The following is a 52,129-nucleotide window of genomic DNA, read 5'->3' on the forward strand; positions in this document are numbered from 1 at the left end:
ATTCAGACCGACAATGGATTTGAATTTACTAACCGCTTTTCGCCAAGCAAAAGGGACAAGAAAACGCTGTTTGAGAATACGCTCTCACAACTTGGCATTGAACACAAACTCATTCGTCCATATACGCCTAGGCACAATGGCAAAGTAGAGCGCAGTCACCGAGAAGATCACAACAAATTCTATTCGTGCCATAGGTTTTATTCCTGCGACGACTTAAACGTGCAGCTAGCTGCACGTTTAAGTCGAACAAACAACCGTCCTATGCGTCCCCTCAAATGGTTTTCGCCTATCGAATTTCTTAATAATAGTGTCCAATATGATTGACAAACCTACAGAGGGGACTTGTGAGATGCTAGGAAAATTATTGACATGAAAGAGAGTTTGTGATACAATAAAGGCATATAACAAAAGGGGGAGAGCATATGGCTGTAGATAAGGCGGACTGGCACTGGGACGATACTGAAAAGCTGTATAGGAAAACAAATAATGTGAAGGGTGAGCTTACCGAAGAACAGCAGGAAGAAATATGGCTGTTGGCGTCAAATCATATAGGATTATTTTTAAGGTGGCTTATTGACAGGGGTTTTAACGAGCTTATTGATGAAAGTGACGAGGAATCCTGTGCGCAGGTCCGTGAGGGCAAAATGAGCGGTGCGGAATATCTTATGTACATATTGGACGGTGCATTTTGTGAGAATGATATAAAACCCAATGTCCGTGACTTTGCGGTAAATTATTACGATAAGCAGTATTTTAATGATTATGGTAAGACTTGTCCTGCTAAAGATCTGTGTGTGCCGTGCTATAGCTTTATATCAGGTGACGATGACTACAACGCCCTGAGACCTCTTATAGACGAAGCATACGAAGAATATTGTCGTGAGAAATAACCAAAACCAGTGTAAGCCTACAGCAGGCTTTCACTGGTTTTGTTTATCATTTATGAAAAGTTTAACAATATTTTATCCGCTGTTTTTATGTGCGGATTTTTTCTGCAATGAGCTGAAAAGCGTCAAAAATCTCTTCTCCCGAACGCCCCAAGGCTCTTATGGCTATGCCACGTTCCGTGTGAGTGGCGCAAAGCTGTGCACTGTCATGGTCGCCTGTGTAGTCGGCTTGGTAAATGCTTTCCAGCATTGTCTTGTCAGGGGTGTAGATATACATAAATCCCGTGTGGGTGAAGCCCTCGAAAAAGCCTTTTTGCCGTATGGGCAGTGCGGCGGGGTCGATAAGAGTGTTGTCGATAAAATCCGCCCTGCCGTCAATTGCTATCTCGGTGCGTGAGCGAAAGCGCTTCAAGCCGAACTCCTCTCCCATTGCAGTTCTGCCACAGCAGTATATCTCAGAAAAAATAAGCTCAGAGCTTTCTGTGATGTTCACCTTGCCCATAGAGATATGCTCACAGCCTGTGAAAGTCATTATAGGGTGGGGCATATAGCAAAGCCTTGCGTTTTTGCGCACAACAAGCTTTATGCTCTGTTTTGATACGCCGCCGTTTGTGTTGAAAAGCTTTTGATAGCCCTGATCTGTGAAAATGACCTTGCAGTTTTCCCCCACAAAAAGCTTTATCTCGTTTTCGTCACCTGCCAATACTCCTGCTGAGCCGCACATTGAGATATATTTCGCCCAGCCTTTATGGTCATAAAATGGTGAATACACCTTGAAAGGGGGAGCGAAATATAAGTCCTCAGTAACGGTTTTTTGTCCGTAAAAGGCTGTTGACAGGCTTAGTCTGCCGTTCATTTCAGATCCTCAAACAGCACTGATTTTTTTATCCAGTCTATGACCTGAGAAACGCCCTCACGGCTCATGAGATTTGTGAAAAGAAACGGTCTGTCGCCCCTCATGCGCTTTGAGTCGGAAGCCATTACTTCGAGGGAAGCTCCAACAAGTGGCGCAAGGTCTGTCTTGTTGATAACCAGCAGGTCGGAACGTGTCACGCCGGGGCCGCCTTTTCTTGGTATCTTTTCACCCTGTGCAACGTCGATAACATAGATAGAAGCGTCTGCAAGGTCAGGGGAGAATGTGGCGGAAAGATTGTCGCCGCCGCTTTCAATGAAAACGATCTGCGTGTCAGGGTGCTTTTTCACCATTTCGTCAACGGCTTCCAAGTTCATTGAGCAGTCCTCTCTTATGGCGGTGTGAGGACAGCCGCCTGTTTCAACGCCAACTATCCTGTCAGCAGGCAGGCATGAGTTTTTTGTAAGAAATTCTGCGTCCTCTTTGGTGTAGATATCGTTTGTTACAACGCATATGGAATATTCTTTTGACATTTCTCTTGTAAGGCGTTCGATAAGTGCGGTTTTTCCCGATCCCACAGGTCCGCCTACGCCTATTTTTACATAGCTCATTTTTGGTACTCCTTATTATATTATATAAATCATAGCTTATGACATATACTGTCTTGAATACAGCCGTTCGTGCTGCATTGCACGCAGGTCAAAGCCTGCGCCGCTTATGCCGATATCGTTTATATCAGTGAAAAGGGCTTTTTCTGCGGCGGAGGATATAAGCTCAAAACTCTCTCCGAGAATTTTCTGCCCTGCAAGCTGGCTCAGCGGTACAAGCTTCACGCAGTTTGTGACTATGGCGGAGCATATGGAATAGCCGTATACCGCAAGCCCCTCTGAAAGCTCGATGCCATTGTCACGCATATAAAGCCCATAGGCGATGCACTGATGACCCTTGCATTTGCCCTGCTCCGTCAGGCTTTTATAAAGCCCCGTAAAGCTATCCCGACCATTGTTGCATATTTTGAAAAAACGCCTTGTGACCTTTTCTGAGCCGCTTCGTATCTCAAATGGTGTTTTCACCGCAGAGTATATCTCATCAAGACGGCAAAGCTCCTTTTCGTCTGCATTGTATGCCGCTGCCGCCGCACCAAGCTCATTGTAGGGCAGCGCTGAGATGTAAGAATGGAGATATTCTTCAAGCCCTTTTGGCGAAGTGATGATATCATGCTGAACGTAGGTTTCAAGCCCGTTTGAAAGCGTGAACGCACCCACTGGGAAAAGGCTGTCGCATATTTGCAGAATGTGCATAAGTCCTGCGGTATCGGTCATTTTTTTATCAGCTCCGTTTAGTGTGAATGTTCGTGGTGATGATGTTCCCCATGCTCGTGGGAGTGGCTGTGTGAGTGTCCGTGAGCTTTGCAGACGATAAAATCGTCAAATCTGCCTATGATGTTCTCGCACTCAAAGCCGAGGTTTTTCAGGTGCTTTTCTGTAGGCTCGTCATGTGGGATAAGCACGTTGTCGTCAGATATTTTAAGTGACAAATGCCTGTTGCCTATCTCAAAGCAAAGCCTGCCCATTTCCTGCATAGTGTGAACGTTTATCTTGATAAGGGGACAGCTTGTGAGCTTCACTGCTACGCAAAGCTTATCGTCAAGATAGATGATATCCCCGTCCTTTAGGTTTTCGTCAATGGCAATGCCTATGTCACGTCCTCCTGCGGTGGTTTTTCTTATGCGCTTTTTCTCGGCTTCAAACCAATCAAGCTCAACTGTGTCTACTTCTACAGAGGGGGTGCTTTCAGAGAGATTGCCTAATATTTTTTCTGCTATCATTTTTGTTTCCTCGCTTTAGAACATAAAGTAACGCTGTGCCAATGCAAGCTCGTCAAAAGGCTCGCAGGTAATAACTTCGCCGTCAACTGTGACAGTGTAGGTCTCAGGGTCTACTCTTATATCACCGCAGACGTTGTTGTATACCATATCAGCCTTTGAGATGTTTCGGCAGTTCTTCACAGGAAGCACCTGCCTTTTAAGACCAAGCTTCTCTTTTATGCCGTCCTCGTAGGCGTATTTTGATACGAACGTGATACAGGTGCTTGAAAGGGCAAGCCCGTGACCACCGAACATTTCTGTGTAACACACAGGCTGAGGGGTAGGGATAGAAGCGTTTGCGTCGCCCATTTTTGATGCGAAAATAAATCCGCCCTTTATTATCATATCAGGCTTTGCACCGAAAAATGCAGGATTCCAAAGAACAAGGTCTGCCACCTTGCCAACTTCCACTGAGCCTACATATTCTGATACGCCGTGGGTTATAGCAGGGTTGATAGTGTATTTTGAAATGTAGCGTTTTATTCTGAAATTGTCGTTTCGCTGGCTGTCCTCAGGGAGTGCGCCACGCTGTTTCTTCATTTTGTCAGCGGTCTGCCATGTTCGTGTGATAACTTCGCCTACACGTCCCATTGCCTGAGAGTCGGAACTCATCATTGAGAATATTCCCATATCGTGCAAAACGTCCTCTGCGGCGATAGTTTCAGGACGTATCCTTGAATCCGCAAAAGCAATGTCCTCCGGTACGTTCTTGTCAAGGTGATGACACACCATGAGCATATCCAGATGTTCGTCAAGAGTGTTTGCGGTGTAAGGCATTGTAGGGTTCGTTGAGGAAGGGAGAACATTCGGGAACGCTGCTGCTCTGATAATGTCAGGAGCGTGTCCGCCGCCTGCACCCTCTGTGTGATAAGTGTGGATAGTCCTGCCCTTGAAAGCATTGACGGTATCTTCAACAAATCCACCCTCGTTAAGAGTATCGGTGTGGATAGCAGCCTGAACGTCATACATATCCGCAACAGTAAGTGCGTGGTCGATAACGTCAGGGGTAGAGCCCCAGTCCTCGTGTATCTTCAAGCCTATACAGCCTGCCTTTATCTGCTCCTCAAGAGTTGTGATGTCGCTTGAATTTCCCTTGCAGAGATAGCCGAAATTCATTGGCAGGTCTTCGGAGGCTTCCAACATTCTGTGGATATTGAACTCGCCAGGTGTACAGGTGGTGGCATTGGTGCCGTCAGCAGGACCTGTACCACCGCCTATCATGGTGGTGATTCCGCTGTAAAGGGCTGTTCTCACCTGAGTAGGGGAAATAAAATGAATGTGCGTGTCAAGTCCGCCGGCGGTGAGGATAAGTCCCTCGCCTGCGATAGCTTCCGTGGAAGCGCCTATTATCATGTTTTTGTCAACGCCATTCATGATGTCGGGGTTGCCTGCTTTGCCTATTCCTGCTATCCTGCCGTCCTTTATGCCAACATCAGCCTTTATGATTCCTGTGCTGTCGATGATAAGAGCGTTTGTGATAACAGTGTCAAGGCACTCCTTGTCTGTGGCTTTGCAGGATTGCCCCATGCCGTCACGAAGAGATTTTCCTCCACCGAACTTTGCTTCATCACCATGAACTGTCAAATCTTTTTCCACTTCTGCAATAAGAGAAGTGTCGCCCAAGCGCACTCTGTCGCCAACTGTCGGACCATACATATCGCAGTAAGCTTTTCTCGATATCTCGATCATTTCCTACACCCCCTTGAAGCCAAGCTTTTTAGCCTTTTCAAAGGCTGCCTGCTTGATGTTTTCATCGTCCATTTTTCCGTTTACAAGACCATTCAGACCATAGCCTATGCGGTCACCGCCGATAGGTATAAGACGGACGGTCTTTTTCTCTCCCGGCTCAAATCTTACCGCTGTGCCTGCGGGGATATCAAGCCGCATACCATAAGCCACCTTGCGGTCAAACTCCAAAGCCTTGTTTACCTCAAAAAAGTGGAAGTGAGAGCCTGTCTGGATAGGTCTGTCCCCTGTGTTTGAAACTGTAAGCTCAATGCTTTCTGTTCCCTCATTGAGCTTGACAGTGCCTTCCTCAACGATAAATTCCCCTGGGTGAAGCTTGCTTGCACCCTTGATAGGGTCATGTACTGTCACAAGCTTTGTGCCGTCGGGCATTGTGGATTCTATTTGTATTTCGTGTATCATTTCAGGAACGCCGTCCATGACGTCATCAGCGGTAAGAAGCTTTGTGCCGTATTGCATAAGCTCAGCGGCTGACGCTCCTGCTCTTGCTTTTTCCATTACTTCCATGCTTATGTATGCCACAGCTTCAGGGTAGTTGAGCTTTAATCCCTGTGCCTTTCGGTCACGGGCAAGCATGCCCGCATAATGGAGCATAAGCTTATCCTGCTCTCTTGGAACAAGTCGCATTATTATTCCTCCTATTTATATAGTATAGTGTATCTACTGCTTTTTCTCTGTAAGGGCTTTTCTTACTACTCCCTCAGGGTCGCTTATGAGCATAGTGCCGAGCCATACGACGGTGCCGAGTGCAACAACGCAGATCCCTAAAAAGCTGTCATTTATCATGTCTGCGGCGGCAGGGGTGAAATATCCTGAGCCCTGCTCTTTGTATTCAAAAAGTGCGTCGACCAGCCACATTATAGATGCGCCCCAGTACATATAGCACATCAGTCCCACTTTAAGCTTTCTGGCTTTTGGTGATGTATACCATACTATAGTAACGATAACGGCTGCTATGAGAGTGATAAGAAGTGTCATACGGCGTCACCGCCCAGCTTTGCAGTCTCTTTTGGCTTACGTTTCAGTATCTTGTCAGACACCACAGTCAGCACAGCCCATACCGCTGTCACAAGAACAGCCATTGATGTTCCGACAGTCGCCATTTCGTGGAATGCTACTGCCATTTCCGAAGGGTCGTTAGCCGCTGTCAGGAATGGGAAGAACGGAGATATCTCGCCATGCCACAGATGCTCAAATGCCAAAAGTCCTGAGCCGCCCCACAGAAAGCCTGAGAGCCTTGTTATCTTTTTAGAAAGAGGAAGCTTGTCCTCCGAAAGAGCTTTGACCTTTGTCTGCTCCTCTGCCTTTGCCTCGTGAGACTTTACTGCCTTTGCCACAATAGTTGTAACGATCGCTTCTGTTGCTGGTACTAAAAAACAAGCCATAATAAAACTTCCTTTCAAAATTGTTTTCTGAGTTTAACATAGTGATAATAAAAAAACAACGCCCTTATAAACCGACAGGCATTGCCGTATCGGTTATAAGAGCGTCATTGCTTTGATTATCAGTATAGCACAGAGCTTTTTATTTGGCAATAGTGTTAATGAAAAATTCTTATTTTATTCAGCTTTGAATAAAAAATAGATGTGAACAAAATGAAAGTCTAGTATCTGAATATTGCATTATTGCCCTTTGTAGATTTGCACAAAGAAACTATTCAAAAATGAATAGTTTCGACTTTGATATGGGTGAAACGGCGTAAATACGCTGTACAAGTGATAACAAAGCTTATTCCAAAGTGAATAATTTTCAGGAAAATTGAAAATTAGCTCTTGACAACTTGCAGGAATGGTGATATAATTCTGCACATAGAGCAATTCAGAAATGACTTGAACGGTCATGCGGATATGTTCCTCAGTGATTTTGAAAGGAAAGTGACCTCAAATGATCAACAACAATTGTCAGCCACCGAGCGCCTCAGGCTCTCCTCGTTTTTGTAATATGGGTAATTTCATGAGGCTTCCTCACGCGACCTCAGCAGAGGGATTGGATTTCGCTATCGTTGGTATACCGTTCGATACCGCAGCTTCTTTCAGAGCAGGCGCAAGATTTGGTCCTAACGGTGTAAGAAACATCTCGGCAATGATAAAGCCTAACAATGTTGCAATGGGCGTCAACATTATGGATTCACTCAAGGGCGCAGACCTTGGCGACGTTCCTGTGATCCCTGATTATATCCACGAAACATATGCAGCTATCGAGCAGACCTTGGACGGTGTTCTTGAATGCGGTGCAGTTCCGATAAGCATTGGCGGCGACCACGCTATCACCCTTGGCGAACTTAGAGCTATCGCAAAGAAGCATGGAAAGGTAAGTCTTGTGCATTTCGATTCACACCTTGACCTGTGCGATACGGTTTTCGGTCAGAAATACAATCACGGCACACCATTCAGAAGAGCAATGGAGGAGGGTCTTATTGATCCTGAGAAGTCGGTTCAGATAGGCATGAGAGGTTCTCTTTACGATCCTGACGATTTCAAGATCGCCGCAGACCTTGGCTTCACGGTTATCCCAGGGGACAAGCTCCACACATATTCTCCTGAAGATCTTCTTAAGGTCATAAAGGAAAAGGTGGGCGACAATAAGGTGTTTCTTACGTTCGATATCGACTTTGTTGACCCGGCTTATGCACCAGGTACAGGTACTCCTGAGGTGGGCGGATTTACTTCCTTTGAAACACTTCAATATATAAGAGCGCTGAAAGATCTGAACTTCACAGGCTTTGATGTAGTAGAAGTTGCTCCTCCATATGACCACTCAGAGATAACAGCTTATATGGGCGCAAATATCATTTTTGAGTTCATGTCTATCCTTGCTTATCAGAAGAAGATCGGCAAGAGAAAATAAAGATAGAAAAATAATTCACTCTCCAATAAATATAATATCAAACGCAACGGAGCGTTGACAGCGGCACTAGGGTGTCCGGCTTGTCAGCGCTCCGAATTATTTAGAAAAGTAAGTGAAAGGTTGGAATCAGTTATGAAAAGCGGAAGAAGATTTGGAATGTTAAGAAAAGTTTGTGCAGTGGCAGTGGCTTCGGCACTTGTGGCAGGATGTCTTACAGCCTGCGGAAGCAGCAAGAACACAGGTCCGCTCACACTGGATCAGATCAAGGAAAACGGTAAGCTCACAGTTGCGGCGGAAGCCGCTTATGAGCCTTTTGAATACATGGACGGCGATAAGATCATAGGCTACAACGCAGACCTGTTCGCTAAGATTTGCGACGATCTGGGGGTAGAGCTTGATTATATCGACCTGCCGTTCCAAGGGATACTTGCAGGACTTGAAGCAAAGAAATACGACGTTGTTGGAGCAACACTTGGCGTAACCGCTGAACGTGCAGGCAAGTACACGATGACTTATCCTATCCAGAACGGAACTACAGTTTTCGTAAAGAGAAAGGGCGATGACAGCATCAAGTCTATCGAAGATATGTCGGGCAAAAAGGTCGGCACACAGACTTCTTGCTACAATGAGGACGATACAAAGAAATTCAACGAGAAGCTAAAGTCAGAGGGCAAGGACGGCTATGCTGAACTGCTCAAATACGACTCATTCCCTGAGGCTTTTGCAGAGCTTAAGAACGGCAAGATAGACCTTGTTGCTCAGAACTATGCAAGCTGCGCCGCAGTTGTAATGAAGAATCCTGACGATTATGAGATAGTGGCTGACGATTCAGGCAAGGCTGAAATGGTCGGCACAGACACTTGGGTATCATGGGCTGTTCGTAAGGAAGACACAGAGCTTTCTGACTATATCAACTCTGAGATACACAAGTTCAAAGAGGACGGAACTCTTGCAGAGCTTCAGAAGAAATGGTTTGGTGAAGCCGTTGACCTGCCTGAGAGCGATTATATCCCTGCCGAGTAAAAAGCACTTTTGAAAGGAGGAAATGCTCCGTCACAAACGGCGGAGCATTATATATCAATGGAGAATTTCAACATAGTATGGCATTATAAAGACCTGCTGCTGAAAGGTCTTGGCTATACAGTATTCGTATCCGTTGCAGCGATACTTATAGCGCTTTGCGTTGGTATGCTGCTTTCGGTGATGAGAATGGGCGGCGACTCGCTTCCTTCAAGAATACTGAAAAAGATAGTCGCAGTTTATATAAGCTTTGTCCGTGGCACGCCTGTGCTGGTGCAGATATACATTATATATCAGGCGCTTGCAGTAATGGGTCTAAACCTTTCAAACCTGGCGTCAGGCATAATCGCTCTTAGCCTTAACAGCGGCGGATTTATCGCAGAGATAATCCGTGGCGGACTTACGGCTATACCAAAGGGTCAGACGGAGGCGGCGAGGGCCTTGGGCATGAGCGAGCCAAAGATACTGATGAGGATAGTTTTCCCGCAGGTATTCAAGGTAGCTTTGCCACAGCTAACAAGCGAGTTCATAAACGTTATAAAGGTGTCGCCGATGCTTTCTGTATTGGCTATCGTAGAGCTTACAAGAACGGCTCAGCGTCTTGTAACGCAGACATACATAAACCTGCCTTTCTATATTGCTATCGCAGTTATGTATTTTGTTATCTGCGCAGGACTTGAAGAGCTTGTAAAGCTTCAGAAGAAAAGACTTGAAAGAAGATAAGGAGGCGCAGATATATGAACGAATTTATGCACGTTGCGGAAATAGCGCTTCCGCTGCTTTTGCAGGGTCTTGGAACAACGGCGGCGATATCGGTGCTTTCTATCCTCATTGCAATAATGTTAGGCTCGGCGGCAGGCTATATGTGCCTTTCAAAAAACAAGGCTGTTGAGCTTATCGCAAGGGCGTTTATAAAGATATTCAGATGCACCCCTTTTATGGTGCAGGTATATCTTGCATATTACGGACTCCCTGCTCTTGGTCTGAACGTTTCGGCGTTCTCAACAGGCGTTATAATTCTTGGAATGTACACAGCGGCTTATACCGCAGTTATCCTTGAAAGCGGTGTCAGCGCTATCCCAAAGGGACAGTTTGAAGCTTCATATGCAATGGGAATGTCAAGATTTAAAACAATGGTGAGAATAATTTTCCCTCAGACTTTGAAAATAATCGTTCCGTCACTGACAGGACAGTTTGTTCAGACTGTTAAGGACTCATCTATCCTTTCTATCATCACAGTTGCAGAAATGACAATGATGACAAAAGAGGCTATCGGTATAACTTTCAGCCCTCTGATAGTTTATATCTGTGCAGGCGTTCTTTACTGGGCGCTGAACCTTGTTATTGAGTTTGCATCAAGATGTATAGAAAAGCACAACAACCGTGTTGCTATCTGACGAAAAAGGAGTGTAAAATACAATGGCTGAAAGCAGAAAGCCTGTTATATCGGTTCACGATCTGGCAAAGAATTATGGGGAGCTTAAGGTCCTCAGAAAAATAGATATGGATATTTACAAGGGCGAGGTGGTAAGCGTTATTGGCCCTAGCGGCTCGGGAAAAAGCACTTTTCTCAGATGCCTGAACTATCTCGAGGAGCTGACATCAGGCGAGATAGATATAGGCGGAGTTTCCCTAAAGGGCATCGACGAGGACAAGCACAACAAAAAGCTTAACGAAAAGGCTGCAAAGGTCATAAGAAAGAACGTTGGAATGGTGTTCCAGCAGTTCAACCTTTGGCCGCACAAAACGGTGCTTGAAAACGTCATGGAGTGTCCTGTTCAGGTTAAAAAGGCTAACAAGGAAGAAACGAAGAAGAAAGCCATGGAGCTTCTTGCGAGAGTTGGAATGGACGGCAAGGCAGACGCTTATCCTACTCAGCTTTCAGGCGGTCAGCAGCAGCGTGTGGCTATTGCGAGGACTCTTGCAATGGAGCCTGAGGTCATACTCTTTGACGAGCCGACTTCCGCCCTTGACCCTGAGTTCGTTGGCGAAGTTCTGAACGTTATGAAAGACCTAGCTCAGGCAGGAATGACAATGATAGTTGTCACACACGAAATGGGCTTTGCGGCAGAGGTAGCAAACAGGGTCTGCTTTATGGACGGCGGCTATGTTATCGAGGACGGCACCCCTGAGGAAGTGTTCAAGCACCCTAAGAGCGACCGTGCAAAGCAGTTCTTCTCAAAGATACTTAATGTGTAAACTATAAAGCCGCAGAAAGGAGTGCAGACAAATGGATTATGAGCAGCTAGGGCACATTCTCGAAAGTATCCACCCAGGAGTGACTATTGCCGACAGCAGCGGAGTGTTCAGATTTGTTTCAGACTCCTATCTTAGCGGCAGAAGCGTAAAAGGCTCTGACATAATAGGTAAATTCGCAGGCTCAGAGGAAATGATGAAGATGTTTTCTCCTTGCGTGACGCAAATGGTCTTTGAAAGCCACAAGCGTGTCACAACAGTGCAAAAGGGCATTGACAATGACGAAACTTTTGTCACCGGTATACCGGTATTCAAGGACGGAGAGCTTGAGATGATAATAAGCTATTCCTCTTGGGAGATAACAGGCTTTGACGACCTGCGGGAGCGTTACAATGTTTTACAGTATCAGAACAAGAAGCTTCTTGATGAAATAGAGCTTATGACAGGACGTGACGGCGGACAGCGTTATATCGCCCAAAGCAGCCGTTCAAGAGACGCAAGGCGGCTTGCAGGAGTTTTCTGCGACGCAGGCTGTCCGTGTTACATCTATGGTCCCACAGGAAGCGGCAAAAGCTATCTTGCTTCCACTATATACGGCAAAAAAGGAACGCTTTACACCTATGACTGCGCACCTGTCGGGGAAGAAGTCATAGAAAAGGAGCTTCTTGGAGAGGGGTCGATGATATCGCCGCTTTCGGGCATTTACGCTGTGATAATAAAGCATATAGACAGGCTGTCGCCTAGGCTTCAAAGGGCAGTCCTTGAAAAATGCGCAAAAGCAGGCATTGTGCCTGTGGGGCTTTCTGAACATTCAGTGGAGGAGCTTAAAGGTGCTGACAAGCTGTCGGAGGAGTTTATAAGCGAGTTCGAGCCTTATCAGGTACAGATGTATTCTCTTGGCGAGCGTGCGGAGGATCTTAAAAGCTTTATCGACTATTATCTCGGCTCGGCAAACAAGAAATACTCACGGAGCGTTGAGTTCACGCCTCGTGCCATGGGCTGTTTGTTGGGATATGATTGGAAAGAAAATATCGACGAGGTGCATAGGACTATCGAGCGTATCGTTCTTACTACTGAGAAGAAAAAGGTGGACGTTTTCGACTTGCCTGACAGGATAACAGGCGGTTCGTCTGAGGTATTTGCACAGAATGCTTCCCTAAAGGATATGCTTGAATTTTACGAAAGCGGACTTGTGATGAGAGCCTATGAAAAATACAGAACATCTGTGGCTGTGGCACAGAAGCTTGGCATAAGTCAGGCGACGGCGGTGCGGAAGATACACAAATATGCAGGCAGGGACGTTGAATGAATGAGCGTTTTGATGTTATCGTTACGATACTTGAACTTATCGGCACTGCAGCGTTTGCGGCAAGCGGTGCGCTGACAGCGATAAAAAGGCGTTTTGACCTTTTTGGCGTTATAATAATAGGAGTGACAACGGCTGTAGGCGGTGGGATAATGCGTGATATCGTCATTGGAAGCCACCCTGTGGCAGCGTTTCGTGACCCCCTTGCAATGAGTGCGGCGGCTTTGATATCGGTGCTTGTGTTTGCTGCCTTGGCTGTAAAAGGCGACCTGGGGGGCAAGGCGTTGAAGCTTTATGATTCTGCAATGCTCATGCTCGATACTATAGGTCTTGGCATTTTCACTGTTACAGGTATAACAGCGGCAATGAGGAGCGGCGTGTCAGACAACACTTTTTTGCTTGTGTTTTCGGGAGTTATAACAGGCGTTGGGGGCGGAGTTCTCAGGGATATTTTCGTGAACAAGAAGCCTGAGATATTTGTGGGCAACATTTATGCCTGCGCTTCTGCTACAGGTGCAGTGGCTTTTCTGCTTTGCTATGGCATGATGTCGTTCATGCCTGCCTGCATGGTGAGCCTTGTGGTGACGTTTTCCCTAAGGCTCATGTCGGTGAAATTCGGTTGGAATTTGCCGAAGATCCAGATAAAAGCCAGACAGGAGCGGAGGATAGCCGCCACGAAAGAAAATCTCATAAATAAAAAAAGGAGCATAGACTATGAAAAAGTTTATTATTACCATAAGCCGTGAGTTCGGCTGCAACGCAAGAGAGGTCGCAAGAAAGGCGGCGGCTGAGCTTGGGGTGGAGTTTTATGACAAGGACCTTGTAGATATGGCGGCAGAGCGTGCAGGCATAAGCCGTGACTCGTTTCTTGACAGTGAGGAAATGCTTGACAAGAACGCTGACCGTCTGCTGAAGTCATTCGGCTACGGCTCATCAACGCAGTTTTATTCCGACAAGGCTGTAAAAGCGCAGGTGGATATCATCAGAGATCTTGCAAACAAGCGTGTATCCGCCATATTCTTCGGCAGATGTGCAGACTATGTTCTCAGAGAATATCCAAACCACATGAACGTTTTTCTCTATGCACCGCTGGAGGCAAGGATAAAGCATATGTGTGAAACTTATGACCTTTCATGGCCGGAGGCTGACAAGCTTATAAAGCGTGTTGACCGCCAGCGCCACAACTATTATAAATACGTCACAGGCAAAAATCGTGGTGACCGTGACAACAAACATCTTATGATCGACGTAAGCGAATACGGCACTGATCTCACTGCCGAAATGATATGCTTCGCTGCAAGAAAGATGTTCGAGGACTAAGCTTTCTACTGATTACCAAATCTTCATTTGTGGGGTGCTTCTGCTTTGGAGCACCCCGCTTTTCTCATATTTGTGAATATGAACAAAATGCAGGATATAAAATTCCTTTATTCATACAACATTTTCTGTAAGTTTAAAAGACAGCTTGCGTTAATAAAAAGTTTATATATAAAATATAAAATGACTGATTTTTAGTATTGCAGTTGTAGTTGCTACAGGATATATCATAGGTACATCGAAAGAAAATTTTCGTGGAGTAAATTATTTTTGAAAAGCAAAATGAAAGTTCAAAAAGAAAATCCTGCAAAGTGCAGCTGTAAATATAGGAGGAATGTAAAGTGAAAAGGTTCAGATTTATAATCAAACGGCTGCTTTCAATGATAGTCATAATGTTTTTGGTATCCTTTCTGGTGTTCGTTGTTCTGAGAATGTCAGACGCAGATCCTCTTACAGTAATGATAGGAAACAATCAATCCACTCCTGAGCTTAGGCAGGCTCTTACAGAAAAATATCACCTTGACGACCCTGTGCATATACAGTATCTCAGGTGGATAAAGGGAGTTCTTTCAGGCGACTTCGGCACAGACTATGTTGACGGTCAGGACGTAAAAGGTCTTATAATGTCAAGGCTTCCAATAACATTCGGACTTGTGATAATGAGCTCCGTCATAGGCTCAGTGATAGCTGTTATAATGGGAGTTGCAGCGGCGCTGAGAAAAGGCAGACCCTCAGACGCAGCAATTTCAGGACTTATGCTTGTGCTTTCAGGTGCGCCGTCATTTTTGATAAGCATACTGATACTTATTTTCATGACAAAGTACGTTCCCGGATATTCGTTTATCGGAACATATACAAATTTCGGAGAGTTCTTACAACGTATAATGATACCGAGCCTGATAATGGCGCTGACGTTCGTTGCGATGCTTGGACGTATCACACGAAGCAACATGATAAATCAGCTTCAATCCCCTTATATCGCAACAGCGGCTGCAAAGGGATTAAAGCAAAGCAACATAACCTACAAGCACGCTTTTCACAACGCCGTTATTCCTGTTATAACAGTTGCAGGATATATGATAGCAGGCTCTATAGGCTCGACAGTAATAGTTGAGCAGGTCTTTTCTCTTCCCGGTATAGGCGGTCTGCTCATATCGGCGATAGAGGAAAACAATTTTCCAATAGTTCAGATACTTGTGCTTTTCATGCTTGGAGCTTATCTTGTAATGAGTTTTGTTATCGACATACTTTATACCGTTCTTGATCCGAGAGTTGATCTTAAATAAGGTGGGATTTTTAATGAAGAAGAAAAATAAAGCAGGAACGTTTTTCACACCTGTTGTGGCGGTGACGGGAATATTCCTTGCGGTCATAGTTTTCGTATCGCTCTTTGCAAGTGTTATCGCACCGTATGACCCTCTTGCCACAGACGTGAATGCCATATATGCTCCAGCCTTTTCTGAGGGACACATTTTCGGAACTGACGGACTTGGCAGAGATCTTTTTTCAAGGCTCATATGCAGTGCAAGAACTTCCATTCTGAATGCCTTTCTTATAGTTGCCATAGAGGTAGTAATAGGTGTTCCTCTTGGACTTATCTGCGGATACTACAGAGGTCCTCTTGACAGTATCGTAATGAGGGTGTGGGACGTTATAAGCGCAATACCGCCACTTCTTCTTTCCTTTATCCTTATTGCGGTAATGGGAAAGGGCATGATGACAGGTATCATCGCCATTGGCATTTCTTATATCCCTCTTACAACAAAGACCGCAAGATCAATGATAATGACAGAGAAAAAGGCGGTGTATGTTGAAGCCTGCAAATCAATGGGCTTTTCAGACGCAAGGATAATTTTCGTGCATATCCTGCCGAACATCATCACACCTATGATATCGCAGTTCACACTTGATATCGGTACGGCTATCACATCAATGGCGACTCTGAGCTTTCTGGGACTTGGCGTTCAGGCTCCGAATGCCGACTGGGGAACGCTTCTCCGTGACGGCATGGGCAACCTTTATAATAGCTCTGCACTGCTTTTTATACCTGCAATATGCGTAATACTTGTAACAGTATCCATAAACCTTTTCAGCGACGGTGTTCAGAACTATCTCGACCCGTCATCAAGAAAGCTTCCGTCATTCAAGAAATACGAAAAGAAACACGGCATAAAGAAGCTTTCAGCAGTTAAGGCAAACGGGGAGGCGTAAAAGATGAAAAAAGGAAACGTTCTTGAAATAAAAGACCTTTCTGTAGACTTTATGACAGTTAGAGGTATCGTATACGCCGTTCAGGGCGTTGACCTTGAAGTGAAGCAAGGGGAGATACACGGTATCGTTGGCGAGAGCGGCTGCGGAAAAAGCGTAACATCAAAGTCGGTCATAAGGCTCCATAACGAGGAGACCACCAGATATGCAGGGGATATCTACATAAGAGATGACAGCGGCGAGAAAGACGTTCTTGCAATGAACAACAGACAGCTCCGTGATTTCAGGGGCAGCACAGCCGCAATGATATTCCAAGACCCTATGACTTCCCTTGACCCTATCATGAAAGCAGGCGAGCAGATAGCGGAAATGCTAAGGTCGAAGAAAAACTTAAATCGCCGTGAAGCAAGAGAAAAGGTCATCGAGATGTTTGAAAAGATAGGCATAACACCTGCTGAGAAAAGATACGAGCAGTATCCGTTTGAAATGAGCGGAGGAATGTTACAGAGAATAATGATAGCAATGGCGCTTATATGCGAGCCGAAGCTTCTTATTGCAGACGAACCTACCACGGCGCTTGATGTTACTATCCAGGCGCAGATACTAAAGCTTATAAAAAAGCTCCAGCAGGAGAGCGGAACGTCGGTAATATTCATCACTCACAACCTTGGTGTTGTGGCTGAGATTTGCGACAGCGTAACTGTAATGTATGCAGGAAAGGCTGTTGAGACCGCAAGCGTTGTGGATATTTTCGACCACCCTGCTCACCCATACACAAAGGCGCTCCTTGAAAGCAATCCAAGAGAGAGCGACACAGAAAAAAGAATGAAAAGCATACCTGGCAGTCCTCCGCTTCTGTATGAAAAGTTCAAGGGCTGTGCCTTTGCACCAAGATGTAAGTATGCTGACGATAAATGCAGAAGCTGCGTGCCTGTTACAGAAAATGTGTCTGAGGGACACAGCACAGCTTGCTTCAAGTGGCGGGAGGTGACATCACAATGAGCAAAGAAAAAGACAGACAGCCTTTTATAAGCGTCAGAGATCTGAAAAAGTATTTCTGCCTTGACAATTACAAGCTTGCAAAGGCAAAGGCGAGATATATCCACGCTGTTGATGATGTTAGCTTTGATATCTATAAAGGCGAGATATTCGGCATAATAGGCGAGAGCGGCTCGGGCAAATCAACCATAGGAAGATGCGTTCTGAAGCTTATCGACGTTGATTCAGGCGAGATATATTTAGACGGCAAAAACATAACTCATGTGAGCCGAAAGGAACAGCAGGAGCTGCGTTCAAGAATGCAAATGGTCTTTCAAAACCCTCTTGCTTCCTTTGATCCGAAAAAGACTATACGCTTTAGCCTTGAAGAATCTGCAAAGGTGCATAAGATAAAGCCTGAGGTCTACAAGGCGAGGATAAAACAGCTTATGGAGTATATAGCGCTTCCGGAGGACTTGCTCACAAGATATCCTAAAGACCTTTCGGGCGGTCAGCTCCAAAGGCTTGCAATAGCAAGGGCGCTTATGCTGGAGCCTGATTTCATTCTTGCAGACGAGCCTGTTTCGGCACTTGACGTTTCTGTGCAGGCGCAGATATTGAATCTTATGCTCGACCTGAAAGAGGATAAAGGGCAGACGATACTTTTTATCTCCCATGATCTGAACGTTGTCCGTCACGTTTGCGACAGGATAGCGGTGGTATATCTGGGAGCGGTAATGGAAATGGGTACGGTGGAGCAGATCTATAACAGCGTTGCTCACCCTTACACTCAGGCACTTATTTCAGCAAAGCCAAAGGAACACCCTCTTGAAAATAAGAAGCATATCCTGCTGGAGGGAGATATACCGAACGCAGTGGATATCCCCGAGGGCTGTCGCTTTGCAGGCAGGTGCAGATATTTCAAAGAGGGCTTGTGCGACAACCGCACGCCAAAGCTCAAAGACATTGGAAACGGGCATTACGTTGCTTGTCATTTCCCACTAGGCATTGACCGCAGCAAGACTGCTGCTGATATGTAATAAATCTTTTGAAGAAAGGAAAGTTATCATGAAAAAATTCTCACGCAAGATCGCGGCCGCTGCTGCATTGGCAATAACAGTTTCAAGCTGTATGACAGGCTGCTTTAACAACACAGGTTCCGGTTCAGGCTCAGGTTCTTCAGGAGGAAATTCAGAGACAGTTCTCAGAGTAGGCTATACTCAGGAACCGTCATCGTTTGACCCTGCCGACTTCACTATCGTGGCAGCAACTCTCACAGGTTATGACTGCTATGACACGCTTCTTAACTTCTCACATGACGGCACAAAAGTTGAGCCTGCCCTTGCAGAATCTTGGGAGCAGGTTGACGATACTACATACACATACAAGATAAGACAGGGAGTAAAGTTCTCAGACGGCAATGAAATGACAATGGACGATGTGCTTTATTCTCTTAACAGAGTAACAGAAGACAACTATTATATGAGCTATCTTTTTGCAAACGTTGACAGCTTTGAAGCCGACAACGATACTTGGACGCTTACAGTTCATCTTAAGCAGCCTGACTCATCGTGGCAGTATGTTCCTGCAACATCAGCCTGCACTATAGTCGAGAAGTCTGTAACAGAGGAGCAAGGCGACAAGTACGGCACTGCTGACGGAAAGACTGTCGGCACAGGTCCTTACAAGCTTTCTTCATGGTCATCAGGAAGCGAGATAGTTCTTGAAAAGAACGAAAACTGGTGGGGCGACCCTGATACTCTCGATATCGACAAGGTAGAATATTATGTTATCGAGGACGAAAGCGCATTAGCACTTGCGGCAAAGGGCGGACAGATAGACTTTGTCGAGGGTATGTCAAACAGCGTTATGTCTGTATATCAGAGCTGTCAGAACTTCAATATCCTCTCATGCGAGGGAACGACTTCAAACTATATCGCATTCAACACAGCTTCAAAGCCGTTTGATGACGAGTGGGCAAGAAAGGCTGTTGCATATTGTATCGACCGTTCCCAGATAACAACAACTATCGGCGGCGATTATGCAAAGCAGTCGGCTGTTGTTCCAATGAGCGAATCCATGATGTATATGGATAAGGCTAAGTGGGATTCAACTATCGCCGAAAGCGATGTTTATACTCAGGATTATGACAAGGTAAAGGAATGTCTTGCAAAGTCAAAGTATCCTGACGGCTTTGAGTTTGATTTCTATACGACTTCACAGACGCAGAAGCAGACTGAGCTTCTCAAGTCAATGGTAGACGCAAGCGGCTCTATCACAATGAATCTTGTGGAAGTACCTGACAGCGATATCTTCAGCTATATGTTCGGCTACAAGACAAAGGATAACGGCGAGAGATATTACAACGCAGTCGGCACATACATGATGTCAGACTTCCTTGATCCTATGGGAATGTTAAAGACATTATATGCAGGCTCTAACGCTTGCGAGGGCGGAACGAATGAAACACTTTGGACAAGCACAGAAGCAGACGGACTTCTTGATAAAGCGGCTCAGACAACAGACGACGCTGAGAAAATGGGTTACTATACTGACGCATATAAGATATTTGCTGACCAGTGCCCTTACCTTGGACTTTACACATCATCTGATGTTTACGCAGTAAGCGACAAGTTCACATATGACCCAAGCCCGATGTTCTGGTATAACTTCAGTTACGCAGACGTTCATGTGGCAAAATAAGAAATAATATGAAAAAGGAAGTGCGATAATGTATTCATCTCTGGATACCGTGTGGGTTCTTCTCTGCACAGCTTTGATATTCTTTATGCAGGCAGGCTTTGCAATGCTGGAAACAGGCTTCACCAGAGCAAAAAATGCAGGCAACATAATAATGAAAAACCTTATGGATTACTGCATAGGCTCTGTTCTTTTCTGGGTTATCGGCTTCAGCTTTTTGTATGGCGACTCCATAGGAGGATTTATCGGAACGCCAAGCCTGTTCGCAGCAGGAAAGTTTGCAGCCGCAGGCGATCTGCCTAAGCGAGTGTTCCTTATGTTCGCAACTGTCTTTTGTTCAACTGCCACGACTATAGTTTCAGGAGCAATGGCAGGCAGAACAAAGTTCAAGGCTTATCTTACATATTCGGCTGTTATGAGCGGAATAGTTTATCCTATAACAGGTCACTGGATATGGAACAGTGCGGGCTGGCTCAAAAGTATAGGCTTCCACGATTTCGCAGGCGGAACTGCCGTTCACGTTGTTGGCGGAACAACCGCACTTATAGGTGCGCTGCTTGTGGGAGCAAGGATAGGCAAGTTTGATAAAAACGGCAAGGCGAGAGCCATACCGGGACATAATCTCACTATCGGAGCTTTGGGCATATTCATTTTGTGGATAGGCTGGTTCGGATTTAACGGTGGCTCGCTTCTCACCGCTCAGGGCGACAATGCGGCGGCAAAGCTTGGGGATATCTTCTTTAACACAAACATATCTGCGGCGGCTTGCGCAATAGCTGCAATGTTCATCACATGGGTGCGCTACGGCAAGCCTGACGTGACAATGACCCTTAACGGAGCACTTGCAGGACTTGTGGCTTCAACCGCAGGCTGTGATACAGTTTCAGCAGGAGGAGCATTCTTTATCGGCATAACAGCAGGCTTTGTAATGGTGTTTGGTGTTGAGCTTATAACAAAGCTAAAGGCTGACGACCCTGTGGGTGCGGTGAGCGTTCACGGTCTGTGCGGAGCATGGGGAACGCTTATGACGGGCGTTTTCGCAAAGAAAAGCGGTCTTATATATTCAGGCAGCCCGAAGGATCTGCTTATACAGCTTGCAGGCGTGCTTTCAGTGGCGGCATGGACAGCGCTTATTATGGTGATAGTGTTCACAGTGATAAAGAAAACGATGGGTCTGAGAGTTAGCGAGAACACAGAGATAGTTGGTCTTGACAAGTGCGAGCATGGACTTTCAAGCAGCTATGCGGATCTTCTCAACACGGCTCAGTTCATCACCGCTGCCGCTGACGAGCCTTCAAAGGTGAGGGCTATAGACGAAGCCTCAGAGCTTAACGCTTCTGACTACAAGGCGGACGGAAAGATGCACAAGGTGGTCGTTCTTATGAACGTCGCAAAGTTCGAGATGCTGAAAAATGCTTTGGATAAGCTTGATATAACAGGTATGACAGTTACGCAGGTGAGCGGCTGTGGAATACAAAAAGGAAGCACTGAGCTTTACAGAGGCTCTGAGCTTGAATCAAGGCTTCTGCCTAAGATAAAGGTGGAGATAGTTATAAGCACTGTTCCTCTTGGACTTCTTATCGACACTATCAGAAAGGTGCTTTATACGGGCAAGATAGGCGACGGAAAGATATTTGTTTATGACGTTGCAAACGTTGTGAAGATAAGAACAGGGGCAGAGGACGAGCAGGCTCTTGAATAAGCTGCCATAATAATTGGAATGGGGGACAAGATATGACTGATGATATGAAATACACTGTGTTTTATACAGACGAAAACGGACAGCTTGTCCCGAATGGGGAAAAGCTTCTGAGCATAACCGAGATAGCAAAGTATCGAAACATACCTACAGAACGGCTTAGATATTACGATAAGATAGGGCTGTTAAGACCTGACTATGTTGACAAGCTCACAGGGCGGAGGTTTTATTCGGCACAGCAGTGTGAAAAGCTTGGCACTATAAAAGAGCTTCGCAGGCTGAACTTATCACTGAAAGAAATAGAGGACTATTTCAGCGACAGAAACCTTGAAAAGTCCGAGCGTGTTCTCAGACAGCGTTATGAGCTTTTACAGCAGGAGATAGCGGATAAGCTTGAAATAAGCCGTGTGCTGAAAGAAAAGCTTAAATTTATCAGAGAGCTTAACAACACAGACTTCAAGCTTGACGACCCTGTTATAAAGGAGCTTCCTGAACGATATGCTCTCAAAGGGGAGAGCAACAAGTTCAGAACAAATCTCACCGGTATAGAGTTTATGAAGCTTGAGGAGGCTATAGGCGGAACTTCACCTGTGCTTGCCACTGATAAGGTGGCAATGACCATAAAAAACTCAGTTGACCCTGACGATATGGATTCCGAGGTCTGCCCTATGGTGTTCTGCTCGGCAGATCAGGCTGACAAGGAAAGCTTCACAACAGTGGCAGGAGGAAAATACGTTTGCGCTTTTCACAGGAATTGCTACAGCTATTTCGGTGAGCTTATAATGAAAATGCGCTGCCTTGCACAGGAGCATGGCTACACCCTTGGAAGCGTCGGGGTGATGATATACCGTATAGACATAACCCTTACGGACAACAGTGATGAAACTATTGCGGAGCTTCAGTTTCCGCTTATAAAAGAAAGCAGGGAGAAATGATCATGATAGACAGAAATGAACTGCACGCCATGAAAACGGCGGCAAGATTTGATGAATTTGGCAACACAAGATTTCCTACAATGGCAAAGAGAGCCGTTGAGTATGGATTAGAGCCTGCGGACAGCATTAAAAGCGAGGGCATGAGCTGTTTTGCAAGAACAAATCTCGGCCCTACATACACAAGCCACGAAACTTTTCTCAGAAGCCCTTTCTGCGAGGATATCCATAAGGTGTCGGAATATGACGTTGCAGTGGTGGGTATCCCATATGACAGCGGTGCGTCAAACCGTTCAGGCACAAGACTTGGCCCTGCCGGAATAAGACACGCTTCTTCGCAGATATCCCCTTTCAACCCTGACTATGGCGTTGACCTATACGAAAACATAAAGCTTTGCGACGCAGGAGATATTTACACACTTCCTGCAAATGCCGAAAAGACCTTCGACCAGATAACAAAGGGCATAGGCTATATATTCTCTCATGGAGTAACGCCTATCGTTCTTGGAGGCGACCACTCTACCACTTTCCCTACGCTCAGGGGCATTTCAAAGTATATCGACGGCAATATCGGCGTTATCCATATCGACCGCCACAGCGATTGCGACGCTATCCAAATGGACGAAAAAATGCACGGCACAGAATGGTATCATTCCACTCACTTGCCAAACCTTAGTGCAAAAAATCTTGTGCAGATAGGCATAGGCGGAAATTGCTGCAAGTCATGGTCAAAATTCACCCGTGACAGCGGCTGTACTGCGATCTCAATGGAGGATATAGACAAGTATGGTATTGACAAGGTGGCAGAGCTTGCCCTTGATATCGCATGGAAAGGCTGTAAGGCAGTGTATGTGAGCCTTGATATAGACGTTCTGGAAGCTGCTTTCTGCCCGGGTACTGGCACACCTGATTTTGGCGGTATGCTCCCGAGAGAGCTTTTAAGGCTTCTCAAGCTCGTGACAGCTCCCGGTATCTGTGGAATGGACGTTGTGGAGGTATCTCCTCCGTTTGATGTGAGCGAGATAACTTCACTTGCGGCGTCAAGATGTATAATCAATGTGCTTTGCAATCTTGCGCTGAACAAGTCGCTATATAAACACTGATAATAGTATCTGAAAGAGGCAGCTTATGAATGATCGGCAGCTAAAGGAACTTATACTGGCGGCTAAGGGTAAGCTGCCTTTTGATATTTATTTTTACAACGCAAGGATAGTTGACGTTTACAGAGAGAGTGTCATAGACAGCGGCTCGGTGGGGATAAAAAACGGAATTATCGCCGCAGTTTGCCCTGACTTTGAGCCTAGAGCAACAGAGTTTATTGATTGCAGAGGAATGTATCTTGCGCCTTCTTTTATCGACGCTCATATGCACATAGAGTCCTCAAAGCTCACGCCTTTTGCATACTGCGAGGGCGCAGTGCCACACGGAACGGGCTGTGTATTCTTTGACCCTATGCAGATGTCCAATACTCTTGGTCTTAAGGGCATAAAAGCTATATGCGAAATGCTTGGGGAAATGCCCGTAGAAAGCTTTTTGCAGCTTTCTTCGCAGTATCTTTCCACCCTGAAAACGCAAGATGATATCATAGATGTTATCAAAGAGTGCAGGGCGAAAACTGTGGGGGAGATAAGCGGTGCCGTGATCGGGAATGAAGAGATCATAAAGCTTCTCGGTGCGGCAAAAAGGGCAGGCGTAAAGGTGAACGGTCACTGTCCGTCAATGGGATTTCGTGACGTTCAGCAGGCGGCTTGCGCCGGGCTTTGTGACGACCATGAGTGCGAAAGCATAAGCGACCTTGAGCAGCGGCTAGCCTGCGGAATGGCGGTGTTGGTAAGAGAGGGAACTATAGAGCCGAACTGCCGAACTCTTTGCGAGGGGATAGTAAAAAATCATATCCCTACGGACGATATAATGTTCTGCACTGATGACAAGTCTGCGGAGGATATAAAGGTAAACGGCTGTATAGATAATGCTCTGCGCATTGCAGTGAAATGCGGTATTTCCCCTGTGACAGCGATAAAAATGGCAACTCTCAACGTCGCAAGGCATTATGGTGTTGATGATATCATAGGCTCGGTCGCTCCCTCAAGAAAGGCGAATTTTCTGCTTATGGATAGCCTTGAAAATATGACAGTGAAAAAGGTTTATCACCAGGGCAGGCTTGTGGCTGAAAACGGCGAGTTTCTTTGCAGGCATGAGTTTGACATAACTTGTTATCCTGAGTTTAAAAACACTGTGATATTGCCCAGAGGGCTTGACAGCCATTCTTTTGAGATAAAAGCAGGCTTTGAGAGGGGCTATGTTACTGCAAATGCAATTGAAATGCCCGAGGGTGGCATAGTCACAAGGCTTGTAAAAGGCAGGCTTGAAGTCAGCAACGGCATTGTATGCGGTGATACAAAAGCCGATATTCTGCCCATATTCGTTGTGGAGCGTTTCGGCAGGAGTGGTGAGATAGGCAGTGGTTTTATAAAAGGTCTTGGCATTAAAAGGGGAGCTGTTGCCGCAAGCTTTGCTCAGGAGAGCAATAATGTCGTTGTATCGGGCGTTGACTCTGCGGATATGCTTTGTGCTGTGAAAGCTGTTGAAGCGAACGGCGGCGGTGCGGCTATGGCTATTGACGGCAAGGTGGCAGGGCTTTACACCCTTCCTGTGGCAGGCATACTAAGCGGTGAAAACATCACGGGCGAGATAAAGGCACAGAAAGCTTTCAGAGAAGCCCTTGCCCTCACAGGCGGAAACATACAGCGTATGACGGTGGTGCTTACAGTGTCGCTGTGTCAGACTATCCCAGAGGTGGGGCTGACGGAAAAAGGGCTTTTTGACGTAAACCAGCAAAGATACATACCCACATTCACAGGCGGTGAAGAATTTGAAGAATAAGCCGGAAAATGTAATAATGACAGAGGGCGACCCTAAGAAAATAATATTCCGATTTGCACAGCCTCTTATATTTGCAAACCTTTTTCAACAGCTTTACAACACCATGGATACCATAATAGTGGGCAAGATAAATGGTGACGAAGCTCTTGCGGCGGTGGGAGTTTCCTTTGCAGTGACAATGGTCATGATAGCCGTTGCAACTGGTACGGGCATAGGAACATCGGTGCTTATAGCGAAATACTGCGGTGCTGGGAACAAGTCAAAGGTCAAGACGGGCATTTCCACTGTGCTGATATTTTCACTTATGGTCGCAGCGTTGATAGCTGTTCTTGGGGTGGTGCTTAGTATGCCGCTTTTAAGACTTCTGAAAACGCCGCAGAATATCATAAATGACGCTGCAAACTATCTGCGGATATATTCCTTAGGTATGCCGTTTATGTTTCTTTACAACGTGCAAGCGTTGGTATTTAGTGCCCTTGGCAACTCAAAGACGCCTTTTCATCTGCTTGTGATGTCCTCTTTGCTGAACATAGGGCTTGACCTTTTGTTTGTAGGTGGATTTTCCATGGGCGTATCAGGTGCGGCATGGGCGACTTTCATTGCTCAGGGAGTATCGGCAGTGATATCGTTTCTGCTTCTTGCTGATAAGGTATACATAAAAGACCATGAAAGAGCAGAGTTCAGCTTCTTTTCGGGGGCGGTGTTAAAAGAGATGTCTTCCTATGCGGCAGTATCGGTGATACAGCAGTCAGTGGTGTCGGTGGGAATGTTAATAGTGCAGTCTGCTGTCAATCCCTTTGGTTCGGACGTGCTTGCAGGGTACACGGCGGCTTCAAAGATAGATTCCTTTGCCATAATGCCGTTCATAGCTTGCGGAAATGCGGTATCCACCTACACAGCACAAAATCTTGGGGCGGGCAAAAAAGAGCGTATCAGAGAGGGCTACAAGGCGAGCGTGCTGTTATGCGCAGGCATATCGGTGATAGAATTTGCAGTGATAATGCTTCTAAGGCGGCGATTCTTAGGCTTTTTTATGGACTTGTCAAGCTCCTCAGCTTCCGCCATAGAAACAGGCATGGGCTACATGACAGACCTTGCGTTTTGTTACATGATAATGGGAATAAATTCAAGCTTCAACGGAATGTTAAGGGGGCTTGGGTGTTTGAAGCTATTTTTATCCGGAAGCATAATAAATCTCACGTTCCGAATTATTTTCACCTACGCTCTAGTATCGGTCATAGGCGTATCGGCAGTATGGCTGTCGATGCCGGCAGGCTGGGTTCTGAGTTTTATTTACGGGAGAGTGGGGTATAGGATCATGTGCAAGAAGAAAGATAGTGCAGGGATAAGCGATATATAATAGGTAAAGCATTAGCTTCCGAGCAGTTGTCAGCGGCTGTTCGGAAGCTGCTTTTATTGTAAAACAAAAAACTCGCAAACCCTCATAGATAAAGGATTTGCAAGCTTTCTAACTTGTCTTGCTGATACCAAATGGATGCATATCTAAAACGAGATAAATTATGACCATTCCGATTAAAAATTATTTCTACCGGTCAATGTTCATTGAACTCATCACTCATTCTACGGTATTCCTTCTCCTCACAGTCAATATAATCCTTAGCAAATTGTTCCACTTCTTCAAGACTGTCTTCCAGCAGTTCAAAATCCACCGCCGCCGAAAAAACATCAATCTCAAGCTTTTCAGACTCATCAGCAAAAACTTCTATAGTAAAGCCTTTACAGCGAATATCATTACCGTCCTTATCCTCCCGATGCAGATCAGTATCGGGAGATATTTTCACATAAAAACCATTGTATTTCATTCAACCACTCTCCTTAAAATTTCATCTGCATATCGTCGTCAAGATCATAATCCTCGTCAAATTCATCATTTACTGAATGTTCAATAAATAGTGAATTTTCCAGAGCTGTAATTAGGTAACTCTCGTCCAAACCGTTTTCTTTGTACCCTTGTAAAATAGTGTTATAATATCTGCTGCTCGGCGGAGAAAGCTCCCCATAATTTATCAGATATGCCATACCAGTACAAACTTTCCCATTCAATTCAAAGGACATATTTTCCTGCCTGTAAAACCTCGGATAGCCCTCGTATCTGTTGAGATTTGGTAAATCCCTTTCGTCAAGCTCCCATATCAGAACAGGAACGCTTGCCCCTTTATTCGGAACGATAGTCGCAACGCCTCTGAATTCCAATTCAAAATCCTTGATTTCTGATGTTCCTATAACCTTTGAGTGAGGACATCGATATGCCATTTGCTCCAAATTTATATTGCTTCCATATGCAATATATAGCTGTTTTTTACTCATTGTGACCTCCTGTTACATACTCATTTCAAACGATTCTTCTTGTTCATCTTCGTACTCCATAATTTCCTCACATTCGCTTTCTGACGGCTCAATGTTTTCGATGGGCGTTATCCCGTTTTCATCTCGAACCGCCGACACAGGCTCGACACGCTGCTCACGGACGGCTTGCCGTTCAGCTTCACGTTTTTCTTTCAGCTTTGCTCTTGCGGCTATTCCGTCCTCCGGGTGCCGCCATGCAATATCGCCATCCAAATGTTTTAGCAAATGCGTTCTGCAATTCTTGAACTCATCTCCGATAAGTCCAAGATTCAAAAGCCATACACGAAAGCTGTACCGCATATTATCGCTTTGCGAAACGTGCGGAGAACAGTATTTCTTAGTCATTGCCGCATTGCTTATGGCAAGCGCAAGAACTATCTGACTTCTTACCTCTCCTGCATGAAGACTTCCGTTGTATGCCCTTATCTCGTAATGACCATGCTGAAAGAATGAGTGCAGATTGCAGATAACATATCGGCTATTTGAGTAATGCTGAAACTGTTCGCTCATTCTGCCGTGATACCAAAGTCTCTTTATTTCTTCCATATCTTTAGGCTTTTTTCGGTTTATGTCCTCGATGAACTGCTTATCCATCTTGTGACAGTAGGATTCACGGGCAGAAGAAACCTGCAAAGCGTCCCACAGAAAGTCCTCCTTACTTGCAAAAATATTTACAAGATTGCGTATCTGCTGCGGAGTGTAATCGTCTGCCGAAATGTGAATATGCGTGCCTGCACAATATCTCGGACCCGTTACTCCGCCCGCTTTTCTAAGAACTCGTACAACCTCCTGCAAAAGCGGAATATCCTCATATTCAAGAACAGGAGAATTCATTTCCACACTGTAGGATTTGGACGCTCGGTCGCCGTTTGCATTGTAACAGCTGATACTTCCGTCGTACACAATAGACCAATCCCTTCTTTTAATATCTTTAACCGTATATTTATCATAAGCGCCACCCTCATGGACAACCTCTCCTCCCAGAACACCTGAAATTGCTTTTGCCGCCTGACAGCGAGTTAAGCCTGTCATTTCTATCTCAATTCCATATGAACGGTTTTTTATTCCTTCAAAATTTCCTGCCAATGTAACACCTCCCAACAAAAACAGCCTGCAGATTTCTCCGCAAGCTGTAAATTTTAATCGTTATTCAATTTCCGTTCTGACCTCGTATCCGCCCTTGAAAATTACCAGTATTTCGGTCTTACTCACAACCTTTACACATTCTATCAACTTGCGTATCAGCACATTATCAAAGGTTTCCAACTCAAACTTTTCATGCTCTATCATATCCATAATTTCATCAAGTTTCGCCTGTGTTCCTTCTGAAGTTTTGTTCTGCAATTTCAGATTTTCAAGCCGTTCGCTCAACTGCTGTTCTTCCGCATAAAGCTTTGCAAACTCACTGTCAAGCTTATCCTCATCGCAGCCGCCCGAAGCGATTAAGTCCACTAAATCATTTCTTGCTTGGTCGATTTCCCTAAGCCTTTTTTCGGCAGCTAAAATATCCTCCTGCCCCTGACATTCAAGCACAGAGCCGATATTTGCTTTCAAAATCCTCACAATATCATTTCGGCAGGAATAGTAGTTATTTATCGCCCGAATTATCGCCTTATGGAGTTGTTCTTCTTTTATCGTCGGCGAATCGGGACAGTACTTTTTGCCGTGTTCCAAACGGCTGATACATCGCCAGACAATTTGTTTTTTGCCGTTTCTTGACCATATCCTGCGTCTGTATGGAGTTCCGCAATGACCGCATATCAACAGCTCGGATAACGCATATTTTCCGCTGTATTTGCCTTGCTCAGTTTTGGTTTTATCACTGATTTTACGCTTGGAAGTTCGCCTTGCAAGCTCCTGCTGTACTCGGTTGAACGTGTCACGGTCAACTATCGGCGTATGATGGTCTGTCACAAGATACATAGGACGTTCACCGTTATTTTTCACCACTTTGTGAGTTATGCAGTCCACCGTAAAACTTTTTTGCAGAAGTGCGTCGCCGACATATTTTTCATTTTTCAGAATACGCTGAACCTCGCCTTTACTCCAAATATTTTTGCCTGTAGCCGTCCTTCTGCCCTGAGCCATAAGCGTATCTGCGATATTTAAAAGCGTGTATCCGTCAAGGTACATATTAAAAATCAGCTTAACTGTTTCCGCTTCTTCAGGAACTATTTCAGGCTTGCCGTCTGCACCTTTTTTGTAACCGAGAAGATATTTATACTGAAACTGTACCTTGCCCTCACGGTAAGCTTTTTCTTTTCCCCAGCTTACATTTTTGCTTATTGACTCCGATTCTGCCTGAGCAAAACTTCCGTACAGAGCTATCATAAATTCAGAAGTCATTGTCATCGTATTGATGTTCTCTTTCTCGAAAATCACTCCGATCCCGAGGTCTTTCAACTGTCGCACATATTCCAAACAATCCACAGTATTTCTGGCAAATCTTGATATCGACTTGGTAATTACAAGGTCGATTTTCTTGTTTCTGCACATACGGATCATGCGATTAAATTCGGTACGCTTTTTTGTCTGTGTACCGCTGATACCTTCGTCGGCAAAAATTCCGGCAAGAGTCCATTCTTTTTTGCGATTTATCAAGTCTGTGTAATATGCGATCTGAACCTGATAGCTGTTTTGCTGTTCCTCTTGCTCTGTACTTACACGGCAGTATGCCGCTACTCTCAATTGGTGATATTTATCACGGTTTATTTCCGTCTGAACTTTCGCAGGAATTATCGTTACATTCGATGCGGTTGACACAATTCTCATTCCTTTCTGATATGTTTTGGATGCGTGTGCCGTTGATTAATTCAACCTCTATGGTACAAAAATGGCTTATCAAAATCCTGTTTACGCAGGACTTAAATAAGCCAATATCGAGCGTATTTAATTGTTCGTGATTTTCAAGCAGAGCCTTGATTTCCGCTGTTTTCTGCGGACTGTCATTGTAAGTACAGCAATCGTATTTCAGCTCGGCAAGCCTGAAAATCTCAGCTTTCACTCTGTCAAAATCCATTTGAAGGGAATCTGTCATCTGATTAATTTCATTTTGTTTTCTAATCACATCTACAGTAGGGGAATACACGCTTATTTCACCGCTGTTTTCAATCAAACTTGGATTTGCAATAGCTGTGTTCAGAACGGTCAGCACTGCTCCTATTATCATTTGGTCGGTCAGTCGATATTCATATTTAAAGCAATCGGGATTTCCACAGTTCCAATATTCACGTCCTTTGCCGTTAGTTCTTCTGAAAAGCTTTTCTCCGCATTCAAGGCAGTATGTAACCTTTCTGATTTCCTGTAAATCATCGCATATCGAATTAAACGTAGTAGCTTTTCTCACTCGCTTTTCATTGGCAGTTTTAAAGGTTTCCTCATCAATTATCTGCGGATATTTGTCAGTTCCGAGATATTTCTCATTTTCGATTATCCGCTTGACCATATTTTTGTTCCAACGGTCGGAATCCTCGCTGTACCTGATTTTTTCAGACTCCATCAACTTTGCGATTTGCAGAAAACTGCTGCCATTCAGATATTCTCTAAAAATTTCTTCAACTGCGTAAACTTCTTTTGGTTCGGTCGTTATTTCGCCGTTTTTCATGCAGTAGCCGAACAAGATTACTCTGTTTCTTGCCATTGATATCACTCCTTTCAACCAACAAGGATACCACAAAATTCTGCGGAAATCCAGTGCCAAAACTAACAAAGAAATGCCCTGCAATTTTACTGCAAGGCATTTTCTGTTATATATTTTCTTTGAACTTCAATCCGCCAATCAAGTGAAACTCCAGCTCATGCTGATCTATTACCACGATCTTCTCAACGATACTCTCAAACGTAGATTCCTCAAACTCGGTTATCGGCTTATCTCGCTTTTCAAAGAAGTCGAACAGCATTTCTATCTGTTCAAGCGTTTCATCCTCATCGTCGGAACGTGAAAGCTTCTTCAGCTCAACTTGCAGCTTATTGATTTTAGCTGTAAGCTCCGTAGTCTGTTCAATATACTTAGCCTCGTCCAGAAATCCTTTTGTTTTCAGCCTTGCGAGTACATGGGTCTGCTCCTTAAGTTTTGCGATTTCTTTGTGAATATCCATAACATTGGTGTTTCCGCTAAATTTTTTCAGCTTTAAATCCTGTAACGACGTTTGGAGAGGTACAAGAATTTGCTTGTAATTGAATAACAGTTTGTTGTGAAGTATTATAAAACTCTGCCTAATAAACTTTTCCTCAATTCGTTTATTTGTGCATAGTTGCGCTAAATTATCATGCCTGCGGCAAACCCAGTATATTTTATCACCACTACATTTACGCTTATATTTTGTTCCGCAGTTGGCGCATATAATTTTTCCGCTGAACGGTGATTCTGACAATATGTTCTTATGCTTTCTACATTCTATTAGAGCTTGTGCTTTTTCAAACATTTCTTTTGATATTATCGATTTGTGTGTGGCTTGAATATAATATTGAATTAACTCACCTTTATTAGGGAGTTTTCTATACGGAAGTGTATTCGTGGTAAATGTTTTTTGATATTTTGAATCACCGATATACTTTTCATTGGACAAAATATATCGAATGCCGTAATAACTAAAATTATCCTTATATGATGAATACTTATTTTGACAAATTTCTGAAATTCGCTGATAACCAATACCATTCAGAAACATCTCAAAAATCTCTTTTACTATCTGAGCTTGTATTTCGTCAATAATTAACGAGCCACTACTTAACTTATAACCAAAGGGCGCAGAAAAAACATTTATTGTTCCTTTTTCAAATCTTTTCTGATAACTCCATTTTATATTTTTTGAGATCGAAGTTGATTCCTCCTGCGCCAAACCTCCCATAATTGTTATCATCATTTCATCGGTCATATTGGCAGTATCGATATTCTCTTTCTCAAAATATATCGTAATTCCCAGCGATTTCAGTTCTCTGACGTTTTTCAGACAATCCCTTGTATTTCGGGCAAAGCGGCTTATTGACTTGGTGTAAATTCTGTCAATTTTACCCTTTCGGCAGTCCTTCATAAGTCTCTGAAACTCGTCACGCTTGTCCTCACGGGTTCCTGTGATACCTTCGTCGGCATATATGTCGATCAGTTCCTCTGTTTCCGAATCCTCAAAAAAATGACTGTAATACCTTGTCTGAGCCATAAAGGAATTGAGCTGATCTTCGCTGTCTGAGCTTACTCGGCAATATGCTGCACAACGGATTTTTGCTGTTTGTTCTTCTGCTATTGTAGGCTGTATCACCGTTACTGTCGGCATTTTCTCACTCTCCTTTCAACCAACAAGAATACCACAAATCTTTTCAGAATGATATTACCAAACCCGACAAAATTACTTGTCCGAATTTGACATATTTTCATCTGCCTGCTTTGCCGCAGTACAGAGACACATTGCGAATACTCCTGCTGTACCGCCTGCAAGCAATCCAATAATAAATCCTAACATATCAATACCTCCTCACGCTGCGTCCCTTGAAGACGGGAACTGACCGTATATATCTTCCGTATTTTTGCTGTTAAAATTCTGTTTATCGTCTGCATCAAGAATTTCATCAAGCTTGTCCGCAAATACTCTTGCCATAAAATCACAGTATTCTGCTTGTCCAAATTTAGTCATCAAAATCAACTCCTATACTTATTTTCATCGCTTTTTCTACTTTTTCCATAAGTTCAAAATCAACTGAACTCACGTAACTTTTCAGTCGGTATCTGTCTATCGTTCGTATCTGTTCCGCAAGCACGATTGAATCCTTGGGCAATGTTTTTGAACCTCGGATATGAATATGAGTGGGAAGATAATGCTTTTTTGCCGTCGAAAGCGGAAGAACCACGATCGTTGGGCTGTGCCTGTTTCCCACATTATTCTGTACCACCAGCACAGGACGAATACCGCCTTGCTCTGAGCCGACCACGGGATTCAAATCTGCGTAAAAAATATCTCCACGTTTAATCAGCATTTCATTCACCTTTTCTGTATCTTACACACTTATGAAACGGACAAAACAGTACGTCGGTATTCCTGTCATACCACACACAGCCGCTGCACTTATGTTTATTTGGTAGTTTAACAACATGAATGTTATTCATATATCAGCCCCCTTATCTTTTTATTTCAATATGTAAATGGCGGTCTGCTAAAATGTGCAAACCGCCATATAAATTCGTTTTGCCTTCGTCTGATTCGTTATTTCAGACGATTTTCCGTGATATTTGTTCTCAACGACCGTCACGGCGGAACTCTGCAAGCTGCGGTCAGCGTAACCGCATCATGGGACTCTCACCCGCTATATCAGCCCTCACTGGGAAGTATCATTATCCTCACACGTTTCATCGCCGACTTTGGTTGCTGTCCAAAGGTCTGAACGTCATGGTTATCGCTCGCTTTTTGAGGTCGTCGCGCATGGTTCATTTGGCTGCCGAGATTTCATACCGACCGTGTGATTAACGTACTTGCAGAGTTGATATTCTGTTGTCAAGTTTCTGTCGGGAAAATTCTCCGAATTATTTTCATTGATTTTTCCCTTCACTACTTACTGGCAACGAAATTGAGATTTGTAAGGGATTTATTTTTCGTTTTCAGCGCTTTCACCAAAATACGATGTACTTTTTCGTGCATTGTTTGTCTGGTTACGCTATATTTCTTGGCAAGATCATTCTGACTTTTATTCATCCAAAAAAGCTGATAAATAATTTCACGTTCGTATGGCTTGAGCTTTTTCATGACTTTTTTGAGCTTTACCAAGTCATGCTCCAAGTCTAACTGCTCTAAGATACGCTCCTCAAGCGGAACAACTGTACTGTCCTTGAGAATCTTCTGCTCGTAATTTCCGCCGTATGTATACTGCTCCAATGAGAGGGGGATGACCTTCTTCCAGTTTCTATCCTTTTGCGTATATTCTCCGTGATCTTTCTTGGAAAAGTGATCCGAATACTGGCTTTCCTCGCATTCAAGAACGCTATCTCCAAAGCTGATAAACCAACGGTTTTCTTCTTCCTTTGCTTTGAGATACTCAGCTTCCGTAAATTCGGAATACTTCTCACTTCCGCTGTTTCTGTTGTATTCAAAATATTTTGTTTTCATCGTAATTCCTCCGTTTTGATTTTCTTGTTTGAATCAAAACGAAGGCTTACGGATATTTGGCAATGCTGCACTGCCATGCCTTAAAAATGGGCATAAAAAAACTCCCATTCCGCTTTTAAAGCAGAATAGGAGTTCAAAAAAAGAGGCAGAAATCCTGACATAGCTTTAAAAGCTACCTGTCAGGCTTCTACCTCATTCGTAATTTCTTACTAAGACTGCATACGCATATACAGCCCAAATCCCATATTCACAGATGGGTGGATGATGCTCTGTACGAGTAATTTGATATACTTATTTTATTTATATTTCTCATTTTCAATTCTCTGCGGTCAGACCTATCAGTTTACCGCATTTGTGACACTTCGTGAGATAATCACCTTGTTCGGCTGTTGTGGCTACGATCCTGTTTTTGCACCATGTGTTTTGCTTATCCGCAAGTTTTCCACCGCACAACGGACATCTCAGCGGCGGCATGGACGGCCTTTTTCCGACTTGACGGATCTGTGAATCAACTAACATTCTTCTGTCCTTTCTGTTCGCTTTTTAGAGAACATTATGAGTAAAAATATAACCGAAATTCGGTTATATCATATTGTGTGAAGCAAGGCAGATCTTCATTGCTTGCCCGGACACCTGAAACAGCTCTGCCATTTTTAAAATTTTAGCGTTAACGTTTGATCCGTGCATTGAAAAAACGCCTTTTTTATCTGCATTTTCGGCATAAGTATCGAAGCAGCAAGAGCGTCTGCCTGCCATTCGGTTTTAGAATTGCTTTCTGTCGTTGTCTTGGCGGCGGATTCCTGCGAATTATCAAAAATCTTATGGTGCAGTATCCAATGTGAAAGCTCATGGGCAAGAGTGTACCTGTATCTGCCCATATTTTCTTCTTCAAGCAAAGCTTCGTCGATGAGTATCGTTCCGGGCTGAACCTCGATAATAGTGTACTGCTCATTTTCTTTGTCATACACAGGGACAAAGCAGTTTTCAAATACAGTCTGGCCGAGGACGTTTCCCGATTTTCTCAGTTTTACATATTCTATCGTCAGTTTGTATTCAACCTCGATGATTTCCTCTATTGGTATGGATCGGGGAGCGCCGTAAAGATACATGCCGTTTCGGTAATTTTTCAAAAGTCCGTTTGCAATGCAGTCAAGAGCGCTTTGTCTGTAGAACATTTCGTTCATGGTTTTCCCTCCCTGCTTTTTCTAAGCTTATCAATAAAATCCTGCCATTCTTCGTCCGTAGCGTCCAGATCCTTTGCAGTTCTGAGAGCGGAAACGATCACACGGTTGTCTTTCAGAAAAGCATTCAGATCTTTCGGTATCGGATTTTTTGCCGTCTGCTCCAGAGCGGCAAGGTCGTAAAACCTTTCGGATTCCTCTTTATTCAGCGCCAGCTTACTCACCATTTTTTGCATGACTTCCATACTCGGAGCCGCTTTTCTGCCTTTTTCCAGGTCGCACAGATATACGGGAGATATGTCAACCAGCTTCGCAAAGCCCCTCAGCGTTATTTCCTTATCAAGACGTTTTTGTTTCAGGTATTCGCCAAAAGTCATAAATCTTCAATCCTTTCAATCCTTGTTCTCTTTTCTGCGAACGTCTTGTATCTATTATATCGAACGTAAATTCGATTGTCAATAGCAAAAAAATGAGGTGCACAATTATGAATGCACCTCAATGATAGTTTCTCCCATTTGCACAAACTGATCTATTGCATTTTGTGGAGATTGTATACAAATTTCGCCCTGATACTGAAACAGCCACGCATAAAATGTAGGACTCAGCTCTACTTTTACCTTTACGCAGAAAAATTGACGATCGGTTCCGATTGTATCAATATTGTCTCCAAACTTATCTATAATGGCTTTCATGTGCTTATTTTTACATTTCAGTATCACGTCTGAAGACTCACCGCAGAACATTTTAAAGGTATGTGCAATAAAGTCCTTCAGCACAAAATCTTTCGGACACGGTTTGGAAGGATGGTCTGTCAGAGATATATTCGCTAATCTGTCTATCCTGAAAACCGTTATATCTCTGTGTTTTTCACAATACCCCACAAGGTAATACCTGTCGTCGTTCCACACGGCGGCATAGGGACTGACCGTATATGTATAACCGTTATGCTTGAGAATTTTTTCTCTTTTTTCGTTATATTCGTAATACTGAAAACGGATTGTACGTCGCTGCGTGATCGCAGTGTTGATGATATCGGCATAATATATGCTTTTACTGTCCGCCTTATTTTCGCTCGGCTTCTGAATGAGATTTCTTATTTCTTCCTTTTGATAGTCGCTCAAAGGAGAAAACAGCTTGTCTATCAGCTGGAAGGATTTTTCTTCCGAAATAAACTGAGCTGCGTTTACTGCGTCGCACAGCATTTTTATCTCCGAAAGCTCCATGCCCCTGCTGCCCATAAAATATTTATTCTGCGTACTTTTATCGCAGATAATATCGTAGCCTGCGTTTCTGAGCTTTTCTATATCAGAGGGGATCGTGTTTCGATGAGCATATACGCCCTGCTACGACAGTTTTTCAATAAGCTGATTTGTAGTCAGCTTATGATTTTCATCTGTTTCTTTTATCAGTATTTGCAGTAATGCCAGAAGCTTATTCATACGTCACCTTGAGATTTTATAATTTTGATTCTTATATGTGATACTCTTTATTTTTCCCTTGCAATCGTATTCAATTTTTTGGTTTATCGCCAACAAGGAGATTGCCAGCATTGATAAAACCCCTGCCTTGTACGGATGATTATCCGTTTTTACAATTTTCTCACCACATCACTGCCCATAAACAAGAGGAACGCCTGATGCTAATGATGGATCAATATTATCAAGAATAGAATCAAATACTGTATTCTTGATATATTCTTTTAATGATTCCTTGATTTTAACATCGTTAGTACCAAGATAAAATCTGATAATTGCAAGTTTTACAATATCCAAAAAATCATTATAAGACATTCTATAAGTATCACCCTCAAAAGTTTCAAATTGATAATACTCTTTATTATCATTTGATTTTTCAAAAAAACACCAGCAAAGCTCGGCTGTCCAGTTTTCTTTCTTATTAACACATTTAATAAACTTTTTAAAGTGACACGCAGCTAACGTATTAATAAGTAATTCAACACATTCATTTGCCTCATTATTTACAAGTAAATTCATAAAAAGCTCCTTCTATTTAAACCGATGGATACATGGTAATAAGCTTATTATCTCTAATATAAAAATTCCATGCTTTTCCAGAATTATCAAGTGCAGTAACAGGTCCTCCACTTACAGATTCAGGAACATTAGCATACGCGTCCAAGCCGCGATCAATAAAATCATCAGTGCTGATTACATTTGAATCATATATCGTCTTAGTGGCTTTTCCCGTTTTTGTATTTGCTGTATATTCAACATAAGTTACACCGTCTATACCACTTACATTTTGGATATTATCTGTTAGATCACCACCAGCAATATCAAGTTCACTTAAAAAGTGACTTTCTTCATGGCAGCCATTTATCGTACCGTTTGGCTTTGCTCCAGTATTGTCAGCTGTACCTTCAAGGTGTTCCTTAAGGGATTGCTTATTTTCAGGTGTGCAATTCTTGTTATGCACCCAAACAGCACAATCACCAACAAAATAAGTATGATAATCTTCAACCTGAAAATTGTAAACAGTAGCAGGCTCGTGAAGTTCTTCAATCCGATGTTTCTCAACAAACAAATCTTCGCCATTTACGCTGATAAGTTTATCACCAACGAGAAGATTTCCTGCATTGATAAAGCCTCTGCCTTGAACGTAGAACGGGTGATTATCAGTTGTTACAATTTCTTCGCCGTTTATCGTGAGATGAACGAGCTTGTCTAGTAAGGATATTTATTTGTTCAACCTTCAAATTCACCTATGGCTTTTTCAATCTCTCTTATTATCTGATTAACTTCATTTTTATCGAGAATGACTTCCGTTATTGCTGATTTGTCAAAAATATGAGTCGATTCTGCAACATCATACTCCAACTTCGCAGCAAGAATTCGAACCATTCCTTTTCCTTCAACCGCAAAAACAAGATTATCTATATCTGTCAAATCTGATGTAGCAAGCAGATACCTGTAATCATTATCATCATTATTGTCGACATCTGGAAATACAAGTTTATACAAAGATTTAAATAAAATATCTGTATCCATATTATATATCATTTCATTAACCGGAATACCAATCAATGATTCCTTGATATCATAAATACTTACCGGTACTACTGCATTTATAACTACATCTGGAAATAATTTGCCATCAATACACAAAGCAAATAATCCGTTATTATCTTTTATAGAATTATTCCAATCTGCTACTCTGTCAAACAATACAGCAAATTTATAAGGATTACCAATTAACATATTACCATCCTTTCAGTTTTAGACCAAATTCATTTTTAAATGCTTTAAGTATATCTTTGGGTATATCTATTGAACGTAAAGAATTAGCACCTTGATTAGTTGAACCACACCAATGCCATTCAGTTCCTTCAGCATTACTGAAAAAGCGATGAACAGTCTTTGTTGATTCTTCATAAGTATATCTACCTTTCCCCATAGTTGAAACGCGCGAATTCTCAAATAATTCAAATGAATTTCTTGGCTCAATACCAGCATTAGGACGATTTCCAGGTTGACCACGGGTATGTTTTGGATTGGATTTATAAGTTAATCCATTCTTTTCTGATTTTCTAGGCTCTGGAACAGGACACCGATCATTATGCACCCAAACCGCAGATTCACCAACAAAATAAGTATGATAATCCTCAACCTGAAAATTATAAACGTCAACAGGCTCGTCAAGTTCTTCAACCCGATGTTTCTCAACAAACAAATCTTCGCCATTTACACTGATGAGCTTATCACCGATAAGAAGATTTCCTGCATTGATAAAGCCTCTGCCTTGAACGTATAAGTGTTGAGTATATGCTGAATGCTTCCTGCAACTTGCCGTTTAAAAAGGCTATTTGTGAGTTGGATATAAATTTTGATAATTGTTTTTATCTGTTATATATCAATTTTATAAAATCATCAAAATCATCAGATAATGTAACGGCATCATTGACAGAAATCGATTCAAAAGGAATTTCAACAATTTTTACTGCTGAATTTCTCCTATCAAATGCATATGCCATATCCCCACCATCTGAACCAAAATATAAAATTTCTGGTGTAAACTCAAAAACACCATATTCCTCATTTAAAGAGATAATATCTTCAATTGACCATATAACGAGATACGAATTTTCGCCTATAGAACCCTCAGCCCCGTTATGAGATAGCAAAAACTTTTTATACTGTTCCGGAAATTTAATTTTTAATTTATCTTCAGTTTTATTTATTTCTAATGGATTGCTTGGTTCATTCAATTCCATATCCGTCATATATTTTTCCGCTATATTCATTCTTCTTTCCTCATTTCATTTGATTTTTTGCTTGAGCTTGTATTCGCTTCCAAAACTTGGTGTATTTTGCATGTTCAGACTGCGTAAGCGCAATTTTATTAGAATGGTTCGTTGGGCTACCACTAAATTTAACAGGATGTACTTCATGAATTTGTTTTCCTTTTAATTCAGGATTTTGTCTATGAATCTGAGCATTTTCACTATTAGCAGATTTTCTTGCTTTTGTATATTCTTCTCCTTCAAGAAGTTTAAGTTTTCCATCTGGCTTTGGTCCACCTTTTGGATAACCTTCCCAATCTGTAATCTCAATCTCACCATTCTTGCGTACGATGCACTCCGCATTATGTACCCAAACCGCACACTCACCAACAAAGTAAGTATGATAATCCTCAACCTGAAAATTATATACGGAAACAGATTCAGCAGTTTCTTCAATGAAGAATTTCACAATTACTAAGTCTTCACCATTCACACTGATAAGCTTATCACCAACAAGAAGACTTCCTGCATTGATAAAGCCTCTACCTTGAACGTATAAGTGTTGAGTATAGACTGAATGCTTCCTGCAGCTTGCCGTTTAAAAAGGCTATTTGCGAGTTGGATATAACTTCACCTAATTGCTCATTGACTTCAATCATAATTTTATCTTTTAAAATTTATCAATGACTTATATTTTTTTTGCATTCATTAAACCATTCTTCGACTAACTCAATTACATCCTTATCATAAACATCAGTTACATTTTCATAATTGTAATTTGAGTCAAATGACTTAGAGTTAACATTGTATACTAATTTGAATTCGTGTGGACACTTTGCATCATAGGTATCACAAAGCTCAACAATGCTTTCTATATCTTCTATTCCACAATGAAAGAATTCCTTAATTTGAGCATCTGAACACCAATCATTGGTTGTGAACAACTTGCCATCTTTCTCAAAAAATGCGTCAATATACTCTTCGTTATCATTTTGTAATATGTATACATATATAACGTCTGCACTCTTTTCAGAATTCTTAAGTAATTCAAGGCAAAGCGAAATAACATTAGCTTGTGCATCAACAAATGCGTCTTCAAAACCTTTTAACATAGCAGATCTCCTTATTGTTAGATTTTAATTATTTGTTTTTTATTATTAGTTTTTAAAATGTCGATTGAATAATTTTCCATCGATTTTGTACGAAACATCAAATGCTGATGGACGCGACGAACCATTTTTATATGAAAGGTTTATATCAATATCCGTTACTTTTTGACCATTTTTTAATGCAGTAGACCATTGTTTTTCCATATTTCTATATGTCTTAGAATCCCCTTTTATACCTCGGTTTAATCCGCTTTTCTGTGATACAAGGTTATCCAATTCTGGTGAACCACCGAATTGATCAGCAAACAAATGGCCTGCGTCATCACAACAACGAATATCATACAGGTCTATATATCCATTCAAATGTGTATTCGTTATTTATTACAGTCTCTTTTATTTTGTTGAGAAAAAACTCAACCTCTTTAGTAGGCTTGTGACAGAAAATAATTTTTATATTAGGGGTCTTGCCATTTCCACCGAAGTCTTCATATATCTGTCCTGATGCAATATAGTCTAAATAATCGTTTACTTTGTCCTGAAGAACCTCTAAGTGCGCTCTTAATATCTCTGAATCCCATGGAATGTGATCACTAATGCATAATGTCACTTTATCATCATCTTCATGACCAAAATCTATAACATTTCTATCCAATACAGACATCTTTATTAACCACCACCTTTTTTAAATAATAAACTTGTAACTCCATCCCGAGTCAAATATATATCTTGAGGCTCTATATCATATGTTCCATATTTTTTACCCACTACTTTTCCACCATATTTAGCTATCTGCGGATATAATTCCTTTTGATTTTTTGTTAAAGGAGCAGTTTTAGAGGCTTTAACTTCAATAACGCCTTTATCATTAAACAAGTCAACTCTTGTTCTATTCTTACTTAGATTGCCATTTTCGCCATAAGCCCTTATCGTCACTTGTCTTTTAGTATTCGGGTGTTCTTTCATCTCTAGGTTATACTGAGCTAATTCTGCTTTTTCACCATCAGCATAATTTTGTCGAAGCTGCTCAGCAGTACAATCATTATGCACCCAAACCGCACAATCACCAACAAAATAAGTATGATAATCTTCAACTTGAAAATTATAAACGTCAACAGGCTCGTCAAATTCTTCAACCCGATGTTTCTCAACGAACAAGTCTTCGCCATTTACGCTTATAAGTTTATCACCAACGAGAAGATTGCCTGCATTGATAAAGCCCCTGCCTTGAACATAAAACGGGTGATTATCAGTTGTGATAATTTCTTCACCATTTGTTATAAGGTGAACAAGCTTAATTCTTATAAAAAGAGGAATGACGGAACATTTCAAAAGAATATTTAGGACTAAATGCTTCCTCGTCTATTTTTACAATACCATTCTCAAAATCCATAAAATAGCTTCTTATCATCAACGTAGTTTCATTCAATTGATTTTTTTATTTCAGCCAAGAAATTCCACCATTTATATGGATCGGGAAATTCTTTTATATAAAGATTTCCGAGATATCTAGGATTGCACATTGCTTTTATTTTTTTTATAGATAATTCTGATAAGTCACCATTTTTATCGTATTCATCAAGAATTTTAGCAATCCTATTAGCATCCTGCATATGATCATTGTTCTTAAGATAATTATAAAGAATAGTTAGTTTTTCTTTCATACTAATTCACCTATCAATTGCACCTGTATATTTTCCACCATCAGTAACTACTTGCCATCCGCCGCCTGTTCTTGATATGCCATCATCAGCAATAAGTGCCCATTCAGGTTGTGCAGCTACTTTTCCCTCAAGTAAAATTTGTGATCGAGTAAGTTGCATTTGGCTCTCAACAAGTGCAGTATTATTAGGCGGTAATGCAAGATTATTAATTCTTTCTGCCGGTGTAGCTCCAGCAGAACCTCTTGTAACAAAAATTCCTGATGCATCACCAGCAGATGCCTCAGTTATCGTAAAAACTTCTCCAAGGTTTCCTTCACGACTATATATTGGTCCATCAAAAGAATCAATCATATCTTGCACAGCAGTATCATCCAGGCCACGATCAGATAATATTATTCGCATCTCTGACTCAGAAAGTTCTGTGTATTTATCCGGTTCAATTAGATTATAATCAGAGCTTGCATTATGCACCCAAACCGCACAATCACCAACAAAATAAGTATGATAATCTTCAACCTGAAAATTATACACGTCAACAGGCTCGTCAAATTCTTCAACCCGATGTTTCTCAACAAACAAGTCCTCGCCATTTACGCTTATAAGTTTATCGCCAACGAGAAGACTTCCTGCATTGATAAAACCCCTGCCTTGTACATAAAACGGGTGATTATCAGTTGTTACAATTTCTTCACCATTAATTGTGAGGTGAACAAGCTTTTCTACCTGACGGACATACGTTTCAAGAACCGTTTTCGGTGCGGTTTCAAGCGTATTCGTATTTGCATACAACTTTTATATTACACATTAATTTAATTTAAATTGTTTCATTTCAAAAATTAATCTATTATCATAGTCTGTTGGGTTATCACTAAATGCCTCTTCTGCCAAATCTATCAATTCGGATGAAATATGTATCTCATTTTCCAGTAGATTTTCAAGAAAATTTTCAAGTGCCACTCGTTTTTCTCCATACATAGCTAATTCCGCTGCATCTAAAAGAAATTCTTTAACTGTATCAACATTTTTGAATTCACTCGATATTTTTTTCATAAATTTATCATATGCTTCTTTTTTCATCACTAATTCTCCTAACACTTTATCGATTAATAGGAAATCCCGTAACTATTCCTTCACCGCCAGGTTCAACAATAACTCTAACATCTAATCCATGATTTCTACCTTCAACAATAAACCTAACTGGTCGTCCATTTCTTGTGGTTAATGGAGCATTTGCATCAGGACCTCCTATTGTAACAGGAGCGTTACGTCCTCCACCAGGTCCTGTTGATTGTCTCCATGTTGAATTTGGACTATTGGCTACATCTTCAACGGCTTTTATAGCGTAATCGTCTGTCCAAGTGTCAGGAAAAGCACTATTGCCAAATCCCCTATTGGGGCCATGCCCAGGATCATTAGGCCCTTCACCCTCTAATATATGATCTCTTCTTGAAGTACTCACTTTACATTCCGAATTATGCACCCAAACCGCAGATTCACCAACAAAATAAGTATGATAATCTTCAACATGAAAGTTATAAACGTCAACAGGCGCGTCAAGTTCTTCAACCCGATGTTTCTCAACAAACAAATCTTCGCCATTTACGCTGATAAGTTTATCACCGATAAGAAGGTTTCCAGCATTGATAAAGCCTCTGCCTTGAACGTAGAACGGGTGATTTTCGGTTGTGATAATTTATTTACCGTTAATTGTCAGATGTACAATCTTGTATACTTGTCGGGCATATAGTGCAAGATTCGCTGATTATTAAATGTACCAATATTCAAATCTTAATTCCACTTTATCTCTTCAAGTTGAGCAATAACATTATTAACATAATCTTTTTCGAGGATTATTTCAGTTACTTTTGAATTACATAAAACATCTCTTTTCTCTTCAAAATCATACTCTGCTTTTGTACCAAGTATTCTAATTTTCCTTTCTTTTCCTACAGCAAAAACAAGATAATTATCATCAACTAATTCATTTGTAGAAAGCAAATATCTAAAATCATTATCCCTGTTTTCTTCATCACTTTTCTCATCATCAAACTCTGGATATACAAGATCATACAAAATCAAAATTGCATCTTTTGAATCCATGTCAAATATTTTTTCATCAACTGGAATTCCAGATAAAGCTACTTTGACATCTCTAACACCTACAGGTATTACTGCATTTTCAATTTCATCAGGAAATAATTTTCCATCAATACATAGTGCAAAAAAACCATTATTATCTGTTAAAGATGGATTCCATTTTTTTACTCTATCAAATAAAACTGCAAATTTATAAGGATCGCCAATTAACATATTATCTTCCTTTCCATTTAACACCATACTCTTTTGTAAATGTTTTTTTAATATCTTTGGGTATCTTTGTTATATTCAAAGAATTTTTTCCTTGATTTTCTGAACCACACCAGTGCCATTCTGTTTCCTCTGCATTTGAGAAAAATCTGTGAATCGTATCTGTTTCTTTTTCATATGCATATCTATGACCAGTTTTTTCAGTTGAAGCAATCGAATCCTCAAATAATTCAAATGAATTTCTTGGCTCAATACCAGCATCTGAACAATTACCATCTTGACCAGGCGTATGTTTTGAATTTGATTTATATGTTAAAGGTTCGCCATCTGCTGTTTTGTGTTTTTCCGATTTTCTTGGTTCAGGAACAGGACAAGCTTTGTTATTATTATGCACCCAAACCGCAGATTCACCAACAAAATAAGTATGATAATCTTCAACCTGAAAATTATAAACGTCAACAGGCTCGTCAAATTCTTCAACCCGATGTTTTTCAACAAACAAATCTTCGCCATTTACGCTGATAAGTTTATCACCAACGAGCAGATTTCCTGCATTGATAAAACCCCTGCCTTGTACATAAAACGGGTGATTATCTGTAGTTACAATTTCTTCACCATTTATTATAAGGTGAACAAGCTTTTCTACCTGACGGACATACGTTTCAAGAACTGTTTTCTCCGCAATCTAAAGTGTCCGGATTAGCTGCCATGATCTTGTTATAGGAAACAATTCACTTCATCTATTCATCCAAATAAAGAAGATTCAAGAATTCTGAAAATGATGATGCAATTTTGTCCATTAACAGAGTTCCTGTTTCTGCATCCTCATATTCATGGTTACAGAAATATATATTCCCATAAGTTTCGGCATTTAATGAAATACACACATAATTTCCGGCTGGATCTTCAGCAATAGCTAAATAATCTTTAGTTAATGCTTTATCATTCCATAATGTAAAACAAATATTTTTCAAGTTATATATCTCATAATTTTCTTCTTCATATATGATGTAAAACATTTGTATCAAGCTTCGTGATTCTTTGTTATTAACACTATTATGATAGTTAAACATCAGATCATCTTCAGGCATTCCTCCGTTATGTGCAAGCATAAATTCTTTATAATCAACTGGTAATTTAACTTTTAACTCATTTTCAAACATTTGAAGTTTTTCTTCATTAAGTTTTAAACCACTATTTATCAACATCATTTTTATTCTACTCTTTCTTATAAACTATTTCTTGCTATAGATGCTCCACTAGTATGTGGAAAATTACTATGTACATCCGTGCTAACAAGTAACATATGCTCTCCATCTTCTATATGATGCCATGTGTAGCCTATTGGAGCCTTTGAGCCATTTCTTCCTATAGCCTCATTTGCTGCACACTGATATGCATCAGCACAGTTCTCATCAAGCTTAATTGTCTCTTTTGCCAGGCTGAACGCCTGTTGTAGTTGACCGTTCATAAATGCGGCTTGAGAATCAGAAATAAAACTTTTAAGCTGATCTTTTCCATATTCCATTACAAACCCACCTTTCCTCATTAGTCAATATAATAATTAGGACTTATAATAATCTACATCGTGAATAATGACTTGTTCAACGATGTCATCTGGGCAGTAAATTCTTAAACCTAATTTTTTACTTGTATAACCCTCGCCGTCATCATCTAAAAGTAAATCATCAGTTGCTTTCTTCAATTCTTCAAGTGTTATATTAACAGATGGATTAAGGATGATTTTTACGTTGTTATACAGCAAACATATTTTTTCATCTGTCATATCTGGAAATAATTCAATTGCCTCAAACTCTAAATTCTCGCTTAAAAGAATATGAAAAAATCCATAATCATATGAATGCTTGTTTTTTTGGGGATACCCATACATAGACTGTGAAATAGGTGTTCCGAACACTTTAATTGCAGAGTCATTAGACGCATTGAAGCAAAGTGTTCCAATCTCCGTGTAAGGGACAAATATCAAATCCATCTTATTTTCCTCTCTTCCATTCGTTATACTTGCTTATCAAATCATTTAAATTCGTTTGTGCTTCATCAATGGAACTATCATATTTTCCAGGGAACTGACTTGTGATGTCTTCAACATCCATATCAAATGCTTCCTGAAATTTTCCTTGCTTAAGCAATGCTTTTTGATCAGCGCGATACTGATCAGAACCAGCTTTACGTCCAAAACTTGCAGTGTTTTTATGATCCGCCTGACTCATTGAAATAGCCGGACCGTTAGGCTTGCCATTATAGGAGTCCATGAACTCAGAAAAATCATCTGGATACGCATCACAGACTGATAAGCATCTGCACAGTTCTCATCAAGTTTAATTGCTTCATTGGCAAGGTAGTACGCTTCATGATATTGTCCATTTATAAAAGCAACTTTGGAATTTGAGATTAATTCATAAATGTTGTTATTTTGGATTACAGGCATATTATCACCCTCTCTCATGTTTAGCAACCTATTTAACCTTTTTTAAAATAGCTACAAGATCTCGAATATCGCTATCAAACTTTTCGTCTGGAATAGGAAAGTTACCTGCTTCTCTAAATCTTACAGCGAATTGTAGTTTAGAAAATCTCCATACTTCCGCTAAGGATTTTGGTCGATTTTTTAACTCTTCTGCTATGTTTAGATCCATTTTTCTTTCATATGAATCAACCAAATTTTTATATAATTCTGGATGACGATACTTGTTTACTTTATCCATTAATATGTGAGATTCTTTATGCATTCCTCTTTCCCGAAGAACTCTAGATTTTAGACACATTGTCATGTCAGGGATAAACCATAAATTATAATTCCCAGAAAATTCGACATCCTTAACTAAATCACACACCTCAATCATTTCATCATAAAAACCATAGATATACAACCACGTTGCAAGTGAAGAAATATTTCGTAAATCATTTTCGGATTTAAAACTACATTTTTTTAATATTTTATTGCAAAGGCTTTTCACTTTCTTCTTTTCAACAGTATTACTAATTCTTTCAATTAATTCTTCCACCAAAAGCATCTCCTAGTTTATCAAAAATCACATTTAATCATTTAGATTATGCGTAACTCTCATTATTTCCCAGTGAACTTCCATGTCGCACACCTCTAAATTCTCTACAGAATCTGCTCCATTTAGAAATAATGGAATCTTGTAACTTGCGCATTCACTATTCAACAATTGATATCCTTCTGTAGATTCGAACCATTCTTTAAAGAAATCTAAAGCAAAGCAATCGTTCGTATATTCTATTACAACATAATCAAAGAATTTCTCAATGCCGGCATCTGTATCATACACCTTGCCTGTACCAGGTTCAAAAAATATTACAGTATTGGTATCATCACTTAAAGCAAAAACACGTCCTAACCAGTCATAACAAACAACTTCAATTTTTCCTAAGTAATCAATATAATATTCCGTGACTATCTTTTCCCATTTATTCTTTTGTTCTTCATTAAAAAATCTAAATAGCCCGTCGAAAAAACTTAATCCCGAGACACTTGAAAGAAATGTCACTACAGAAGTGATTTCTTTACCTACAGGCAATTTAACAAAATTAAAAAAATTATCAAACATATATTGCTCCCTTTATGGTGTTATTTTATCTACCATCTTAAAATTCCTAAGAACTGTTCCTTCAGCTAAATCTCCAGTACCGTTTTTAAATTGTCTTCCAAGGCTTCTATTTACGCTTCGATCAAGACCTTGCTTATTTGCATCGACATCCATACCGTCAAATTGGATGTCCTGAATGTGATCAATGTCTTGACTTTTTGGAATATTATTTCTTTCTCTGAATTGCTTATTGGAACTAGAGCTTGTTTTTCTTTGTGAATCTATTTGATCTTTACTTGCTATTTTAGTATCCGCTTCACTAAGCTGTTGACACTTCTTATCAGCAGCTCGCTTTTGATCATCAGTCCAACCATCCTTATATTCAGCTTCAACGTCATATGAACCGTCTGGATTCTGTGTTGTTTTACATTTATTATGTACCCAAACCGCACACTCACCAACAAAGTAAGTATGATAATCCTCAACCTGAAAATTATATACGGAAACAGATTCAGCAGTTTCTTCAATGAAGAATTTCACAATTACTAAGTCTTCACCATTCACACTGATAAGCTTATCACCAACAAGAAGATTTCCTGCTTCGATAAATCCTCTGCTTTGAACATATAAGTGTTGAGTATAGGCTGAATGCTTCCTGCAACTCGCCATTTAAAAAGGCTATTTGTGAGTTGGATATGAGTTCTGTTAGCTGTTCATTATTTTGCATTGATTAACCTCTCTTATATAAAACATTTTATCGGTGAAATACCAATTGTTTAATCTTAATAACAACCTACACGTTCTCCACATTATATGTTACTTTTATCACTCATCTGGATACAATTTTTCAATAAACACTTTGAAAGAATCCGTTATTTTACTTTTCATCAAATAGCCTGTATCAGAATCCTCGAATTCATGATTAAGAAAATATACTGCACCGTAATCATTTGAAGATAATGATATGCAAATTACATTTCCAGTGGGATCATCTGCGATTGGTATCATATCAACCGGAATTGTTTTCTCTCTTCTCATTACATTATAAATGAACTTAATATTATTCTTTTCGCATTCTACATTTGGAAAAAAAGAAAAGAACCTTCTTATTACTGATGTGTTTTCTTGTTCAGAAACTTCATCATAAAAATCGTAAAGCATATCTGGTTCAGGTGTTCCACCATTAGCATTAACAATAAACTCTACATAATCTTCAGGTAACTTTACACCTAAATAATTTCCAAATTCTAAAACATCCTCATATAAAACAGGTTCAGCAGAATTTAATAATCTCATTTCTCATTGCTCCTTTAATTATTTTTTACAATTGAAGCACCACCAGTATGAGGAAAACCTCCCAAGGTAGCATCATGGACACTCGAATCCACCAACAACATATGTTTACCATCCTCTAAATGATGCCACGTGTATCCGTCTGGTGGATTTGCGCCACTTAGACCAATTTTCTCATTTGCTGCTTTAAAGTCCTTATAATTATTACCAGTCATATTAATCTCCACAGGATCTGGATAATCCGGATGTGAAAATGGTGAAAAATCAGGATATCCTTCTTTACTATAAGTTACTTGAACATTTTTTCCATTTATATTCTTAGTATAGGTAATTGAACCATCAAGGTTTTCACCTTTTTCTACAACATCTGATTTTGGTGATCGTGGTTTACAATTCTTGTTATGCACCTAAACCGCACAATCACCAACAAAATAAGTATGATAATCTTCAACCTGAAAATTATAAACAGTGGCAGGCTCGTCAAATTCTTCAACCCGATGTTTCTCAACAAACAAATCTTCGCCATTTACGCTGATAAGTTTATCACCAACGAGCAGATTTCCTGCATTAATAAAACCCCTGCCTTGTACATAAAACGGGTGATTATCTGTAGTCACAATTTCTTCGCCGTTTATCGTGAGATGTACCAGCTTGTCTACTTTGCGCACATAAGTCTCAAGAACAGTCTTTCCTGCCGTTTCAAGGGTATCAGGATTTGTTGAGATTACCACATCTCCTGCGGAAAGCTTTTCTATTGCAACAAGTCCTGTAGCTGTAAGAACCATAGTTCCAGCAATAAAACAAGCCATATTCTGTGATGCTGCACCACTGAAGGATGAAAGCATACTCACGCCCATCTGGAAACCATTATAAATATCACTCTGATGCAGCTTATTGTTCAATGCCGTTAATGGGTTATCGGGATCTATCATTCCCAGTCCCATCGACAGCATATCAAATCCGTCCATGCCATTAGAGATCGTTCCGCTGACTTTTGCTGTTGCTTGGATTGCGTTTCCAAATTTCGAACCGCAGGTTTAAAATACCAACGATAAGTAATTGAATATACTATTTCAATTTCTTGATATACTCATCTATTCCTAAAACAAGTACCTCCTGCAACATTTCCAAATAACTCTTGTTATAACCACTTTTTGCAATCATAATATCAAAGACCTGTCTTAACTTTCCATCAATCATAACCGTTACACCGGTTACTTTCTCTCCAGTAGTTGTATTTTCAAATTCTTCCGCCACTATACGCATTTTATTATCCATTACACACACTCCATTTAATGCTATTTTATAATCTTTACATTAGTAGCAGCTTCCTCTATCCATTCAGACCACGGTGCTGGCAATTCATAACTTCGTCCAGGTGTAGATGTATCAGTTAACTTTGGCGCTGTTCCACCTTGAACTCTTCTATATACTACGACTGAATATAACCAAAGTAATCATAATAATTTCTTTGTTCTATATTATACAACTGAGAAGCTTCTTCCGGTGTCATAGCGTTTCACTCCTCTTATCATAATTAAGTCAAACAAGAAAAACATTTATTTCACATAATAAGATGCCTTTTTGACTATATTTACACTTTTTTATTATACTTCGCCTTGAAATATTTGTCAAGTAAATTTTAGAATTCATTAATAATTTACATTTTGTCAACTATATTATCATATTTGACTGATTATACGACTTTTATTTAAAATTAACTAATCATTAAGTTCAAACGCCATGCAAGAGCAGAGTAAAATATTCTTAAAAACTGTCCACTGTGTTTGTCAAGCAAAAAGTGCATAAAATGGGTAATCCTGTATAATAAAACTTGACACATAAAAAACAATCAAAGTATAATAA

68 protein-coding genes and 2 pseudogenes are annotated in these 52,129 nt (G+C 41.4%); 21 read left to right on the plus strand and 49 right to left on the minus strand.

Annotated elements, in window-relative coordinates; translation table 11 throughout:
* Positions 1 to 96: 96 nt before the first annotated feature.
* Together DWW81_RS10465 and DWW81_RS10470 are read left to right on the plus strand one after the other, a co-directional pair.
* Positions 97 to 324, plus strand: coding sequence for an integrase core domain-containing protein (locus DWW81_RS10465; protein WP_278308106.1), 228 nt, complete (start codon positions 97 to 99; stop codon positions 322 to 324).
* Positions 325 to 422: 98 nt separating this feature from the next.
* Positions 423 to 890 (plus strand): hypothetical protein, encoded by a 468-nt coding sequence (locus DWW81_RS10470; RefSeq protein ID WP_117897698.1) that lies wholly within the window; start codon positions 423 to 425, stop codon positions 888 to 890.
* A gap of 85 nt (positions 891 to 975) precedes the next feature.
* On the opposite strand, the gene DWW81_RS10475 is transcribed toward DWW81_RS10470, so the two are convergent.
* From DWW81_RS10475 to DWW81_RS10510, 8 genes are read right to left on the minus strand one after another with little or no spacing between them, the layout of a single operon-like run.
* Positions 976 to 1,743 (minus strand): urease accessory protein UreD, encoded by a 768-nt coding sequence (locus DWW81_RS10475; RefSeq protein WP_117897699.1) that lies wholly within the window; start codon positions 1,741 to 1,743, stop codon positions 976 to 978.
* The gene (ureG, locus tag DWW81_RS10480; protein WP_002851818.1) at positions 1,740 to 2,351 is read right to left on the minus strand and encodes an urease accessory protein UreG; all 612 of its coding nucleotides are present in this window, start codon (positions 2,349 to 2,351) and stop codon (positions 1,740 to 1,742) included. The genes DWW81_RS10475 and ureG overlap by 4 nt, the downstream gene beginning before the upstream one ends.
* A 36-nt stretch (positions 2,352 to 2,387) precedes the next feature.
* Positions 2,388 to 3,062, minus strand: coding sequence for an urease accessory UreF family protein (locus DWW81_RS10485; protein WP_117897700.1), 675 nt, complete (start codon positions 3,060 to 3,062; stop codon positions 2,388 to 2,390).
* Positions 3,063 to 3,079: 17 nt separating this feature from the next.
* The gene (locus DWW81_RS10490; protein ID WP_117864122.1) at positions 3,080 to 3,568 is read right to left on the minus strand and encodes an urease accessory protein UreE; all 489 of its coding nucleotides are present in this window, start codon (positions 3,566 to 3,568) and stop codon (positions 3,080 to 3,082) included.
* Between the two features lie 15 nt (positions 3,569 to 3,583).
* On the minus strand, positions 3,584 to 5,296 hold the full coding sequence (ureC, locus tag DWW81_RS10495; protein ID WP_002851786.1) for an urease subunit alpha: 1,713 nt from the start codon (positions 5,294 to 5,296) through the stop codon (positions 3,584 to 3,586).
* A 3-nt stretch (positions 5,297 to 5,299) separates the two neighbouring features.
* Complete coding sequence (ureA, locus tag DWW81_RS10500) at positions 5,300 to 5,980, minus strand: urease subunit gamma (protein WP_117897701.1); 681 nt, start codon at positions 5,978 to 5,980, stop codon at positions 5,300 to 5,302.
* Between the two features lie 33 nt (positions 5,981 to 6,013).
* Complete coding sequence (locus DWW81_RS10505; RefSeq protein WP_117897702.1) at positions 6,014 to 6,331, minus strand: hypothetical protein; 318 nt, start codon at positions 6,329 to 6,331, stop codon at positions 6,014 to 6,016.
* Entirely contained in the window at positions 6,328 to 6,738 is a 411-nt protein-coding gene (locus DWW81_RS10510; RefSeq protein ID WP_117877690.1) for a hypothetical protein, read from the minus strand. The genes DWW81_RS10505 and DWW81_RS10510 overlap by 4 nt, the downstream gene beginning before the upstream one ends.
* Positions 6,739 to 7,237: 499 nt before the next feature.
* On the opposite strand from DWW81_RS10510, the gene speB (DWW81_RS10515) reads away from it, so the two are divergent.
* From speB (DWW81_RS10515) to DWW81_RS10600, 18 genes are all read left to right on the plus strand, one after another.
* On the plus strand, positions 7,238 to 8,200 hold the full coding sequence (speB, locus tag DWW81_RS10515; protein ID WP_022286952.1) for an agmatinase: 963 nt from the start codon (positions 7,238 to 7,240) through the stop codon (positions 8,198 to 8,200).
* 156 nt (positions 8,201 to 8,356) lie between these two features.
* Positions 8,357 to 9,223: a transporter substrate-binding domain-containing protein gene (locus DWW81_RS10520; RefSeq protein ID WP_181982722.1), complete on the plus strand. Its 867-nt coding sequence runs from the start codon at positions 8,357 to 8,359 to the stop codon at positions 9,221 to 9,223.
* Between the two features lie 57 nt (positions 9,224 to 9,280).
* Positions 9,281 to 9,943 (plus strand): amino acid ABC transporter permease, encoded by a 663-nt coding sequence (locus DWW81_RS10525; protein ID WP_117877688.1) that lies wholly within the window; start codon positions 9,281 to 9,283, stop codon positions 9,941 to 9,943.
* Positions 9,944 to 9,957: 14 nt separating this feature from the next.
* Positions 9,958 to 10,617 carry an amino acid ABC transporter permease gene (locus tag DWW81_RS10530; protein WP_117897704.1) on the plus strand — a complete coding sequence of 220 codons (660 nt, stop codon included), beginning with the start codon at positions 9,958 to 9,960 and terminating at the stop codon, positions 10,615 to 10,617.
* A 22-nt stretch (positions 10,618 to 10,639) separates the two neighbouring features.
* Positions 10,640 to 11,419 carry an amino acid ABC transporter ATP-binding protein gene (locus tag DWW81_RS10535; protein ID WP_022286948.1) on the plus strand — a complete coding sequence of 260 codons (780 nt, stop codon included), beginning with the start codon at positions 10,640 to 10,642 and terminating at the stop codon, positions 11,417 to 11,419.
* Between the two features lie 31 nt (positions 11,420 to 11,450).
* Positions 11,451 to 12,725 (plus strand): sigma 54-interacting transcriptional regulator, encoded by a 1,275-nt coding sequence (locus DWW81_RS10540; protein WP_117897705.1) that lies wholly within the window; start codon positions 11,451 to 11,453, stop codon positions 12,723 to 12,725.
* Positions 12,722 to 13,468, plus strand: coding sequence for a trimeric intracellular cation channel family protein (locus DWW81_RS10545; RefSeq protein ID WP_117897706.1), 747 nt, complete (start codon positions 12,722 to 12,724; stop codon positions 13,466 to 13,468). Before DWW81_RS10540 ends, DWW81_RS10545 begins: the two co-directional genes overlap by 4 nt.
* Positions 13,437 to 14,042 (plus strand): cytidylate kinase-like family protein, encoded by a 606-nt coding sequence (locus DWW81_RS10550; protein ID WP_046441110.1) that lies wholly within the window; start codon positions 13,437 to 13,439, stop codon positions 14,040 to 14,042. Before DWW81_RS10545 ends, DWW81_RS10550 begins: the two co-directional genes overlap by 32 nt.
* Before the next feature lie 338 nt (positions 14,043 to 14,380).
* Entirely contained in the window at positions 14,381 to 15,325 is a 945-nt protein-coding gene (locus DWW81_RS10555; protein WP_117897707.1) for an ABC transporter permease, read from the plus strand.
* 13 nt (positions 15,326 to 15,338) lie between these two features.
* On the plus strand, positions 15,339 to 16,250 hold the full coding sequence (locus tag DWW81_RS10560) for an ABC transporter permease (RefSeq protein WP_117864141.1): 912 nt from the start codon (positions 15,339 to 15,341) through the stop codon (positions 16,248 to 16,250).
* Positions 16,251 to 16,253: 3 nt separating this feature from the next.
* Complete coding sequence (locus tag DWW81_RS10565) at positions 16,254 to 17,249, plus strand: ABC transporter ATP-binding protein (protein ID WP_117897708.1); 996 nt, start codon at positions 16,254 to 16,256, stop codon at positions 17,247 to 17,249.
* Complete coding sequence (locus tag DWW81_RS10570; protein ID WP_117897709.1) at positions 17,246 to 18,265, plus strand: ABC transporter ATP-binding protein; 1,020 nt, start codon at positions 17,246 to 17,248, stop codon at positions 18,263 to 18,265. The genes DWW81_RS10565 and DWW81_RS10570 overlap by 4 nt, the downstream gene beginning before the upstream one ends.
* 28 nt (positions 18,266 to 18,293) lie before the next feature.
* Positions 18,294 to 19,928 carry an ABC transporter substrate-binding protein gene (locus tag DWW81_RS10575; protein WP_117897710.1) on the plus strand — a complete coding sequence of 545 codons (1,635 nt, stop codon included), beginning with the start codon at positions 18,294 to 18,296 and terminating at the stop codon, positions 19,926 to 19,928.
* Between the two features lie 28 nt (positions 19,929 to 19,956).
* Positions 19,957 to 21,627, plus strand: coding sequence for an ammonium transporter (locus DWW81_RS10580; RefSeq protein ID WP_046441119.1), 1,671 nt, complete (start codon positions 19,957 to 19,959; stop codon positions 21,625 to 21,627).
* 32 nt (positions 21,628 to 21,659) lie between these two features.
* Positions 21,660 to 22,559: a MerR family transcriptional regulator gene (locus DWW81_RS10585; protein ID WP_038672593.1), complete on the plus strand. Its 900-nt coding sequence runs from the start codon at positions 21,660 to 21,662 to the stop codon at positions 22,557 to 22,559.
* A gap of 2 nt (positions 22,560 to 22,561) precedes the next feature.
* The gene (speB, locus tag DWW81_RS10590) at positions 22,562 to 23,659 is read left to right on the plus strand and encodes an agmatinase (RefSeq protein WP_181982723.1); all 1,098 of its coding nucleotides are present in this window, start codon (positions 22,562 to 22,564) and stop codon (positions 23,657 to 23,659) included.
* Positions 23,660 to 23,684: 25 nt separating this feature from the next.
* Complete coding sequence (locus tag DWW81_RS10595) at positions 23,685 to 25,439, plus strand: adenine deaminase C-terminal domain-containing protein (RefSeq protein ID WP_117897712.1); 1,755 nt, start codon at positions 23,685 to 23,687, stop codon at positions 25,437 to 25,439.
* Positions 25,429 to 26,799, plus strand: a complete 1,371-nt coding sequence (locus DWW81_RS10600; RefSeq protein WP_117897713.1) for an MATE family efflux transporter — start codon at positions 25,429 to 25,431, stop codon at positions 26,797 to 26,799. Before DWW81_RS10595 ends, DWW81_RS10600 begins: the two co-directional genes overlap by 11 nt.
* Before the next feature lie 193 nt (positions 26,800 to 26,992).
* Here the strand turns inward: DWW81_RS10600 and DWW81_RS10605 are convergent, their stop codons facing one another.
* From DWW81_RS10605 to DWW81_RS10640, 9 genes are all read right to left on the minus strand, one after another.
* On the minus strand, positions 26,993 to 27,262 hold the full coding sequence (locus DWW81_RS10605; RefSeq protein WP_117877033.1) for a hypothetical protein: 270 nt from the start codon (positions 27,260 to 27,262) through the stop codon (positions 26,993 to 26,995).
* A gap of 13 nt (positions 27,263 to 27,275) precedes the next feature.
* The gene (locus DWW81_RS10610) at positions 27,276 to 27,767 is read right to left on the minus strand and encodes a gamma-glutamylcyclotransferase family protein (RefSeq protein WP_117897714.1); all 492 of its coding nucleotides are present in this window, start codon (positions 27,765 to 27,767) and stop codon (positions 27,276 to 27,278) included.
* Between the two features lie 12 nt (positions 27,768 to 27,779).
* Complete coding sequence (locus DWW81_RS10615; RefSeq protein WP_117897715.1) at positions 27,780 to 28,892, minus strand: amidoligase family protein; 1,113 nt, start codon at positions 28,890 to 28,892, stop codon at positions 27,780 to 27,782.
* Positions 28,893 to 28,952: 60 nt separating this feature from the next.
* On the minus strand, positions 28,953 to 30,569 hold the full coding sequence (locus tag DWW81_RS10620; RefSeq protein ID WP_242989612.1) for a recombinase family protein: 1,617 nt from the start codon (positions 30,567 to 30,569) through the stop codon (positions 28,953 to 28,955).
* On the minus strand, positions 30,508 to 31,446 hold the full coding sequence (locus tag DWW81_RS10625) for a recombinase family protein (RefSeq protein ID WP_117897717.1): 939 nt from the start codon (positions 31,444 to 31,446) through the stop codon (positions 30,508 to 30,510). Before DWW81_RS10625 ends, DWW81_RS10620 begins: the two co-directional genes overlap by 62 nt.
* A 106-nt stretch (positions 31,447 to 31,552) precedes the next feature.
* Positions 31,553 to 33,064: a recombinase family protein gene (locus tag DWW81_RS10630; protein ID WP_181982724.1), complete on the minus strand. Its 1,512-nt coding sequence runs from the start codon at positions 33,062 to 33,064 to the stop codon at positions 31,553 to 31,555.
* A gap of 87 nt (positions 33,065 to 33,151) precedes the next feature.
* Positions 33,152 to 33,265 carry a DUF3789 domain-containing protein gene (locus tag DWW81_RS10635; protein ID WP_117897719.1) on the minus strand — a complete coding sequence of 38 codons (114 nt, stop codon included), beginning with the start codon at positions 33,263 to 33,265 and terminating at the stop codon, positions 33,152 to 33,154.
* Positions 33,266 to 33,277: 12 nt separating this feature from the next.
* On the minus strand, positions 33,278 to 33,436 hold the full coding sequence (locus tag DWW81_RS13285) for a hypothetical protein (protein ID WP_181982725.1): 159 nt from the start codon (positions 33,434 to 33,436) through the stop codon (positions 33,278 to 33,280).
* A complete protein-coding gene (locus DWW81_RS10640) occupies positions 33,429 to 33,776 on the minus strand; it encodes a type II toxin-antitoxin system PemK/MazF family toxin (RefSeq protein WP_117897720.1) in 348 nt (115 codons plus the stop codon). Before DWW81_RS10640 ends, DWW81_RS13285 begins: the two co-directional genes overlap by 8 nt.
* 246 nt (positions 33,777 to 34,022) lie before the next feature.
* Between DWW81_RS10640 and DWW81_RS13290 the strand changes: the two genes are divergently transcribed.
* Positions 34,023 to 34,181: a hypothetical protein gene (locus DWW81_RS13290; RefSeq protein WP_181979935.1), complete on the plus strand. Its 159-nt coding sequence runs from the start codon at positions 34,023 to 34,025 to the stop codon at positions 34,179 to 34,181.
* Between the two features lie 164 nt (positions 34,182 to 34,345).
* Here the strand turns inward: DWW81_RS13290 and DWW81_RS10645 are convergent, their stop codons facing one another.
* The 32 genes and pseudogenes from DWW81_RS10645 to DWW81_RS10805 form a co-directional block, all read right to left on the minus strand.
* Positions 34,346 to 34,900 (minus strand): hypothetical protein, encoded by a 555-nt coding sequence (locus DWW81_RS10645; protein ID WP_117897721.1) that lies wholly within the window; start codon positions 34,898 to 34,900, stop codon positions 34,346 to 34,348.
* 315 nt (positions 34,901 to 35,215) lie between these two features.
* Positions 35,216 to 35,419: a Mut7-C RNAse domain-containing protein gene (locus DWW81_RS10650; protein ID WP_117864172.1), complete on the minus strand. Its 204-nt coding sequence runs from the start codon at positions 35,417 to 35,419 to the stop codon at positions 35,216 to 35,218.
* Between the two features lie 134 nt (positions 35,420 to 35,553).
* Complete coding sequence (locus DWW81_RS10655; protein WP_117897722.1) at positions 35,554 to 36,084, minus strand: ImmA/IrrE family metallo-endopeptidase; 531 nt, start codon at positions 36,082 to 36,084, stop codon at positions 35,554 to 35,556.
* Positions 36,081 to 36,458, minus strand: coding sequence for a helix-turn-helix transcriptional regulator (locus DWW81_RS10660; protein WP_117864176.1), 378 nt, complete (start codon positions 36,456 to 36,458; stop codon positions 36,081 to 36,083). The genes DWW81_RS10655 and DWW81_RS10660 overlap by 4 nt, the downstream gene beginning before the upstream one ends.
* A gap of 105 nt (positions 36,459 to 36,563) precedes the next feature.
* Positions 36,564 to 37,319 (minus strand): WYL domain-containing protein, encoded by a 756-nt coding sequence (locus tag DWW81_RS10665; protein WP_117897723.1) that lies wholly within the window; start codon positions 37,317 to 37,319, stop codon positions 36,564 to 36,566.
* A gap of 369 nt (positions 37,320 to 37,688) precedes the next feature.
* The gene (locus DWW81_RS10670; RefSeq protein ID WP_117897724.1) at positions 37,689 to 38,075 is read right to left on the minus strand and encodes a hypothetical protein; all 387 of its coding nucleotides are present in this window, start codon (positions 38,073 to 38,075) and stop codon (positions 37,689 to 37,691) included.
* A 16-nt stretch (positions 38,076 to 38,091) separates the two neighbouring features.
* Positions 38,092 to 38,778 (minus strand): polymorphic toxin-type HINT domain-containing protein, encoded by a 687-nt coding sequence (locus DWW81_RS10675; protein ID WP_181982730.1) that lies wholly within the window; start codon positions 38,776 to 38,778, stop codon positions 38,092 to 38,094.
* An 8-nt stretch (positions 38,779 to 38,786) separates the two neighbouring features.
* Entirely contained in the window at positions 38,787 to 39,299 is a 513-nt protein-coding gene (locus tag DWW81_RS10680) for an immunity 42 family protein (RefSeq protein ID WP_117897726.1), read from the minus strand.
* A 1-nt stretch (position 39,300) separates the two neighbouring features.
* Positions 39,301 to 39,846 (minus strand): annotated as a pseudogene (locus tag DWW81_RS13415) (polymorphic toxin-type HINT domain-containing protein); the annotation flags it as partial.
* Positions 39,847 to 39,937: 91 nt separating this feature from the next.
* Positions 39,938 to 40,342, minus strand: a complete 405-nt coding sequence (locus DWW81_RS10690; RefSeq protein WP_117864188.1) for an SMI1/KNR4 family protein — start codon at positions 40,340 to 40,342, stop codon at positions 39,938 to 39,940.
* Positions 40,343 to 40,352: 10 nt separating this feature from the next.
* Positions 40,353 to 40,871 (minus strand): annotated as a pseudogene (locus tag DWW81_RS13420) (polymorphic toxin-type HINT domain-containing protein); the annotation flags it as partial.
* Between the two features lie 130 nt (positions 40,872 to 41,001).
* Positions 41,002 to 41,433, minus strand: coding sequence for a hypothetical protein (locus tag DWW81_RS10700; protein WP_038671820.1), 432 nt, complete (start codon positions 41,431 to 41,433; stop codon positions 41,002 to 41,004).
* A gap of 45 nt (positions 41,434 to 41,478) precedes the next feature.
* Positions 41,479 to 41,793 (minus strand): DNA/RNA non-specific endonuclease, encoded by a 315-nt coding sequence (locus DWW81_RS10705; protein WP_181984652.1) that lies wholly within the window; start codon positions 41,791 to 41,793, stop codon positions 41,479 to 41,481.
* Positions 41,768 to 42,091, minus strand: a complete 324-nt coding sequence (locus DWW81_RS10710) for a DUF6572 domain-containing protein (RefSeq protein ID WP_117897729.1) — start codon at positions 42,089 to 42,091, stop codon at positions 41,768 to 41,770. The genes DWW81_RS10705 and DWW81_RS10710 overlap by 26 nt, the downstream gene beginning before the upstream one ends.
* A gap of 5 nt (positions 42,092 to 42,096) precedes the next feature.
* Positions 42,097 to 42,759: a polymorphic toxin-type HINT domain-containing protein gene (locus DWW81_RS10715; RefSeq protein ID WP_181982727.1), complete on the minus strand. Its 663-nt coding sequence runs from the start codon at positions 42,757 to 42,759 to the stop codon at positions 42,097 to 42,099.
* A gap of 89 nt (positions 42,760 to 42,848) precedes the next feature.
* Positions 42,849 to 43,091 (minus strand): hypothetical protein, encoded by a 243-nt coding sequence (locus DWW81_RS10720; RefSeq protein ID WP_117864196.1) that lies wholly within the window; start codon positions 43,089 to 43,091, stop codon positions 42,849 to 42,851.
* Positions 43,092 to 43,097: 6 nt separating this feature from the next.
* Positions 43,098 to 43,880 carry a polymorphic toxin-type HINT domain-containing protein gene (locus tag DWW81_RS10725; RefSeq protein ID WP_117945387.1) on the minus strand — a complete coding sequence of 261 codons (783 nt, stop codon included), beginning with the start codon at positions 43,878 to 43,880 and terminating at the stop codon, positions 43,098 to 43,100.
* Positions 43,881 to 43,895: 15 nt separating this feature from the next.
* A complete protein-coding gene (locus tag DWW81_RS10730) occupies positions 43,896 to 44,168 on the minus strand; it encodes a hypothetical protein (RefSeq protein ID WP_117864200.1) in 273 nt (90 codons plus the stop codon).
* Positions 44,169 to 44,187: 19 nt separating this feature from the next.
* Positions 44,188 to 44,784 (minus strand): polymorphic toxin-type HINT domain-containing protein, encoded by a 597-nt coding sequence (locus DWW81_RS13620; RefSeq protein WP_347562319.1) that lies wholly within the window; start codon positions 44,782 to 44,784, stop codon positions 44,188 to 44,190.
* A 95-nt stretch (positions 44,785 to 44,879) separates the two neighbouring features.
* Positions 44,880 to 45,428 (minus strand): immunity 42 family protein, encoded by a 549-nt coding sequence (locus DWW81_RS10740; protein ID WP_117864184.1) that lies wholly within the window; start codon positions 45,426 to 45,428, stop codon positions 44,880 to 44,882.
* Entirely contained in the window at positions 45,403 to 46,083 is a 681-nt protein-coding gene (locus tag DWW81_RS10745; RefSeq protein WP_117934695.1) for a polymorphic toxin-type HINT domain-containing protein, read from the minus strand. The genes DWW81_RS10740 and DWW81_RS10745 overlap by 26 nt, the downstream gene beginning before the upstream one ends.
* A 55-nt stretch (positions 46,084 to 46,138) precedes the next feature.
* On the minus strand, positions 46,139 to 46,609 hold the full coding sequence (locus DWW81_RS10750) for an SMI1/KNR4 family protein (protein ID WP_117897735.1): 471 nt from the start codon (positions 46,607 to 46,609) through the stop codon (positions 46,139 to 46,141).
* A gap of 17 nt (positions 46,610 to 46,626) precedes the next feature.
* Positions 46,627 to 46,926 (minus strand): HNH endonuclease, encoded by a 300-nt coding sequence (locus DWW81_RS10755; RefSeq protein WP_181982728.1) that lies wholly within the window; start codon positions 46,924 to 46,926, stop codon positions 46,627 to 46,629.
* Positions 46,927 to 46,962: 36 nt separating this feature from the next.
* Entirely contained in the window at positions 46,963 to 47,391 is a 429-nt protein-coding gene (locus tag DWW81_RS10760) for a hypothetical protein (protein ID WP_117897738.1), read from the minus strand.
* A gap of 1 nt (position 47,392) precedes the next feature.
* A complete protein-coding gene (locus DWW81_RS10765) occupies positions 47,393 to 47,671 on the minus strand; it encodes a hypothetical protein (RefSeq protein ID WP_147338098.1) in 279 nt (92 codons plus the stop codon).
* A 204-nt stretch (positions 47,672 to 47,875) separates the two neighbouring features.
* Positions 47,876 to 48,424 (minus strand): DUF6707 family protein, encoded by a 549-nt coding sequence (locus DWW81_RS10775; RefSeq protein WP_117897744.1) that lies wholly within the window; start codon positions 48,422 to 48,424, stop codon positions 47,876 to 47,878.
* A gap of 33 nt (positions 48,425 to 48,457) precedes the next feature.
* Positions 48,458 to 48,991, minus strand: a complete 534-nt coding sequence (locus tag DWW81_RS10780) for a hypothetical protein (RefSeq protein WP_117897746.1) — start codon at positions 48,989 to 48,991, stop codon at positions 48,458 to 48,460.
* A 12-nt stretch (positions 48,992 to 49,003) separates the two neighbouring features.
* Positions 49,004 to 49,639 carry a polymorphic toxin-type HINT domain-containing protein gene (locus DWW81_RS10785; RefSeq protein WP_117897748.1) on the minus strand — a complete coding sequence of 212 codons (636 nt, stop codon included), beginning with the start codon at positions 49,637 to 49,639 and terminating at the stop codon, positions 49,004 to 49,006.
* A 156-nt stretch (positions 49,640 to 49,795) separates the two neighbouring features.
* Positions 49,796 to 50,266, minus strand: a complete 471-nt coding sequence (locus DWW81_RS10790) for an SMI1/KNR4 family protein (protein ID WP_117864208.1) — start codon at positions 50,264 to 50,266, stop codon at positions 49,796 to 49,798.
* A gap of 14 nt (positions 50,267 to 50,280) precedes the next feature.
* Positions 50,281 to 50,670, minus strand: coding sequence for an HNH endonuclease (locus DWW81_RS10795; protein ID WP_117897750.1), 390 nt, complete (start codon positions 50,668 to 50,670; stop codon positions 50,281 to 50,283).
* The gene (locus DWW81_RS10800; RefSeq protein ID WP_181982729.1) at positions 50,671 to 51,216 is read right to left on the minus strand and encodes a polymorphic toxin-type HINT domain-containing protein; all 546 of its coding nucleotides are present in this window, start codon (positions 51,214 to 51,216) and stop codon (positions 50,671 to 50,673) included.
* Positions 51,217 to 51,331: 115 nt separating this feature from the next.
* The gene (locus DWW81_RS10805; protein ID WP_117864217.1) at positions 51,332 to 51,541 is read right to left on the minus strand and encodes a hypothetical protein; all 210 of its coding nucleotides are present in this window, start codon (positions 51,539 to 51,541) and stop codon (positions 51,332 to 51,334) included.
* Positions 51,542 to 52,129: the final 588 nt, after the last annotated feature.

The sequence above is a fragment of the Ruminococcus sp. AF17-1AC genome (assembly GCF_003461385.1).
GTDB lineage: Bacteria > Bacillota > Clostridia > Oscillospirales > Ruminococcaceae > Hominimerdicola > Hominimerdicola aceti.

Bases quoted from the DNA above. Each gene is read 5' to 3' on its own strand.
- DWW81_RS10645 (WP_117897721.1), bottom strand. From the start codon at position 34,900: ATGAAAACAAAATATTTTGAATACAACAGAAACAGCGGAAGTGAGAAG.
- DWW81_RS10560 (WP_117864141.1), top strand. From the start codon at position 15,339: ATGAAGAAGAAAAATAAAGCAGGAACGTTTTTCACACCTGTTGTGGCG.
- DWW81_RS10625 (WP_117897717.1), bottom strand. From the start codon at position 31,446: ATGGCAAGAAACAGAGTAATCTTGTTCGGCTACTGCATGAAAAACGGC.
- DWW81_RS10740 (WP_117864184.1), bottom strand. From the start codon at position 45,428: ATGGTGTTAAATGGAAAGGAAGATAATATGTTAATTGGCGATCCTTAT.
- DWW81_RS10780 (WP_117897746.1), bottom strand. From the start codon at position 48,991: ATGTTTGATAATTTTTTTAATTTTGTTAAATTGCCTGTAGGTAAAGAA.
- DWW81_RS10660 (WP_117864176.1), bottom strand. From the start codon at position 36,458: ATGACTTTTGGCGAATACCTGAAACAAAAACGTCTTGATAAGGAAATA.
- DWW81_RS10640 (WP_117897720.1), bottom strand. From the start codon at position 33,776: ATGCTGATTAAACGTGGAGATATTTTTTACGCAGATTTGAATCCCGTG.
- speB (WP_181982723.1), top strand. From the start codon at position 22,562: ATGATAGACAGAAATGAACTGCACGCCATGAAAACGGCGGCAAGATTT.
- DWW81_RS10610 (WP_117897714.1), bottom strand. From the start codon at position 27,767: ATGAGTAAAAAACAGCTATATATTGCATATGGAAGCAATATAAATTTG.
- DWW81_RS10510 (WP_117877690.1), bottom strand. From the start codon at position 6,738: ATGGCTTGTTTTTTAGTACCAGCAACAGAAGCGATCGTTACAACTATT.
- DWW81_RS10790 (WP_117864208.1), bottom strand. From the start codon at position 50,266: ATGAGATTATTAAATTCTGCTGAACCTGTTTTATATGAGGATGTTTTA.
- DWW81_RS10470 (WP_117897698.1), top strand. From the start codon at position 423: ATGGCTGTAGATAAGGCGGACTGGCACTGGGACGATACTGAAAAGCTG.
- ureA (WP_117897701.1), bottom strand. From the start codon at position 5,980: ATGCGACTTGTTCCAAGAGAGCAGGATAAGCTTATGCTCCATTATGCG.
- DWW81_RS10570 (WP_117897709.1), top strand. From the start codon at position 17,246: ATGAGCAAAGAAAAAGACAGACAGCCTTTTATAAGCGTCAGAGATCTG.
- speB (WP_022286952.1), top strand. From the start codon at position 7,238: ATGATCAACAACAATTGTCAGCCACCGAGCGCCTCAGGCTCTCCTCGT.
- DWW81_RS10680 (WP_117897726.1), bottom strand. From the start codon at position 39,299: ATGTTAATTGGTAATCCTTATAAATTTGCTGTATTGTTTGACAGAGTA.
- DWW81_RS10750 (WP_117897735.1), bottom strand. From the start codon at position 46,609: ATGATGTTGATAAATAGTGGTTTAAAACTTAATGAAGAAAAACTTCAA.
- DWW81_RS10580 (WP_046441119.1), top strand. From the start codon at position 19,957: ATGTATTCATCTCTGGATACCGTGTGGGTTCTTCTCTGCACAGCTTTG.
- DWW81_RS10785 (WP_117897748.1), bottom strand. From the start codon at position 49,639: ATGGCGAGTTGCAGGAAGCATTCAGCCTATACTCAACACTTATATGTT.
- DWW81_RS10765 (WP_147338098.1), bottom strand. From the start codon at position 47,671: ATGGACTCCTATAATGGCAAGCCTAACGGTCCGGCTATTTCAATGAGT.
- DWW81_RS13285 (WP_181982725.1), bottom strand. From the start codon at position 33,436: ATGACTAAATTTGGACAAGCAGAATACTGTGATTTTATGGCAAGAGTA.
- DWW81_RS10525 (WP_117877688.1), top strand. From the start codon at position 9,281: ATGGAGAATTTCAACATAGTATGGCATTATAAAGACCTGCTGCTGAAA.
- DWW81_RS10800 (WP_181982729.1), bottom strand. From the start codon at position 51,216: ATGCTGTCGATGGGACTGGGAATGATAGATCCCGATAACCCATTAACG.
- DWW81_RS10575 (WP_117897710.1), top strand. From the start codon at position 18,294: ATGAAAAAATTCTCACGCAAGATCGCGGCCGCTGCTGCATTGGCAATA.
- DWW81_RS10540 (WP_117897705.1), top strand. From the start codon at position 11,451: ATGGATTATGAGCAGCTAGGGCACATTCTCGAAAGTATCCACCCAGGA.
- DWW81_RS10550 (WP_046441110.1), top strand. From the start codon at position 13,437: ATGAAAAAGTTTATTATTACCATAAGCCGTGAGTTCGGCTGCAACGCA.
- DWW81_RS10485 (WP_117897700.1), bottom strand. From the start codon at position 3,062: ATGACCGATACCGCAGGACTTATGCACATTCTGCAAATATGCGACAGC.
- DWW81_RS10690 (WP_117864188.1), bottom strand. From the start codon at position 40,342: ATGAATATAGCGGAAAAATATATGACGGATATGGAATTGAATGAACCA.
- DWW81_RS10720 (WP_117864196.1), bottom strand. From the start codon at position 43,091: ATGAAAGAAAAACTAACTATTCTTTATAATTATCTTAAGAACAATGAT.
- DWW81_RS10505 (WP_117897702.1), bottom strand. From the start codon at position 6,331: ATGACACTTCTTATCACTCTCATAGCAGCCGTTATCGTTACTATAGTA.
- DWW81_RS10585 (WP_038672593.1), top strand. From the start codon at position 21,660: ATGACTGATGATATGAAATACACTGTGTTTTATACAGACGAAAACGGA.
- DWW81_RS10520 (WP_181982722.1), top strand. From the start codon at position 8,357: ATGTTAAGAAAAGTTTGTGCAGTGGCAGTGGCTTCGGCACTTGTGGCA.
- DWW81_RS10730 (WP_117864200.1), bottom strand. From the start codon at position 44,168: ATGAAAAAAGAAGCATATGATAAATTTATGAAAAAAATATCGAGTGAA.
- DWW81_RS10650 (WP_117864172.1), bottom strand. From the start codon at position 35,419: ATGTTAGTTGATTCACAGATCCGTCAAGTCGGAAAAAGGCCGTCCATG.
- DWW81_RS10530 (WP_117897704.1), top strand. From the start codon at position 9,958: ATGAACGAATTTATGCACGTTGCGGAAATAGCGCTTCCGCTGCTTTTG.
- ureG (WP_002851818.1), bottom strand. From the start codon at position 2,351: ATGAGCTATGTAAAAATAGGCGTAGGCGGACCTGTGGGATCGGGAAAA.
- DWW81_RS10475 (WP_117897699.1), bottom strand. From the start codon at position 1,743: ATGAACGGCAGACTAAGCCTGTCAACAGCCTTTTACGGACAAAAAACC.
- DWW81_RS10635 (WP_117897719.1), bottom strand. From the start codon at position 33,265: ATGTTAGGATTTATTATTGGATTGCTTGCAGGCGGTACAGCAGGAGTA.
- DWW81_RS10755 (WP_181982728.1), bottom strand. From the start codon at position 46,926: ATGGAATATGGAAAAGATCAGCTTAAAAGTTTTATTTCTGATTCTCAA.
- ureC (WP_002851786.1), bottom strand. From the start codon at position 5,296: ATGATCGAGATATCGAGAAAAGCTTACTGCGATATGTATGGTCCGACA.
- DWW81_RS10595 (WP_117897712.1), top strand. From the start codon at position 23,685: ATGAATGATCGGCAGCTAAAGGAACTTATACTGGCGGCTAAGGGTAAG.
- DWW81_RS10565 (WP_117897708.1), top strand. From the start codon at position 16,254: ATGAAAAAAGGAAACGTTCTTGAAATAAAAGACCTTTCTGTAGACTTT.
- DWW81_RS10670 (WP_117897724.1), bottom strand. From the start codon at position 38,075: ATGAATTTACTTGTAAATAATGAGGCAAATGAATGTGTTGAATTACTT.
- DWW81_RS10535 (WP_022286948.1), top strand. From the start codon at position 10,640: ATGGCTGAAAGCAGAAAGCCTGTTATATCGGTTCACGATCTGGCAAAG.
- DWW81_RS10710 (WP_117897729.1), bottom strand. From the start codon at position 42,091: ATGTCTGTATTGGATAGAAATGTTATAGATTTTGGTCATGAAGATGAT.
- DWW81_RS10490 (WP_117864122.1), bottom strand. From the start codon at position 3,568: ATGATAGCAGAAAAAATATTAGGCAATCTCTCTGAAAGCACCCCCTCT.
- DWW81_RS10760 (WP_117897738.1), bottom strand. From the start codon at position 47,391: ATGGATTTGATATTTGTCCCTTACACGGAGATTGGAACACTTTGCTTC.
- DWW81_RS10700 (WP_038671820.1), bottom strand. From the start codon at position 41,433: ATGTTAAAAGGTTTTGAAGACGCATTTGTTGATGCACAAGCTAATGTT.
- DWW81_RS10605 (WP_117877033.1), bottom strand. From the start codon at position 27,262: ATGAAATACAATGGTTTTTATGTGAAAATATCTCCCGATACTGATCTG.
- DWW81_RS10665 (WP_117897723.1), bottom strand. From the start codon at position 37,319: ATGGGCAGCAGGGGCATGGAGCTTTCGGAGATAAAAATGCTGTGCGAC.
- DWW81_RS10655 (WP_117897722.1), bottom strand. From the start codon at position 36,084: ATGAACGAAATGTTCTACAGACAAAGCGCTCTTGACTGCATTGCAAAC.
- DWW81_RS10805 (WP_117864217.1), bottom strand. From the start codon at position 51,541: ATGGATAATAAAATGCGTATAGTGGCGGAAGAATTTGAAAATACAACT.
- DWW81_RS10545 (WP_117897706.1), top strand. From the start codon at position 12,722: ATGAATGAGCGTTTTGATGTTATCGTTACGATACTTGAACTTATCGGC.